The sequence below is a fragment of the Sphingomonas psychrolutea genome (assembly GCF_014636175.1).
In the GTDB taxonomy this organism is placed as follows: Bacteria; Pseudomonadota; Alphaproteobacteria; order Sphingomonadales; family Sphingomonadaceae; genus Sphingomonas; species Sphingomonas psychrolutea.
The window spans coordinates 55,841-111,610 of the sequence record NZ_BMDW01000010.1; the positions used below are offsets into that span (position 1 = coordinate 55,841).

A 55,770-nucleotide genomic window follows, 5' to 3' on the forward strand; every position below is an offset into this window, starting at 1 on the left:
ATACAACCCGCCGTCCGCCACGACTGGCCGCCTGCAGTGAACTCCCGGTCGTACCACCCATGGCTGTTGGAGAGATCGAGCGGAATGCTGCGCGTTGCACCAGCCGCTAGAACGATCGAAGCAGGCGCAACGCCATAGGCTAGATCGGTCATCGCGATCGACAGCGCGGCGTTGGTAAGATTCTCACACCGCAGCGCAGGAAGGGCAGCGCCGCGGGCCACGATGCTGATCGAAAAAACATCGCTCCGCCCGCGCAAGCGGCGATGAAAGCCGTTGGGACCCACAACGAACAGGTCCGCAACCGCGCCCGCGGTCGGCAGGGGGTGCGCCAGGACTTGCCCGGCCCCGACCGTATAGCGCGCCGGAACATCCTCCAGTCGCGTCACGTCATAGACGTGGAAGACCGCAGCCCGCCGCGCCGCATGGTTGGCGAAGACCAAGGTGCTGCGGTCGCCCGCGACGCGCAACCGCGCATCGAGATCGTACGGGGTCGCCCGCCGCCGCCGGATCCCGGTTTCCTGAACGGGCGTGACTGTCTCGACCGGCAGCGGCGGCTGGCTCTCCTTCAACTGCGCCACACGCGCGGACAAAGCGGCGGTCCCCGGCAACGTCGTCATGAAATCCACCGTGTCGGGCGCGCTGAAATCAAAGCAGGAAGTCAAGTCGCCGCAGACCGCGCGCCGCCACGCGCTGATATTGGGCTCCTGAACACCGAAGCGCGCTTCAAGGAAACGCAAGATACTGGTGTGGTCGAACACTTCCGACGCGACATGGCCGCCCTTGCTCCAGGGCGAGATCACAAAGAGCGGCACGCGCGGGCCAAGGCCGTAAGGCCGGTCGAGATAGGCCGCGTCCTCGGGCTTTTGGCTGTGGATGTGATATTCGTCATCCGCCGGTATGGTCGTCGCGCCGACCATCCGCCCCGCCACGCGTGCAGGGGGAGCCGGCGGCGGGACATGGTCGAACAAGCCGTCATTCTCGTCGAAATTGAGCAGCAGCACGGTGCGGGCCCACACGTCAGGATTGGCAGTGAGCGCATCGAGCACGCGCGCGGTATAGTCCCCGCCCTGCAACGGGGTGGAGACGCTCGGATGCTCCGACATCGCTTCGGGCGCGATGATCCACGAAACCTGCGGCAAGCGCTTACCAAGCACGTCGGCGCGCAAATCGTCCAGCGTGCGCGTCGTCATCGTCCGGTGCGCGAGCAGACCCGCCGCCGCGCCTTGCTCCTGGCGATAGCGCTGAAAGCCGACCAGCGGGTTGTCGGTGAAATTGTCGGCCATGTCCTGATAGATTTGGAAGCCGATCCCTGCTGCCATCAACCGCTCGGGATAGGTCGTCCAGCGATAGCCACCGTGGTGCAGCGGATCAGAACCGATGCTGTCATAGCCATTGTCGATCGCCGGGCCATTGGCCTTGCCCGCGGGATCGTGCGTCCCGGTCCAGATATAGAGCCGGTTGGGGTTGGTGCACAGGTGGATCGCGCTGTGATAGGCGTCGCACAGCGTGAAGGCCTCGGCGAGCGCATATTGGAACGGCAGATCCTCGCGCGTAAAATGCGCCATCGCGTGATTGTGCTTGTGCTGAGGCCATGCGCCCATCCGGCCATTGTCCCACGCGGCCTGACTGTCGGTGAAGCCATGCGGCGTGCCGGGCGGACGATAGCGGCGAAAATCGACCGACGTATCGAGCCGAAACGGCGCGATGAAGGCCGGGTCTGCGCCGGGATGTTCGTTGGGCTGCAGCAAAACCGTGCGCCCCGGCGCGCCTGCGAGCGGCGGGGCGGGAATGGCGAAACGGTCGCCAAAGCCGCGCACGCCGCGCATCGTGCCGAAATAATGATCGAACGAGCGGTTCTCCTGCGTGAGAATCACGACATGCTCGACGTCCTGAATCGTGCCGGTGCGGCGATGGGCCGAAATTTCCAGGGCACGGGCAATCGCCGGGGTAAAGCCCGCCGCCGCCCCCGCGGTTGCCATCATCGCGCGGATGAAACTGCGTCGATCCTGCATCGTCACCATCGTCATGCTCCTGATCGACCTGTCACCAACCCGACGCGGGCGTCGCCACGATTAAACGGGCGAAACAAGCCTCTTAATATGACACAGGTCTAGACCATCGATATGGCGTTTGCGTGACGCCGAAAATGCGCCCGATCCGCTACCAGCGGCACGTGCTCGCCGGGGACGCCCGCAGACCACGCACTCGGCGTTTCGGCCGGCGTTTGGGCAGAAAAGTTCGATCGCGGATCATTTTATCCGCGATTGTCACAGAGCTGACGCGAGATTCTGCGCAAGGGCGTCTGGTTCATACCAGATGCGGGGGGCATTTCATGATTACGACCTATGCGATTCGGGGCCAACGGCCCAATTATAAGAGTCTGTTACTGGCGACGGTTGCGGCGGTGGTCGCAATCGGGTTTCCGCGGGTCGCAGCGGCGCAAGTCGCAGTCGATCCACCAGCGGCCGCCACGCCGGACGCCGAGATCGTCGTGACCGGCTACCGCAAATCGCTGCGCGACGCGCGCAGGATCAAGCGTGACGCCGTGATCCAGAAGGATGTGATCGTCGCCGACGACATCGCCAAATTCCCCGAACTCAACCTCGCCGAGTCGCTCCAGCGCTTGCCAGGCGTGCAAATCACGCGCGAAGCCGGCGAGGGTCGGCGGATCTCGTTGCGCGGGCTTGGCGCGGATTTCTCGCGCGTGCAGCTCAACGGCATGGAAGTGCTGGGCAACGTCGATTCGGCACAGGACAGCCGCGGCCAGCGTTCGCGCGACCGCGCGTTCGATTTCAACATCTTCGCTTCGGAACTGTTCTCCAAGGTCGAAGTCGAGAAAACCTTCCAGGCGGCCCAGAAGGAAGGCGGGATGGCCGGGACGATCGGGCTGTTCACCGGTAAGCCGTTCGATGCCAAGCCGGGGCTTACCGGCGCAATCTCGGGCAAGCTCGGCACCAATCAATATACCAAGGACGCGCAGCCGCGCCTGGTCGGCTTCCTCAGCCAGAATTGGGACAACCGCTTCGGCGTTGCGGTTTCGGTCGCTTACTCCAAGCGCAAGACCACCGAGCAAGGCCATAATACCTATAATTACAGCCACCTCGGCAAGACCGAAATGGTCAATGGGGTCGCAACCGGCGATGCCGTCAATCTGGTCAATGCCGGGCTCGATATTTCACATCTCTCCGCCGCGAAGCAAACCAGGTTCCTGACTGGCGACCTCTATTTCGCCGATGGCAACCGCATCTCCTCCTGGAATGCGGATATGGAGCGGCTCGGCATCACCGCCGCAGTGCAGTGGAATCCGGTCGACAATGTGCTGCTGACGCTTGATGTGCTGCACAGCGAATTCACCACGCATCGCGACGAATTGCACCTCGCGACGCGACCGCTCAACGGGTTCGGCTCGACCACGCTGGACACCGCGAAGGGCAGCCCGTGGCCCGCGCAGTTCCAGAAGGCGACGGTCCTCAACGACTTTACGGTCGACGGCAGCAATTATGTGACAAGCACCGATGCCAGCAACGTCACGCTTGGCAGCGAGCATCGCCGCGAATTGAACAAGAACAAGTTCAACCAAGCGGTGCTGACCGGGAAATGGAACGTAACCGACCGTCTCACGATCGACGGGCATGGCGGCTACGAAAAGTCCACCTACGACACGCCCTATGACGATAAATTCTACATGCGCGCCAAGGGCAATCTGGTCGCCAATTACGGCACGGACGGCCGCTCGGCCACTTTCTCCTATCCGGGCACCGACCTCACCAATCCCGCCAATTACGCGATGGACAATTTCTACTATCGCTCGTTCTACAACGCGTCCGAACTGCAAGAAGGCTTGCTCAACGCAACGTACAAGGTGAGTGACGTGTGGGCGTTACGCGCTGGTGCCGCCTATCACCGCTTCTGGCAGGACGGGGCGAGCTATTATTACGATGGCGGGGCAAACGGCACCTCGGGGGTGACGCGCGGCACGTCGGTCGCGAACATCACCGACGTGTTTACGAACAATTCGGGATCGTGGCTGGTCGGAAATTATGACAAGGGCTTTGCGAAGTACAACGAGTATCATCGCCTCGCGCCCAAGGCCGACGGAACGGGCGGCGTTCTGCAGGATATCGAGAACGTCTACACCACCACCGAAACCACCTTTTCCGGCTATTTGCAGGCCGATTGGGATAGTCAGCTGTTCGGCAACCGTTTCCGCGGCAATATCGGCGTGCGCGGCTATCATACCAAAACGCACAGCACCGGCTGGATTCAGGGCGACAGCTACGCCTATCTCGGCACGACCGACGTGACCGGCAGCTATTCGGGCGTCTTGCCGGCGTTGAACGCAGTGTTCGACCTGACACCGGATGTCGTGGTGCGGTTTGCCGCCTCGGAAAACGTCAACCGCCCGAGCCTCGATTCGATCGCTGCCAAGGGCAGTGCGTTCCAGGACAACGGCAAGATCACGGCATCACGCGGCAACCCCAACCTCAAGCCGTTCAAGGATAAATCGCTGGATCTGGCGGTGGAATATTACTTCGGCAAGGTCGGCTTGCTGTCGGTGAGTGTGTTCCAGAAATGGGTCACGAACTTCATCAGCTCGCAAACCCTGACGAATATCCCGTTCAGCCAGACCGGGGTTCCATCGAGCACGATTCCGGGTGCGACCGCCAGCACGAATGTCGCGGAATTCTCGATGCCGATCAATATCGCGGGCACGAAGTCATTGAAAGGCGTCGAACTCTCGGCCCAGGCGCAGTTTTCGTTCCTGCCCGCACCGTTCGACAATTTCGGCGTGACCGGCAACTTCACCTATGTCGATACGCCCAAGGAGATCACCGGCTTTTCGAAGACGAGCTACAATGCCACGCTCTATTACGATACCAGCCTGTGGGGCGTCCGCGGATCGCTCAGCCACCGCAGCCGCTGGTTCACCGGCACCAGTACCGACCCGATGAGCGCCGATACCCGCGGCTTTGAAGCGAGCACCTATATTGATGCCGCGGCGTTCGTGAAGGTCACCGATAAGCTCCAGGTCACCTTCAACGCAATCAACCTCACGAACCAGAAAGATACGCAATTCTGGGGCCAGAACCGCTATCTCTACAACCAGACGCAAAGCGGTACGACATATCTGGCCGGGTTCGGCTTCAAGTTCTGATACGACGGCATTTAGGGCACCCCGCCTCGCCACGAGGCGGGGTGCCCTACCGATGCCACCAAGCGGGGTACGACACAGCGTGATCATCTCCCATCACCACCGCTTCCTGTTTGCAGCGGTGCCGAAGACGGGGACTCATGCCGTGCGGCAAGCGCTGCGCGAGCACCTGGTCGACGGGGATCTCGAACAGGTTGGGCTGTTCGTCGACAAGCGCTTCCCGTGGCCCGCGCTGGCGGCGATCCGGCATGGCCATTTGTCGCTGCAACAAATACGCCCCTATTTGGGGGAGGCGGCTTTTGGCGACTATTTCAAATTCGCTTTCGTGCGCAATCCGTTCGACCGCTTCGTTTCCTATTGTGCCTTCATGCTGCGCGGCAGCGATGACTTTGCGCAGCGGCCGCGCGCGGTAATGCGCCACTTTCTGTTCGAGCAGCCGCCCGAGCAGCATATCCTGTTCCAGCCGCAAGCCGCGCTGCTGCTGGGCGCGGATGGCGCGACGCTGGCGACCGACATGATCGGCCGCGTCGAAGACATGCAGCACTCCCATGAGGCGATCTGCGCCCGGATCGGCATCCCCACGCGCGCGCTCGACCGCGTCAATGACAGTCGCCACGCCGACTATCGCAGCTATTATGACGAAGCCTTGATGGCCGGCGTCGCCGCGCGCTACGCGCAGGATCTGGATGTGTTCGGCTACAGCTTCGACGGGTTACGATGACGCCCGCCGCCAATCCGCGCAAAACCACTGCGGTCCGCCCGCTTGGCCGTGTCGACATCGGCGCGCTGCGCGCCGCCGTGCTGGCGATCCCGGAGGCGGTGTGGGACGCCGAGAATGCGGCCAAGCCGAACAAGTTCGAAGCGCTCGATCGGACGCGCCACATCGTCTTTCGCTTCATCGACCATCCCCACGATTGGCGCGGCTCGCACGATCGCCCCGCGTGGCGCGACTGGCGCGCCGTGCTCGAGCCGGTGCTGGCGCAAGCCGTGCGCGATTATGGTTATGCCCGCGGGGTGTTTCCGCGCGTGATGCTGGCGCGGATGCCGGCCGGCGGGGTGATCCATCCGCATATCGACGCCAATCCCGCCGCCAAATGGCCGCACAAAATCCACGTCCCGATCCTGACCAATCCCGCCGTAGTGTCTTACTTCGGCGGCAAAGAAAATTGTTTTGCGGCGGGCGACGCGTTCGAGGTCGCAAATCTAAGTCCGCATTGGGTGCGCAACGGTGGGTCGAGCGATCGAGTGCATCTGGTGTTCGAATATTATGATGCAGATCAGCCCGACCCCGACTGGCTGGCACCGTTCCTGCGGCGCGGCGCGGCGCGGTGACCACACCCGGCGGCCTGGGCGATCGCGATGCGTTGTTAGAGCAAGCGCGCGAGCAGCGCGGGCGCAACCAGCTGCGCGAAGCGCTGGCGACGCTGGCGCGGCTGGAGGCGCTGCAGCCACGGTTCAGCCGTCTGCATCAGGAACGCGGCCACTGCTTCGTCCTGTTGCGCGATGCGCCGCGCGCCATCACTGCACTCCACGAAGCGGTGCGCCTCAATCCGACGCTCCCGGCAAGCTGGGACATGCTGGAACAGCTATACCGCATGCTCGGCGACGCCGCCCAAGCCGCCGCCGCGGCCCAGCATCTGGCGACGCTGCGGCAGCTCCCTGCGGCAATCGTGGCGGCGAACAGCCTCATTGCCGATGGCGATGCCGAGCCCGCCGAGATGATCTTGCGCGAGTATCTGCACACGGACACGGGCAATGTTGGCGCGCAACGGTTGCTGGCGCGGCTCTGCTCCGATCGCGGCGCAACCGAAGAGGCCGAATCGGTGCTGCGTGCGGTGCTCGATCGCGCACCGGACTATGATGCGGCGCGGCTCGATTATGCGATGGCGCTCCTGCACCAGCAAAAGCACCGCGCGGCGCGGCAGGAGGCCGAACATTTGCTCGGTCAGGACCCGGACAATCGCGCCTATCTGAAGCTCTATGCCGCGGCCTGTGTCGGATTGGGCGATCACGAACCGGTGATCGACCTGTACGCACGGTTGCTCGCCGACCCACCGGAATCGGCAACCGAAATCGCTGAATTGCGGCTGTGGCGCGCGAATGCGCTGAAGATCGTCGGGCGGCGCGACGAAGCGATTGCCGACTACCATGCCGCGCTGGCGGCGCGCAGCGACTATGGCGTGGCGTGGTTTGGGCTTGGCAATTTGAAGACGTATCGCTTTGGCGACGCGGAGGTTGCGCGGCTGCGTGCGGCGGAGGCGGCGCCCGATGTTGCGGAATTGGACCGGATCTACCTGTGTTTCGCACTGGGAAAGGCGCTTGAGGATCGCGCGGATTACGCCGAGTCCTGGACCTATTACGCGCGCGGCAACGCGCTGCGCCGCCGCACCAGCCGCTATCGCCCGCTCGCCGCGCCCGCGTGCGCGCAGCGCCTGACGCAGACCTTCACCGCCGACTTCTTCGCCGCGCGCGCCGGCTGGGGCGTGGCCGATCCGGCGCCGATCTTCGTGGTCGGGTTGCCGCGTTCGGGCTCGACCTTGATCGAGCAAATCCTGGCATCGCATTCCCAGATCGAGGGCACGCAGGAACTCACCGAAATTAGCCGATACGCGGCCGAGCTGTGCGGCAGCGACCCGGAGAGCGGCTTGCCGCTGCACCCGGAGGCGCTGCAGCGCTTGACCGCCGCCGATGCGCACGCGCTCGGTGCGCGCTTCCTGTCCGACACCCGCACCTATCGCCGGACGGACCGGCCGTTGTTCATCGACAAGATGCCCAACAATTTTTGGCAGATCGGCCTGATCCACCTGATCCTGCCGGGTGCGACGATCATCGATGTGCGGCGCGAACCGATGGCGTGCGGCTTCAGCAATTTCAAACAATTGTTCGGCACGACCAATCAGGAATTCAGCTACGGCCTCGACGATATCGGACATTACTATCGGGCCTATCGCGACATGATGCGGCATTGGGACGCGGTGCTGCCGGGCCGCGTGCTGCGCCTCGCGTATGAGGAGGTTGTGGACGACTTGGATACCAGCGTGCGGCGGCTCTTGGCGCACGCCGGCCTGCCGTTCGAGTCCGGGTGCCTCACCTTCCACACCACAGAGCGCAGCGTGCGCACCCCCAGTTCCGAGCAAGTGCGCCAACCGATCGGCCGTGATGGGCTGACGCAATGGCGCCATTATGCACCCTGGCTTGGCCCGTTGCGCGACACGCTGGGCGATGCCGTGACCGACGATAGGAACTGATCCATGCGACTCTCGCGCCCGTTCTTCCAGCTCCCCGTGCTTTTCGACGTGGCGCGGCTGCAGGCCGAGGTCGCCGCCTTGCCGGCCGACGCATGGGTGCCGCATCCCGACGGTGTGCCCGGTAACAGCGCGGCGCGGTTGATCAGCGTCGACGGCGGCGAGACCGACTCGCATGCGGGGCAGATGGCACCAACGCGCTGGCTGGCCGAGATGCCGTATTTGCAGCAAGTCCTCGCAGGCTTTGGCGTGGTGTGGAGCCGGTCGCGGTTGATGCGCCTCGCCGCCGGTGCGCGCGTGCCCGAACATGCCGACATCAATTACCATTGGCATTCGCGCGTGCGGGTGCACATCCCGATCGTCACCTGGCCGCAAGTGCGCTTCCACTGCGACGGCCAAGCGGTCCACATGGCGGCCGGTGAAGCGTGGATCTTCGACAATTGGCGACGGCACCATGTCGAGAACGGCGCCAGCGCCGACCGAATCCATCTGGTTGCGGACACCACGGGCACGGCGGCGTTCTGGCAGTTCGCGTGCGGGGTCGTTCCGCCGCGCGCGCAGTGGCGCACGCTCGCCTGGAACCCTGCGGGCCGTCCGCAATTGCTGTGCGAAGGCGACCAGCGCGCGCCGATCATGCCCGCCGCCGAAGTACAGTTTCTGCTCGACGACTTGCGCGCGGAATTGACCGGCGCGACCGACACCGCCGACGCCACAGCGCGCGCCATGCAATTCGGGACCCTGCTGGAGAGTTTCGTGCGCGATTGGCGGCAGCTCTGTGCGCTGCACGGCGTCAGCGGGCGAGCGCGACCCGAATTCCTGCGCTTGGCGGCGGCGGTGCGCGCGGCGGCACAGCCGTTCGGCGACGCGGTGATCGTGCGGACCAACGGTGCCAGCGCGGTGCTAGTCCTCGAAAAGCGCGTGCTCCAGCATTTGGTAGCGGACGACGGCGCGCCGTCGGCGGGTGCACGTCGGTCCTAGCCATTTGGGGTATCGGCGAGAACGGTTTACGCTAAAATATGCATCCACAGCGGCTGGCCGACGAGGCTTTGCGATCCGCGCAGCCGTTCCAGCGCTTGCGCAACGCTGCGCTCGGGGCCTTCGTGGGTGACGATCGCGACGAGGACCGATCCGTCGGCCCCGCCCTCATCATGGCTTGCGCCGCGCTGCATCAGGCTTTCGATCGAGACCCCGGCATCGCGCATTGCGGCGGCAATCTCGGCCAGCACCCCGACGCGATCGGCGACGGTGAAGCGCACATAAGCGCGTCCGCGCCGCTCGCCGCTGTCGGCGGGGGCTTGTTCGATCAGCGCAGCGGCGGGCATCGCGAAGGCGGGCCCGAACTCGCCGCGCGCGATATCGATCAAATCCGCGACCACGGCGGAAGCGGTCGGCCCGTCGCCCGCGCCCGGCCCCTGGAACAACAGCCGTCCGACGAAATTGCCCTCCGCCACCACCGCATTGGTCGCGCCGGTGACGTGCGCCAGCGGATGATCGATTGGCACCAGATGCGGATGGACGCGCTGGAACAGCCCCGCTGGCCCCGATTCAGCCAAGCCCAGCAGCCGCACGCGGTAGCCGAGCGATGCCGCCTCGGCGATGTCGGCGGTGAGCACGTGGCGGATGCCGCTCGCCGCGACATCGGCAAAGGCGGGCTGCGTGCCGAAGGCGAGGCTCGCCAGCAGCGACAATTTGTGCGCGGCGTCGACGCCGTCGATATCGAAGCTCGGGTCGGCCTCGGCAAAGCCCAAAGCCTGCGCCTCGGCCAGCACATCGGCAAAGTCGCGGCCTTCCGCCTCCATCTTTGACAGGATGAAATTGCACGTGCCGTTGAGGATGCCGTAGACGCGCTCGATCTCGTTCGCCGCCGCGCCCTCGCGCAGACCCTTGATCACCGGCACACCGCCGGCGACTGCCGCCTCGAACTTTAGCGCCACGTTCGCGGCCTCGGCGGCGCGCGCGAGCTCTAGCCCGTGATGCGCAAGCATCGCCTTGTTGGCGGTGACGAAGCTCTTGCCCGCCGCCAGCGTCGCGCGGGCGAGGGCGAGGGCAGGGCCGTCGGACCCACCGACCAATTCGACCACCACATCGGCGTCAACATTCGCGAGCGCGGTCGTATCATCGACCCATGCGAAGCGCGTTATGTCGACGCCGCGATCCTTCGAGCGATCACGCGCCGACACCGCGACGATTTCGATCGGTCGCCCAGCGCGCCTGGCGATCAACGCGCCATTGGTGTCGAGCAAGCGGATGACGCCGCCACCGACGGTGCCGAGCCCAGCGAGCGCGATGCGGAGCGGTTTAGTCATTGGTTTCCTTTTGTCACCCCGGCCTTGTGCCGGGGTCCACCGATCAACGAGTGTCGCGCTAGCGGAGGAGTGGACCCCGGCACAAGGCCGGGGTGACGTGATTTTACGCCTTCACCAGCCCGATTTCGACCAACCGCTCATGCAAATAATCATGCGCGGTGATCGGCGTGGGATAGCGGTTGGGCCGCTCGGCGGTAATCGTGCTCGGCAGCGTCTCGATCAGGAAATCGGGCGCAGGGTGGAGGAAGAAGGGCATCGAATAGCGCGAATGGCCGCGCCGTTCGGGGGCTGGATTGACGACGCGGTGCGTGGTCGAGGGCAGGACGTGGTTGGTCAAGCGCTGCAGCATGTCGCCGACATTGACGACCATCGCGCCCTCGGGCGGCTTGATCGCGAGCCATTCGCCAGTCTTGTCGAGCAGTTCGAGGCCGGCTTCCTCGGCCCCCAAGAGCAGCGTGATGAGGTTGATGTCCTCATGCGCGCCCGCACGCACGCCCGGCGCATCGGCGGGGATCGGGGGATAATGCAGCAGGCGCAGCACCGAATTGCCGTCGCGCACGGCGTGGTCGAACCAATCGGGCGCGAGCCCGAGATGCCGCGCGATCGCCGACAACAACCGGTCGCCCGCTGTGTCGAACGCGGCGAACAATTCGATGAACGTCTCGCGAAAACCCTCGGGCTGGTCCGGCCAGACGTTGGGCGCCATTTGCGCCTCGAAGCGGTGCCCCTTGGCCAGCTGGCGCCCAACGTGCCAGAATTCCTTGAGGTCGACGTGGCTGGCGCCCTTGGCGATCTCGGTCTTGAACGGCGTATAGCCGCGCGCGCCGCCGCCGCCGGGCGCGAAATAGGCGCGTTTGGTCTCCTCGGGCAGCGCGAAGAACGCTTCGGTCATCGCCCAGGCCCGTGCGATCAGATCGGCGGGGACACCATGATCAGACACGACCGCGAAACCGAAGCGCTCGAACGATCCGCCCAGCGCGGCGGCAAAGGCAGCGGGGTTGGCGGCTTCATCGGTCAGCGAAAGGGGGGGCACGTGTGCGGTGGGGCTTTCGAGCATCTTGGAACGTCCGTTACACTTGGGAAAGTGCACCGATACCGCCAAATGTGCCGCGCGCCCACCCCTTGGCTTCGCCCGCGCGTTGCTTACTCGATCGTGATGATGCCGTTCGATTTATCCCCGCCGTCGGGGGTCAGTTCGAGCGTGAAGGGCTTGTCCTCATCGGTCGTGCCGGTCAGCCCATTGCCCTTGTCGCTGAGCTTGAAGCCCGCCGCGTTCAGCTTGCCTTTGAACCAGTCGCGCACCGTCGTCGGCGCGGCGGGGCTGGCGAAGGTGACGCGGACGCGGCCGTCATTCTTGTTACCCGGGCGATCCTTCACGTCGACATTCATGCCGCTGATGGTCGATCCGGGATAGAGATGGACGCCGTTCATGTCGAAATTGTCGGCGTTGAGCTTGAGTTTGGGCAGCGTCACCTTGCCCTTGAAGAACGGCGTGTCGATCGTCGCTTCGCCCTTGCCGTCGATGCTGGCGCCTGAGGCGTTTCCGTCCGAATCCGAGCTATCGATCGAGAAGGACGCGCCCTCTTTACCGTCGCCACACGCCGCGAGCGGGACGAGCGCCAAGGCGCAAAGCAGGGTGCGAAGCATGGCAAGCCTTTCGTGTAGCATAATACTAACACACTAAAGGCTTGCCGCTGCTTTCGTCAAGCGTTTACGAACCGAGGTTGGCCATCACATGCTTATGTAGCCAGATATTCATCGTCGCGCTGTCCTCGATATCGCCGTCATAGCCGAGTTCGTGGGCGAGCGAGACGCGGTTTTCGTGGCTTGGATCGAGATCGAGCACCTTCATCAGATCGACGATCGAGGTCTGCCAGTTGAGCGGCTGGCCCTTTTCGGCGGCTTTCTGTGTCAGAATCGCGGTGACATCGATCGGCGCTTTTGGCGTGGGCGGTGCCGCTTCGGCAACAGGCGTGGCTGCAGCGGCTGCGGCGGGGGCCGCTGCCGGAGGAGCCGGCGCTGCGGCGGCAGGTTCGGGTTGCTTGCCCCAGATCGCATCCTTGATCATGCCGAAAACGCTCATCGTAAAATCCTTTCCTGATGGGACTTACAGAATGGTCCGCGATCGCGACCGTTCCATGACAGTTGCGGCATCCGGCGCGGCGGGTGCGCGTTTTGCGGGGTGACCTTCGCGGCGGGGTCGGGCATTGGCGCGGCATGTCTGCGCTTGATCACCCCCCGATGCAGGATTCGCCGCCGATCCGGATGGTTGAATTCGTGCCACTGATCGCTGCGCTGATGGCGCTCGCCGCGCTCGGCATCGATACGATGTTGCCGGCCCTGCCCAATATCGCGCAGCGCCTGGGCGTCGATGCGATTCGCGAGGGGCCGTTGATCCTGACGGTGTTTGTGATCGGGCTCGGCATCGGGCAGTTGATCCACGGGCCGCTGACCGATCGCTATGGGCGGCGGCCGGTGCTGATTTGCGGGCTGATCGCTTATATCATCGGCAATCTGCTCGCCGGACTGGCGGGAAATTTCACCTTGTTGCTGGTGGCGCGCTTTGCCAGCGGCCTCGCGATCGCGTCGGGCCGGGTCGTGACGATCGCGCTCATTCGGGACTGTTTTTCGGGCCGGGCGATGGCGCAAGTCACCAGCCTTGCCTTCATGGTGTTCATGGCGGTGCCGATCGTCGCGCCGAGCATCGGGCAGGGGATCCTGCTCGTCGGATCGTGGCGGCTGATTTTCGAGGTGATCGCCGGCGGCGCGCTGTTGTGCCTGATCTGGTTCGCGGTGCGCATGCCAGAAACGCTCAAGCGCGAGGACCGGCAGCCCTTGTCGATCCGCGCGACGCTCGCCGGATGGGGGGTGACCGCGTCGGACCGCTATTCGCTCGGCTACACGCTCGCCGCGATGGTGTGTCAGGGCGCAATCTTCGGCTATCTGTCGTCGATCCAGCCGATCATGGCGCAGGTCTTTCACCAGCCTGCTTGGCTTGGCGGGGTGTTCGCGGCGTCGGCGGGGACGATGGCGGCCGCGAACTTGCTCAATTCGCGGATCGTCATGCGCGTCGGCATGCGGCGCATCTCGCAAGCGGCATTGGTCGTGATGATCATGTCGTCCTCAACCGGGTTGATGGTCGGGCGGCTGGGCGATGAACCGCTGATCGTGTTCGTCGTCATCCAGGCGATCACCATGGCCTGTTTCGGTCTCGCCACCTCGAACATGTCGGCGATGGCGATGGAAAATATGGGCGGGATCGCCGGGACTGCGTCGAGCGTGCAGGGCTTTGTCGGCATCACCTTCGGCGCAGTGATCGGCTGGGCGATCGGGTTGAGTTTCGACGGCACCACGGGGCCGATGCATGGCGGCTTCCTCCTTGCCGGTCTGGTCGGCCTGGCGACTGCCGCGATCGTCGAGCGCGGACGGCTTTTCCGCCCCAGTTGATCGTAAATCTTGGGGACGGCCGGGAACCGAAGCGGTTGCGCGCGGTTCGCTGTTTATGCCGCCCAAGTGCAGCAACCCCGGCGGCCGGGAGACAGAGGATGAGCAGCGGTGGACATCAGGTTCCGGGCAGCGGCACCGGCGATGACGGCTTTGATGAAGAGGGCTATGATGAGAGCCAGCGCGCCGAAATCCTCGAAGTGACGCGCGACGGGCCAAGCGACGGTACGCTGCTGACCGACCTTGCCCCCGACATCGCATCCGAGAATGACGATGATGATGAAGACGAACTCGACATGGAAGACGACGATCTCGGTGACGAGGATGACGACCTCGACAGTGAGAAGGACGGAGACGAGGACGATCAGGACGAAGATGACGTCCAGGACGAACTCGACGACGACAGCGTCGAGGATGACGAACTGAGCGACCGCGACGACGCGGCCTTGCGGCCGTAACAGGGGTGGGATCGGGTCGATTTCGGCCCGACCACGTTACTCCGGCGGGTCGAGACCAGCCAACGATTCTTAGGGCTTGCGGCGCCGTCAGGTTGTAATACGCTGTATCATAACCTGGCGGGAGTTATGCCAATGCGCACGCGCACCTTCGCCCCCATCCACGTCCCGCAAAGCCAGCCGCTGGTCGCGATGAACATGACGCCGCTAATCGACGTCCTGCTGGTGCTGATCGTGATGATGATCCTGACCATCCCGATCATGACACACAAAGTGCCGATCGACTTGCCGCAACCGGGCTTGCGCAATCCCGGGCCGCACAGCGTGCACCGGCTCGATCTCGGGGCGGATGGACGGCTGGCGTGGGACGGGGTGGCGATTGCCGACGCAGCGCTGCCCGACAGACTCTCCGCGCTGCAAGCCGAGCCCGATGCCGATTTGCAGATCGCTGCGAATGCCGAGGCGCGCTACGAGCGGTTCGACCAGACTTTGGCGGTGATCAAGCTGGCTGGCGTCACCCGGCTGGGCTTTGTCGGCAACGAACGTTTCGCGCGGTTCGACGCCCGCTGAGCGGGGTTGGGTCGATTGTACGGAACGGGTGGGGCGGCGCATCGTTAAGGAACCCCCATCGTCCTAAGGCGATCCTTTTCCGGCGAGTAGCTTTTTATGCCGCGTCCCCAGCTTCTGTTCGTGGTTGTGGCCGTGTCCGTGCTGTTGGCGGGGGCGTGTGCGCCCGTCGTTGACGATGGCAATGTCGCCGTCGATATCAATGCGGCTGCCTTGCAGGCGCAAGACGCGGTCGATGCCTATGGTGCCAGTGCCAGGGAACGCGCGCCGGTCGGGGCCGACGCGCCGAAGGCGCCGGCGGTGGCCGTGGCGAGGGCAGTTGCCCCGCTCGCGCCGCCGGCACCGGGCACGCCGGGCGGCTTGCCCGATGATCGCACGCCATTGTCCGAAGCGCCCTTCACCCCTGATAGTGCGCAAGGTGCGGCCAATGTCGTCCAGACCTATTACGCGCTGATCGGCGAGGGCAAGTATCGCGAGGCCTTCGCGCTACGCGACAGCACCGTGGTTGGTCCAAAGACCGTCAACGCCTTTGCCACCGATTTCGCGCGCTATAGCGAATATCACGCCAATGTCGGCGGCCCGAGTGCGATCGACGCCGGGGCGGGGCAGCGCTCGGTGACGGTGCCCGTCCAGATTTACGCGCGGTTGAAGCAGGGCAAGACACCGGTCTATCAGATTGGCAGCGTGACGTTGCACCGCACCGATGTCGATGGCGCGAGCGCGGAACACCGCCGCTGGCATATCCGTACTATTATGCTGAAGGCTGCACCGCGCGGCTAGGGTCGGCGTTTTACAGGAATTCCATATGCCGACGATCCTGCTGCTGATCGCATCGAACTGCTTCATGACGACGGCGTGGTACTGGCATTTGAAAGGCGGCATGTCGAAGCCGTTGTTCGTGGTGGTCCTGATCAGCTGGGGCATCGCGCTGTTCGAATATTGCCTTGCGGTGCCCGCCAACCGGATCGGATTCGCCGCCGGGTGGAGCGGGGGGCAGCTCAAAGTTACGCAGGAAGTGATCACGCTGGTCGTGTTCGGTGTATTTATGGTGACGGTGTTGGGGGAGCCGCTCGGCTGGCGCCATCTCGGGGCTTTTTTGTGTCTTGTGGGCGCCGCGGCGTTTCTCTTCGTCGGAGTCAGTCACCCTGCATGACGTTGGCGAGCAGCGCGAGATCAGCGCTGTTGACCGCCACACCGGTCGCGTCAGTGTCGGTCGCCACGGCAACGTGATGGGGCGTCGCTGTGCGTGGTCCGAACCCGACCGTATCCTCTGCCGTCCACAGAATGCCAGCGGCCCAAAGCAAGGCGGACCAGCGGCTGAGAAAGAGTTTGCGGAACGGCATCAGACCAGGGTTACACCGCCCCGGTTAACGCACCGCTTCGCGTCATGATGAACGCCATGGCGATTCCGCGTCGGGTTCCTTCTCGGCTATTTCCGCGGCACTCGCGATATGGTGCGCCGATTTCCGCGCTGCAGCGGGCGTCAGCGAGGTGGCCAGGCCATCGGGGCCATCAAGGACGACAATGCCATGTTCGGCAGCCGCGAAAATCGGCGTATCATACGGCGTTCTGGACATTTTTGGTCTCCCACTGGACAGAACGTCCTGCCGATGCGCATGTTCCGGCGAGGGGATACTGATGTACACCAGCCTGTTTCTGAAAACTCATCGCACCCCCGTTATCGACGGGGAGGAGGCGGCGGCGCTCGAATCCGCCGTTGCCCGCACCGCGACGTTCACCGCTAAACAGATCATGGTCCGGCAACAGGTTCCGCTCACGCAATGCACGTTGCTGCTCGAAGGGTTTGTCGAGCGCTATCGCGACACGCCGGAGGGACGGCGCCAGATTTTGGCAATCCATATCCCCGGCGATTTCGTCGATTTGCATTCCTATCCGCTGAAACGCCTCGAACATTCGGTCGCGGCCTTGACCGATGTGAAGGTCGCGATGTTTCCCCACACCGCGGTTCGCGCGCTGACCGCGCAATCGCCGACGCTCACCGAGTTGCTGTGGCGATCGACGCTGATCGATGCCGCGATCAATCGCGAATGGATCGTCTCGGTCGGCGCGCGCAGCGCGGTTGTCCGGCTCGCACATTTGTTTTGCGAAATGTATGTCCGGCTGGAGCGGATCGGCATGGCGCCCGATCGCACCTTCGCGCTGCCGCTGACGCAAGTCGATCTGGCGGATGCAACGGGGCTGACGGCGGTGCATGCCAACCGGATGCTGCGCCAATTGCGCGAGCAAGGTCTGGTTGCGTTTCGGCATGGCGAAGTCGAAATCCTCGATTGGGACGGCTTGCGCGCCTTCGCGGATTTCGACCCGGCGTATCTGTTTTTCGACTAGGGTTTTGCTGGTTTCCTGTCGCGCACCTTGTCCCGTTCGCCTGAACACAGTTGCTCAGGACGAACGGGGTTAGCGGCCCACTAACCCGGCAAATAATGCGCCTGCGCCGCGTCGGTGGCGTTGATCGCGAGGATCGAGCGGGCATCGCCGGGGGTAAGCGGCTTGCCCTTCCGGTCGGCCGACGCGCCGATCACCCGGTCGAGCAATTCCTGGCCCTCGCGCCACCAGCCGATGCCGCTGGCGGCGTTCAGATGCCCTTGCGGTCCGGCATCGACGAAATGACTGCCCCATCCGACTGCGAGGCTGTGCGCGCGTTCGATCGAAATCCACGGATCGTCGCTGCTCGCCACGACGATCGACGGAAAGGGCAGGGGGGTGACGGGCGTTGGCCCGAAGGTCGCCAGTTCGGCCTGGACATCGGCGCGGTCGACATCGGCGGGCGCGACAAGCAAGGCACCAGCGACCGGCCAGCCATACGGCTGCCGCGTCAGTTCCGCCCACCAGGCGACGGCGAGGCAGCCGAGGCTGTGCGCCGCCAGCACGACGGGTGCCTGTGCCGCGCGGATCGCCTGGTCGAGCTTGGTCACCCAGGCATTGCGGTGCGGCGTGTTCCACATCCCGAGTTCGACACGGACGGTGTCGGGGCGCGCGTCCTCCCACAGGCTTTGCCAGTGTGAGGGGCCAGAGCCGCCCAGGCCGGGTACGGTCAGAATGGTCGGTTGAACGGGGTCGAAACTCGAAAAGCTACCCATCGATTCTCTCCCAAAACCCCCGGGATCGGGGCGGAGGAGACGTGGCCGCCCTTGCTCTAGGGGGACGCCGCGCGACCACGCCTCCCATCCGCAAAGATATTCCCACTTAATTGATAGGCAATAGTCTTGCGCCAAGCGGACAGCGGCGTGCGACGATCCGAAATGTGCGCGCGATCCGTCGCAAATGGGGCCGGACCGGGCGCTTTATCATCCGACCGGGACGACGGTTGCCTGCGCCACTGCGGTCAGCACGGGCGGCGACTCGGCGCTTTCGGACCAGACATCGGCGCGGACGATCACCTGGCGCTTACCCGCCTTCACCACACTACCGATCGCGCGCAGCCGCGTGCCGCGTGCCGGTGCCAGGAAGTTGATGCTGTAGGCTCCGGTCACGACATCCCCCGCAACCGTGCTCGCCGCCCAAGCACAGGCATTGTCCGCCATCAGCCCGACGATCGCCCCGTGCGCAAAGCCATGATGCTGCGTCATGTCGGGGCGTACGTGGAGCAGGAGTTCGGATTTGCCGTCCCAGCACAGGATCGGTTCGACCCCGAGAAAGCGCGCGAAGCCCGACTGCCCGACCGCCACTTTCTTCATATAGTCGACCGCCTCGGCATTGTCGGCAAAACGCTGTTCGAACACGGATGCCATCGCGAATCTCCTTAAAGTCCGCAATACAGACTATTGCGGTTTTGGCGAAGCGGCGCAAGCTTGTTAGGAGGGCCGTGATGAAGGCGTACATTCCCTCGCGCGCGCCCTGTCCGATCGGGCGCGCCTCGCGCGTGCTCGGCGATCGCTGGGCGATGCTGATCCTGCGCGAGGCGTTCCTCGGGGTGGAGCATTTCGAACACTTCCTCGACCGGCTCGATATCTCGCGCGCCGCGCTGACCTCGCGGCTCGGGATTCTGGTTGCGGCGGGAGTGTTCGAACGCGTGCCGCCGACGGGCAAGCGCGCGGCGTATCGCCTCACCGAAGCGGGGCGCGCGCTCGGGCCGACCTATGAAGCGATCAAGGCGTGGGGCGATGCGTGGCTGCCACCCGCCCCCAGGCCCGAGAAAGACGCGCATGACCAAGATTCGGGTTGACCAGCTGCTCGTCGATCGCGGTCTTGTCGAAAGCCGGACGCGCGCGCAGGCGCTGATCATGGCGGGGCTGGTGTTCGTCGGCACGCGCAAGATCGACAAACCGGGGCAGACGATCGCCGACGATGCCGCGCTCGACGTGCGCGGGCGCGATCATCCCTGGGTGTCGCGCGGCGGGATCAAGCTCGCGCACGGGCTTGATGCGACCGGGTGGGATGTCACCGGCGTGGTCGCGATCGACGTCGGTTCCTCGACCGGCGGGTTTACCGACGTGCTGCTCCAGCGTGGCGCGGCGCGGGTCTATGCGGTCGATAGCGGCACCAACCAGCTCGCGTGGAAACTGCGGCAGGATGATCGCGTGGTCGTGCTCGAACAGACCAGCGCACGCATCCTGACCGAGGCGCACATCCCCGAGCCGGTCGATCTGATCGTGTGCGACGCCAGCTTCATCGGCCTCGCCAAGGTGCTCGAACGCCCGCTGACCTTCGCCAAACCCGCCGCACGCTTGCTCGCCTTGATCAAGCCGCAATTCGAGGCCGGCCGCAGCGAAGTGGGCAAGGGCGGCGTGGTGCGCGATTCTGCGGTTCATGCGCGTGTCTGTGCCGAGGTCTCGGCATGGGTCGTGGCGCAGGGGTGGCGCGTCGATACGCTGGTCGAAAGCCCGATCACCGGCCCCGAGGGCAATGTCGAATTCCTCATCGGCGCAACGCGCGACGGTGCCGCGGCGGGCGTATGAAAATTATCCGCACATCGGTGCGCGTCCTCCTCTATAGTGCAGCGCGGCATTCGCGGATTCGGGGGAGGACGTAACGCTTGAGAGAAGTTGCATCGAAACAGCAATTACGGCTGTCATTTCTCCGTTGGGCGGTGGTGACCGTCCCGTTCGTGCTGCTGCTCGGCTTCACCGCGGCGCGGCTCGCGCCGTCGGGGCCGGAAAACCTGTGGTACGCAGCCATCATCAAGCCCGATATTACGCCGCCCGACTGGGCGTTTCCGGTCGCGTGGACGGCGATCTATATCCTGCTCGGTCTGTCGCTTGCCATGATCATCCACGCCCGCGGGTCGCGGCTGCGTGGCGCGGCGATCGCGCTGTTCGGGGTACAATTGGCGGTGAACCTGACCTGGTCGCCGGTCTTTTTCGGGATGCATCAAGTCACTTGGGCGCTGGGCATCGTCGGCATCATGTTCGCGCTGACCTGCGCGATGACGCTGCTCTTCGCCCGAATCCGGATCGTCGCGGCGCTGTTGCTGGTGCCATATCTGGCCTGGTTGCTCTTTGCCGGCTATCTCAACTACCAGATCATGGATTTGAACCCCGGGGCGGAAACCCTTGCGCCACCCACCTCTAGTTCCCAGATCATCAAGTTATAACGCACTGGATTTTTGACCATGCAAGCCGACAATAAGATTTTTGACGATCTCGTGAAGTTCATGAACGGCGCGGCGGGGACGCTGGCCGGTGTCGGGCGCGAGGCCGAGGCGGGCGCGCGCGCGCGCGCCAAGGAATGGATTGGCGGGCTCGATTTCGTCAGCCGGGACGAATTCGACGCGGTAAAGGCGATGGCGGCGGCGGCGCGCGATGATGCCGATGCGTTGCGCGCACGGCTCGACGCGCTCGAGGCGAAAGCGGTAAAAAAGCCGAAAGCCGAAGGCTGAGCACGATTTTGTCCACAGCTTTCTCTACAGCGTTGCCCACCCGTTCCTTGTCTCATCGCCGACTTCGCGCCACCCTGCGGCGCAGCACGGTGCGTGGAGGCACACAGTGATGCTCGACGAAGCCGATTATGATCGCGATGACGCCGCGCCCATCGACATGCTCGAAAGCTATTTCGCGGCGCATGGCTGGGAACATGAGCGTCAGGACGACGAGGTTATCGCCAAGGTTAAGGGCAGCTGGACGCAGTATGAATTGCGCGCGCTGTGGCGGGAAGAAGACAGCGTCATCCAGTTCCTCGCCTTCCCGGATATCCGCGTCGCCGATGACCGGCGCGTGGCGATTTACGAAGCGATCGGCCTGATTAACGAGCAATTGTGGGTCGGCCATTTCGAACTGTGGTCGTCGAGCGGGATCCTGCTCTATCGCCATGCCGCGATGATCGAGAGCCCGACCGATTCGGGTGGCGGCACGATGTCGCTCGGCGCGGCCGAATTGCTCGTCGAAAGCGCGATCGACGAATGCGAGCGCTTTTACCCCGTCTTCCAGTTCGTCCTGTGGGGCGGCAAAACCCCCAAGGAAGCGCTCGCCGCCGCGATGACCGAGACGCAGGGCGAAGCGTGACGGCGGCGCCGATGCGGATCGCGCGCGTCTGGATGATCGGCTGCGGCAATATGGGCGGCGCGATGCTGCGCCAGTGGATCGCGCGCGGGACGCTGGCGGCCGATTCGGTCGATGTCGTCAATCGCGCTGACCGACTTTTGCCCGCGGGTGTACGGCAAGCGCGCGACCTCCCCGCCGGGGCGCTGCCCGATGCCGTCGTGCTGGCGATGAAGCCACAGCAATTGGATGACGTGGCCGCGCGCTTTGCCGATCGGTTGGCAGGCGTGCCGGTGCTGCTATCGATCCTCGCTGGCGTCGAGGAGGCCGCGCTTGCGCGCCGCTTTCGCGCCGGTGGAGTGCTCCGCGCCATGCCCAATCTCCCGGTCGGCATCGGCAAGGGCGTGGTCGCGCTCGACACATCGCGCGACGATCCCGCCATGCGCCGGGCCGTCGCTACGCTGATGGCCCCGCTGGGCTTGGTTGAGTGGGTCGCACCGGCGCAGTTCGACGCGGTCACCGCGCTCGCCGGCAGCGGACCAGCGTTCCTCTATCGCTTTATCGATGCGCTGGCCGCCGCCGGGGTCGCGCAGGGGCTGCCCGCGGACCAGGCGCAGCGGCTCGCGCTCGCGACAGTGGAGGGGGCAGGCCTCTTGGCTTCCGCCGCTGATGTCGGTCCGGGGGAATTGGCCGAGCGCGTGGCGAGCCCCGGTGGATCGACCCGCAAGGGCCTCGACGTGCTGGACGCCGACGGTGCGCTGACGGTTCTGCTCACCGAAACGATCGCCGCCGCCACCCGGAGCAACGCCGAGATGGCCGCCGCCGCGCGCGCTTAGTCGCGCAAACCCGAAAGCCGCGCGAGGTCAGCGTCGCCGATCATCCCTTCCAGCACCGACCAGAAGCCGCTGACCGCGCTTTGTCCGGCGCGCGCGTACGCCGTTGCCCAATGCTGCCGCACGGTTTCGAACAATTCATATTCCAACGCGGCACCTGCGTCGGACAAGCGCAGCAAACGCTGCCGCCGGTCACGCTCGCCAATGCGCGTCTCGACCAGATCGCGATCGCCCAGTTCGTTGAGCACGCGGCCGAGCGATTGTTTGGTGATGCCGAGCAAGCCGAGCAGCGCGCTGACCGTCAGATCCGGATGTCGTGCGATAAAGTACATGGCGCGGTGGTGCGCCCGGCCCAGTCCCATTCCCGCCAGCCGCGCCTCGGTCGATCGTGCGAGCGTGCTTTGGGCGAAATATAGCAACTCCATCCCGCGCCGGATTTCGGTCTCGCGGAGGAAGAGCGGTGAAGCGGAAGCGATTGCGGTGGCCATTGTTGACCGCGTTTGACGCCTCCCGTACACCCCATCAACCCTAAAATTTGTAACAGAATGTCGCATCTATGCTGCACAACATGTCCCTCGCTTCCGACCCGGCCATCGCCGCCGATGCTGTGCCGACCTTCGCGGTCGAGCCAAGCGCGACCCCGCTTGCCGTCAACGAGCGCGCGGCCTTGCTCACCAACCCCGGCTTCGGGCGGGTCTTCACCGATCATATGGCGACGATTCGTTATAGTGAGGCGAACGGCTGGCATGACGCCAGGGTCGTGAAGCGTGCACCGTTTCAGCTGGATGCCGCGTCGGCGGTGCTGCATTATGCGCAGGAGATTTTCGAAGGGCTGAAGGCGTATCGCTTGCCCGATGGTGGCGCGGCGTTGTTCCGTCCGCACGCCAATGCCGCGCGCTTCCGCCGCTCGGCCGAGCGGATGGCGATGGTGCCCTTGCCCGATGATCTGTTCGTCGAATCGGTCCGTGCGATCGTGCGGCAGGAGGCCGACTGGATTCCGGATATCGAGGGCGGCGCACTGTATCTGCGCCCGTTCATGATCGCGAGCGAAGTGTTCCTTGGCGTCAAACCCTCGACCGAATATCTTTATGCGGTGATCGCGTCCTCGGTCGGTGCCTATTTCAAGGGTGATGCACCCGCCGTAACCCTGTGGGTGTCGCAGGATTATACCCGCGCGGCACCCGGCGGCACTGGCGCTGCCAAATGCGGCGGCAATTATGCCTCGAGCCTGATCGCGCAAGCCGAAGCGACACGGCAGGGGTGCGATCAAGTGCTGTTCCTCGACGCGGTCGAGCGCCGCTGGATCGAGGAACTGGGCGGCATGAACATCTTCTTCGTGTTCGATGATGGCAGCATCGCGACCCCGGCGCTGACCGGCACGATCCTGCCCGGAATTACGCGCGATTCGTTGATCACGCTCGCCCGCGACATGGGGCTCGTCGTGCGTGAGGAACCCTATGCGATCGACCAGTGCCGCGCGGACGCGGAAAGCGGTCGCCTGCGCGAGGCGTTTGCGTGCGGCACCGCCGCGGTCGTTACGCCGATCGGCACGATGAAGCAGAAGGACGGCCAGTTCCAGATCGGCAGCGGCGGCCCGGGCCAGATCACGGGGCGCTTGCGGCAAGCGTTGATCGACATTCAACGCGGCCACGCGCCCGATCCGCATGGCTGGCTCGACCGGGTGATCTGAGGGAAGCGCGACGCCGCTGCGCATTACTTGTGGAAAAGCGCCATCGCCCCCTTTCCATCCGCGCATCACCGCCGTAAAGCACCGCGCTCCCGGCTTGGCCGGGATGTTGGGGCGTCGCCAAGTGGTAAGGCAGCGGCTTTTGATGCCGCCATTCGCAGGTTCGAACCCTGCCGCCCCAGCCAAACAGCACCTAATTGCAAATCGTTGAAAATCTTACCCTTCGCGCCGAAGCCGCGGATGGCCGGGATCGTGGTGGCATGGCGTCGGGGAACGAAGGGCTGTGCTCCAGTATGACGCTCTGAAACACGCCGGATCGCCGCGCGCCAATGGCGCCGAGGCGCCGATCAATGCGACCGGACCGGCACAAACGGCGCGCCGCGCGGGTCGCTCTCGATACCAGATTATCTCAACTAACCCATTCTAAAAACGAAACTTAATACCAGATATTGTCACCGGTAGGTGTGGCTCTTTTGTTACAAGCATCCGATAAAAGGCCGAGAACGGACTAAAATCCGGAACGGTAGCTTTACAAAAATACGGCCGCTGACCTAGTTGAGGGTAGAACTAAAGTGAAACTGCGGCCTGCAACGTCGGGCCTATCGTTCAACTGTCCAGCCGGGCACGCCCTTGATGCCGTGCCGGTTTGGTCAAAAAGGGGTGTTTATGAAAAAAACTGCAACTTCGCTCGCGCGCTTGAGCGTTGGCTCGGCTATCTCGGTCCTGGCATTCGCCAGCTTTGCTTCGTCGGCTTCCGCGCAAGTGGCACCAGCCACCGTCGCGAGCCCGGACGAGGCGACGCCGAACACCGACATCGTCGTGACCGGTACGTTGATCCGCAACCCCAATCTGACATCGTCGTCGCCGATCAAGGTCTTGAACGAGAGCGAAATCACGAAGCGCGCACCGAACACGGTGGAAGAATTGATCCGTGGCCTGCCAGGCGTTTCGCCGGGCGTTGGTTCGCAGGTCAATAACGGCGCGAATGGCACCAACACGGTCGATCTTCGCGGTCTCGGCGCTCAGCGCAACCTGGTCTTGCTCGATGGTAACCGCCTCGTTCCGTCGCGTGCCGATGGTGTCGTCGATCTGAACGTCATTCCGCTGGCGCTGATCGATCGCGTCGATTTGCTGACCGGTGGCGCATCGACCACCTACGGCGCGGATGCCGTGTCGGGTGTCGTGAACTTCATCACCAAGCGTAACTTTACCGGCCTTGACGTTCGGTTTGCGAACAAGATTTTGGGTACGGGCGATGGCTATTCGTTCCGCGGTGACATCACGGTCGGTGCGAACTTCGCTGACGATCGCGGCAACGCCGTTCTGAGCTTCGGCTATACCAAGGTAGACCCGGTCTATCAGATCCAGCCCTTCTCGATCTTCGGCATCAGCAGCACCACCGGTCGCGCATCGGGCGCGTCGTTCACATCGGTGCCGACGACTATTTCGTTCCCGACCGCCGATCTGCAGGTCGCCAATGGCGGCGGCTCGTTGGTCCCGCAATATCAGGGCTTCAACTTCAATCCATACAACATTTTCCAGACCCCGCTGATCCGCAAGAGCATCTACGCAGCGACCCATTATGACGTCGCCGACGGCGTGGAATTCTATGCGCGGGGCATGTTCTCGCAGAACACCGTTCAGTCGATCATCGCGCCATCGGGCGTTTTCGGCAACGCGCTGACGATCCCGGGTAACAACCCGTATCTCAATTCGACGATCCGCGATCAGCTCTGCACGGCGAATGGCATTCCATTGGGCGCGACGTGCAACACCAACCCGGCAATTCCGCTGCCAGGCGTCTATCGTCGTCTCGTTGAAATCGGGCCGCGCGTCAGCACGTACCAGAACAATCTGTACGATGCGCGGATCGGCACGAAAATCGATATCGCCAAGTCGACGAGCCTCGATATTTCGGCGTCTTATGGTCGCAGCGAGCAGACGTCGACCCAGTCGGGATACGTCATTACGCAGCGCGTCCAACAGGCGCTGAACGCCACCAATACCACGACCTGCATCGACACGACGGGCAATTGCGTTCCGGTCAATCTGTTCGGCGCGGCTGGCTCGATCACCCCTGCGCAGGTTGCGTTCCTGCAGGCGCAGAGCACGATCCGCATCAACACCGAACTGTACCAGGCACGCGCAGTTCTGTCGGGCGATTTCGGCAGCTTCCTGCCAACGTCGGATAAGGCGATCAGCTACGCCGTCGGCGTGGAATATCGCAAGTATAAGTATGACCGCATCCCGGATGCGTTCGCGCAGGATCCTTCGGCACTCGGCGGTGCGGGCGGCGCGACGCTTCCCTTCACCGGCGGCTATGACGTGACGGAAGGGTTTGGCGAGTTGATCGCACCGATCGTGACGGACAAGCCGTTCTTCAACGACCTGACGCTCGAAGCCGGCATCCGCTATTCGTCGTACAATGTTCAGGCGGCAGGCAGCCCGCATTTCAACACGACCACTTATAAGGGTGGCGCAACGTGGGAGCCGGTGAAGGGTGTTCGCTTTCGCGGCAACTACCAACGTGCCGTACGCGCGCCGAACATCGGTGAATTGTTCGCCCCGACGGTTACGGGTCTGACCAACGTGAGGACCGAACCCTGCGTAGGTACTGCACCTCTGTCCAATGCAAATCTTGCGGCAGTTTGCATCGCACAGGGTGCCCCTGCGGCCTCGATCGGGCTGATCCAGAACCCATCCGCCGGTCAGGCAAACGCAACGGCTGGCGGTAATGCGCTGATCAAGCCGGAAAAGGCCGACACCTTCACGCTCGGTGCCGTGTTCACGCCAAGCCAGTTCGTCCCGGGTCTTTCGATCAGCGTCGATTATTTCGATATCAAGGTGAACCAGGCGATCACCTCGGCGCTGCCTAGCGATGCGCTCAACGCGTGCTTCGGCAATATCACTGCAGCATCCGCAACGTCGGCCGCCTGCACCTCGATCCGCCGCAACCCGGCCAATGGTCGTTTGAGTGGGCCGTCCGCGACGACCTTCGGCCTGCAAACCCCATTGACCAACAATGGCCGCTACGCGACCGATGGGATCGATTTGACGGCTGATTATGGTCACAAGTTCGGAGAGTTCGGGCTCGACCTTAACTTTCGCGGAACATGGACCAACCACTTGCAGTTTTCCGCTTCGCCTACGTCGGTTTCGCGTGATTGCGTCGGGTACTTCAGCGTGAATTGCGGACCGAGCTTGGGTCAGATCTTGCCGGAACTGACTTGGCAGCAGCGCACGACGCTGTCGGCTCCGGGCGTCAGCCTATCGGTCCTGTGGCGGCATCTCGACTCGGTCCAGTATGAGGGCCAGGCTCCTGACTATGTGGCGCGAGGCTTTACGGCCGCGAACCGCAATCTTTTCAGCGGTGTCGTGACCAATGCCGCTGGCGCGAGTTCGGCACTCGCCGGACAGACGGTCAATTTCAACCGCATCCCGGCGTACAACTATTTCGACCTGACCTTGCAGTTCGAGGTAGCGAAAGAGTTCGTCTTGACGCTGGGGACGCAGAACCTGTTCAACAAGCAGCCTCCGGTCGTTGGTGGCCAGGCTGGTTCGACGGCGGCGGGATCGGGCAACACCTTCCCATCGACCTACGATCCACTGGGTCGCTCGTTCAACGCGGCAGTGCGCGTCAAGTTCTGATCGGTAACGATCCGACGACACACATTGGGGGTGGCCTTCGGGCCGCCCCCTTTTTTTGTCCTGCTTATGGCGCGGGTAGCAGCGGATGGGGCGGCATAATCGCGATTCCGGCGCTCTCGGCGACCTTTTCGGCCCAGGTCAGCACCATTGCCAATTCTTCGGCATAGGTGCCGGCCGCCGCTTTCTGGTTGGCCTTGCGGGCGTCCGCGTCGAAATCTCCGCCGAACTTGGCGTGCCGCGTGAACACCGATGCAACGATCTCCGCCCGCTCCGCATCGCTCGACGGCACGCCGAACAGCGTATCGAGCGCCTCCAACGCCGCGGCGGGCCGCGCGAGCAATCCTTCACTGTCGAGCGTACGAACGCGCATCGGCCACCGTTCGACGAGCTTGGCAAACAGCGCCTGTTGCGCCAGCCATCCGCTGGCGGCGACTTGCAGGTCGGACTGCAGGAAGATCTCGTCCGGCGCGAAGCCAAGATCGACCAGCCCCTCCTTCATGAATTTGGCGAGCAGATCGCGCACCCACAATCGGCCCCACAGGCCTTTGCTGGCGATCGAGCCGAGATATACCTCCAGCGGCGCATAGAGCAGCACCGCCGCGGCGTCGGCGCGGTCCGCCAGCATGGTCATTGCCAAGCCGTTGACGACGTTGGAGGGTTTTATGACGCACACCTCGCCGGCCTCGAACGGTCGTGCGAGCGTTGCCAGGCCGTCTTGCAAAACGGCGCGAATCTGTGCCGGGGCACCGCCACGATGTCGCCAGCCGACAAGATCGTTGAGCAGCACCGGCTCTTTCAAGCTGAACGCGCGCCCGGGGCGATCATAGGCATTGGCGACCAGCGTCGAGCAGCAATAGGCGGAGTGAAATACGAAATTCACGCGCTGTCCGGACGCGGCGGGTGCGATATCGCCGCGCCGCACGACCAGCGCGTCGCCAAGATCGGGCAATTCGGCATCGGTCAAAAAGGCGGCGTGACGCCGCCGCGCGCGATCGACCGCGACGAAATGGATCGCGTCGTGGCCCGGATCATAACGATGCGCCAGCCATTCTGCGGGAAGCCGGACTTGCTCGGGCGCTGTCGTCATTCCACCATCCTCGTAGCGCGGCGGCGCGGGATTGCAGCGCGCTTGCCCGCGTTGGACCATTATGCTTTGGTCGCGGTATGGCACACCGTGACGCAGCGATTGAGGCAATTTTGCGTGAAGCGTCAAGCTTGCGGCAACAGGGCCAGACGCAACGCGAACGCGCCTTGCTCGACCGGGCCATTGCGGCGCATCCTGCCGACCCCGCGATCCACAACGCCCATGGTCTGCGGGCGTTGTCCGACCAGGCATTCGACGTTGCGATTACCAGTTTTACCAACGCGGTCGCGGCCGACCCGACCGAGCCTGCGCTACGTCTCAATCTCGCCGCGGCATATCGGGCCAAGGGCGACGTGGGTGGCGAGCGCCAAAGCCTTCAGGATACGCTCGATCTCGACCAATTGCATTTCATGGCACGCCTTCGTCTGGCCGAGTTGTTGCAGCGCGAAGGCGAGCTCTCGGGTGCAGCGCCGCATTGGAGTGCGGTCCTGCAAATCGCGCGCAATGCCGCCGAACGCTCGGATGCGATCCTTGAGATTGAACGTCGTGCAAGCCGGTTCCTGGACGAGCATAACGCAGCCTATGCTCAGGCGCTGGACGTTGAACTTGGTGCGCCGCTGGCCGAGGCCGCAACGTCCGATCGGTTCAAGGCGTGCGCTGAATATACGCTTGGCCGGCGCAAGATTTATCATAATGTGTGCGCCGGGGTCCATTTCCCCTTTCTTCCTGCCGACGAATTTTTCGACCGCGCACACTTCCCGTGGCTCGCGGAACTGGAGGCCGCGACACCGCAGATCCGCGCCGAAGCGCTGGCGTTGATCGCCAACGGCGCATCCGCGATCCGGCCGTATGTCCGGCTGGACGCGGGGACGCCCCAAAACAAATGGAGTTCGCTCGACGATTCGCCGGAATGGAGCGCGTGCTTTTTATGGGAGCAGGGTGCGCAAAACGAGGCGATCTGTGCCCTTTGCCCAGATACCGCATCGGCGCTCGCGCGCGTGCCGCAAACGCAGCTTCCGGGCAAAGCGCCATCGGCGTTCTTTTCAATCCTGCAGGCGAACGGCAAAATTCCACCGCATACCGGCGTTACGAACACGCGCGCGATCGTCCACCTGCCGCTTGTTGTGCCTGACGGATGCGGGTTCCGGGTTGGTGGTGAAACGCGCGCCTGGCGCGAAGGCGAGGCCTTCGTGTTCGACGATACGATCGAACATGAGGCGTGGAACCATAGCGATCAACACCGCGTCGTGCTGATTTTTGACGTGTGGAATCCGCATTTGACGGTGGCGGAGCAGGAACACCTTAAAAAGCTCTTTGCCGTTGCCGATCGGCGCACGTCGCCCGAAGCCTTCGGCACCTAATTGCGCCATCGGCACGGCCTAGCATTCCTGCAAACCGATCGGTACGAGGTGTGATGTCCGACGCATCATCGAGCGAGTTGTTGAAAAACGCGGAAGCCCAAGTCCGCCTCGGCGCGTGGCAGCAGGCAATTCCGTCGTTTCAGGCAAGCCTGGCGATTGACGCAGCCCAGCCCGACGCCTGGTTCAATTTGGCATGGGCGCAGCGCGCCGTCCGCGCGTTTGACGAGGCTTTGCAGTCCTACCAGCAAGCGATCGATCGTGGTGTTTTGCATCCTGAGGAAGCGTACGTAAATCGCGCGGCCATCCTGTCGGACCATCTCGATCGCCCGCAATGCGCAATTGCCGAGCTTGAGGCAGCATGTCTGGCTAATCCGGTCTTTGTCCCGGCTTTGCTCAACCTCGGCAATGTGTATGAAGACTTGGGGGAGCCCGACCGCGCGCGCGCCGCCTATCGTCGCGCGTTGGTCGTTCATCCCGGCAATGGTCGCGCGCATGCGCGGATCGGGATGATCGACCTCGCTGTTGATCAGTCAGATGGCGTTGTCGATCGCCTGAGGACGGCACTCGACCTCACAACGACGCTGGAGGACCGCGCAGAGCTGCTGTTTGCGCTCGGCACGGCACTTGATGGCGTCGCTGACTATGACGACGCATTCCAGGCGTTCGAAGCTGCCAATTGGATCGCCCGGTCGATTGCGCCGCAGCGCTATGACCCGATCGCACAGGAACGTCTCGTTGATCGGCTGATTGCGGCCTATCCGGTCGACCGACCGGTGCCTGTGCGGGGCTCAGCACTCGGGGCGCCAATTTTTGTCTGCGGCATGTTTCGGTCCGGTTCTACTTTGTTGGAGCAGATTCTCGGGCGGCATAGCGAGGTTCGCTGTGGCGGTGAGCTGGAGGCAATTCCCGCGCTCGCGTCCACGCTGCTGCCTTACCCCGAGGCAGCGGCGGCGCTGTCCGCTGACCATGCGTCAGCATTGCGCGCCGATTATTTGAAAATGGTGCCCGCTACCGGTTTCATGACCGACAAGCGCTGTGATAATTTCCTGCACATTGGCCTGATCAAGACGCTCTTTCCGGAAGCCAAGATCGTTCATACGCGCCGCAACCCACTCGATACATTTCTGTCGATATACTTTCTCCATTTCGGCGACGGCATTACTTACGGCAACGATTTTTTTGAAATATTGCATTTTTACAAGCAGTATCGACGGCTGATGTCACATTGGTACTGCGTTTTCGGCGTTGATATTATTGATGTCGACTATGACCAGCTTGTTGCCGAACCCGATAAAGCGATCTTCGACGTGATTGCCGCGCTTGGTCTTCCGTGGGAGGAGCGCTGCTTGGCCGCCGCGGGCTCCAAAAACGTGCTGCGGACGGCCAGCGCATGGCAGGTCCGGCATCCCGTTCATCGTCGATCCTCCGGGCGGTGGCAGCGTTATCGCCACCATTTGGAAGGGGTCGTCGCGGCACTCGCACAAATGGAAGAGGACTTTGCGTCGCGGCCACCCTCGGCCACTTGACGCGCCGCTGGTTCCTTGGGAGCCGGTGCAGTGCTGCGGTCCCGCGCAGTGCCGGGGTCAGCGTCATCGTCGCACGGGGTTTTCACGATCGGCAATCGCGCGCTAAGCCATACGCGAACGGCGCTTGAGCCGACCCGGGGGAAGCATGGCCGATTTGTTCCGAAAGAAGATTATTGCTTTGGGCGACGATCGCCCGGTCGAGCATCGCCTCGCGCGCACACTGTCCTGGCCGCACCTCGTCGCGCTGGGGGTGGGGGCGATCGTCGGGACCGGGATCCTGACGCTGATTGGGGTCGGCGCAGACCGCGCCGGGCCGGCGGTGCTGGTCAGCTTTGCCGTCGCGGGCGCAATCTGCGCGTGCGCGGCGCTATGCTATGCCGAAATGGCGACGCTGATCCCGGCCTCGGGCAGCGCCTATACCTATAGCTACGCGGTGCTCGGCGAAGTGATCGCCTGGGTCGTCGGGTGGAGCCTGATCCTCGAATATTCGCTGGTGGTTTCTGCAGTCGCTGTCGGCTGGTCGAGCTATGCCGTGGGGTTCCTGAACTATGTCGGCATCGTGCTTCCCGAAGGGCTGACCCACGGCCCGACGGTGGCCGGGAACCTGTTCGACGGGACGTTGCGCCTGACCGCCTCTGGGATCAACGTGCCTGCCATTTTCATCATCGCTACGGTCGCCGGATTACTGACGCTGGGCACACGCGAGAGTGCGCGGATCAACACTGCGCTCGTGCTCATCAAGGTCGCGACGCTGATCCTGTTTGTTGCGGTCGCGCTGCCGCATTTCGACGCTGCCAATTTCCGCCCGTTCGCGCCGCACGGCTTCGGCACGGTCGAGGCGGCAGGGGGCGTAAAATACGGCGTGATGGGCGCCGCTGCGATCATCTTCTTCGCTTTCTACGGCTTCGACGCGATCTCGACCGCCGCGGAAGAGGCCAAGAATCCCGAGCGCGACTTGGCGATCGGCATCGTGGGGTCGATGGTGGTGTGTACGATCATCTATATGGTCGTCGCTGCTGCCGCGATCGGCGCCGCGCGGCCCGATGTCTTTGGCAAGAGCGCCGAGCCGCTCGCTTTGATCCTGCGTCAGATCGGGCAGGGGCCGATCGCCGCGATCGTCGGCATCGCCGCCGCGATCGCACTGCCGACGGTGATCCTCGGCTTCCTCTACGGCCAGAGCCGCATCTTTCTGGTGATGGCGCGCGACGGCTTCCTGCCGCCCAAGCTCGCGCAAATTTCGGCGCGCGGCACCCCGGCGCGGATCACGCTGGTGACGGCGATATTCGTCAGCGTGATCGCCGCGCTGACCCCGCTCGACGTGATCGCCAGCCTCGCCAATGCCGGGACGTTGTGCGCCTTCGTCGCGGTCGCCGCGTGCGTGCTGGTCTCGCGCCGCCGTGACCCTGCCGCGCGCCGCCCGTTCCGCACGCCGCTTGTGTGGATCATTGCCCCCGCCGCGATCCTCGGCTGCCTCTATCTGTTCACCAGCTTGCAGACGGTGACGCAGGTCTCGTTCCTGGTGTGGAACGGAATCGGCCTTGCGGTGTATTTCGCTTATGGCCGCGCGCGGGCGTTGGTGGCGGGCTAGGCCGCCACGATCCGCGCGCGGAACCAAGCGGTGAGGGCGTCGACCGTTAGTTCCCCGGCGGCCAGCGCGAGGAACGTCGTGACGAGCTCCACATCGCTGCAATCGAGCCGATAGCCGTTCAGCACCAGAAAGGTTTCGCTAACCACCGCAGCCGTGCGCTTGTTGCCATCGACGAACGGGTGATTGCGCGCGATCCCGAAGGCATAGCTCGCCGCGAGATCGGCCAGGTCAGGTTCGCCATAGGCTACCAGGTTGAGCGGACGGGCCATCGCGCTGTCGAGCATATTGGGATCACGCACACCGGTGGCGCCGCCATGCTCGGCAAGCTGCTCCTCATGCGCTGCAAGCGCGACCGCGCGGTCGACCCAGATCCAGTCCTCGGCCACGATCTATTTTGCCAATTCCCGCAAAGCGTTGCGGCGGCGCTTCATCACCTCGCGCGCGGCCTCCATCTGCACCGCAAAACCGTCATCATGACGGCGCAAACCGATCCCCTCGGGGCTGTCCGTCACGTCGACCGTGTCGCCGAGTTCGACACCCATTTTGGCAAGCGTTTCCCGCGGCAAGATTACGCCGACCGAATTGCCGATCTTGATGAGCTTGAGCTGCTTGGCGGGGATGAAAGGCGCGTTCATACGCTTGTTATAACATTGCTACAAAAATATACAACGGGTGACAGGGCACGCCCGCCCCGCATACAGCACCCCCAACGGGAGCCTCCACCATGTCCGCGTCCAAGCAAGACGGTTCAAACCTTGTCGTCATCGCCGCCTTGCTCGCCAATCTCGGCATCGCGGTCGCCAAATTCGTGGCGGCGTCGATCACGGGATCGTCGTCGATGCTGACCGAGGGGTTCCACTCAATCGTCGACAGCTTCAACCAGTTGTTGCTGCTCTACGGCCAGCAGCGCGGGCGGCGGCCGCCCGATGCGGCGCACCCGTTCGGCTATGGACGCGAGCTGTATTTCTGGAGCTTCGTCGTCGCGATCCTGATCTTCGGGGTCGGCGCGGGCGTCTCGATCTATGAAGGCTGGGCGCATTGGAACCACCCTGAGGAATTGCGCGATCCGCTGGTCAATTACATCGTCCTCGGCGTCGCACTCGTGCTCGAGGGCGGCTCGTGGTCCCTCGCGGTGCGCGAATTCGCCGCCGCCAATCGCGGGCGCGGCTGGTGGGCGGCGGTGCGCCAGTCGAAGGATCCGGCGGGCTTTATCGTCCTGTTCGAGGATTCGGCGGCGCTGGCCGGGCTGCTCGTCGCAGGCGTCGGCATCTGGGCGAGCCATGCGTGGGGCGATCCGCGCATTGATGGTCTCGCCTCGATCGTGATCGGGGTGATCCTCGGCGTGGTCGCAGCACTTTTGGCGCGCGAGGCCAAGGGTCTGCTGATCGGCGAAGCGGCCGATCCTGCGGTCGTCGCGCAGGTCCGCAAAATCGTCGATGCACGACCCGAAATTACGCACGTCAATCACGTCCGCACGCTCCATACCGCGCCGCAAAGCATCTTCGTCGCGATCAGCGCCGATTTCCGCGACACGCTGACGATGGGTGAGGCCGAGACGCTGATCGAGGAAATCGAGACCGCGCTCAAAGCGGCCGAGCCGATGCTGTCGTCGATCTACATTCGCCCCGAAAAGCGCGAAGATGCGGGGGCCCTGTCGATCACCCCGCGCGCATAGCCAAGCTTGGCGGCGCGCAAGCTCTGATCCCCTTTCGCACGCCGCACAATCTGCGATGCTGCCGCTTCAGGAGGATCGGGATGAGCAACGCGACAGCACCGGCAGATCACGGCGTCACGCTCGCCAGCGCGGTGCGCGTCTGGGCGCGGATTGCGGCCTTATCGTTCGGTGGCCCGGCGGGGCAGATCGCGGTCATGCACCGCATTCTGGTCGAGGAAAAACGCTGGATCGGCGAGCAGCGTTTTCTCCACGCACTCAATTATTGCATGCTGCTGCCGGGGCCGGAGGCGCAGCAATTGGCCATCTATATCGGCTGGCTGATGCACCGCACGCTCGGCGGGGTGATTGCGGGCGTGCTGTTCGTGCTGCCGGGGATCGTGTCGATCATGGCGCTCAGCTGGATCTACGCGCTGTACGGCTCGACTGGGATCGTCGCGGGCCTCTTCTTCGGGTTGAAGGCAGCGGTGCTGGCGATCGTCGCACAAGCGGTCGTGCGGATCGGGCGACGGTCGCTGGGAAACCGCGTCCTGCTTGGCGTCGCGGCGGCGGCGTTCCTGCTGATCTTCTTCTTTGCAGCACCTTTCCCGCTGATCGTGCTCGGGGCAGGTGTGCTTGGCTATGTCGCGACGCGCGCCGGGCGGGGCGAGTTTCGCTCGGGCGGTCATGGAGGGGGGAAGGATGGCTTTGCCGATGCCGACAGCTTGCTCGGCGAGGCGCTCCCCGACCATGCCCGCGCGGCCGGCTGGCGCGCGCTGAAGGTTCCGGCGGTCTGCGCGCTCGCCTGGGGCATTCCGGTCGTCGCGCTGCTGCTCGCGTTTGGACCGGAGAATGTCTTCACCCGCGTCGCGCTCTTCTTTTCAGGCGCGGCGCTGGTGACCTTTGGCGGGGCCTATGCCGTGCTCGGCTATGTCGCGCAGGCGGCGGTGCAGGACTATCACTGGCTCCGCCCGGGCGAGATGCTCGACGGCCTCGGCATGGCCGAGACGACGCCGGGCCCGCTGATCATGGTGCTACAATTCGTCGGCTTCATGGGCGCGTATCGCGATGCGGGGGCGCTCAGTCCGCTGCTCGCCGCGACGCTCGGCGGGTTGCTCGCGACGTGGGTGACGTTTGCGCCGTGCTTCCTGTGGATTTTCCTCGGCGCGCCCTATGTCGAGCGGCTGCGCGGCAATCGCGCGCTGTCGGGTGCACTCGCGGCGATCTCGGCGGCGGTGGTCGGCGTGATCCTCAATCTGGCGTTGTGGTTCGGGGTCCACGCCGTGTTCGCGCGCGTAACGCCAGTCGCAGCGGGCCCGCTCCGCTTCGACGCGCCGGTACTGACGAGCGTTGACCCCTGGGCGCTCGCGCTCAGCGTCGCGGCGTGCATCGCGGTGCTGCGCTTCAACGCCGGCGTGCTGCCGACGCTCGGCGCGGCGGCGGCGATCGGGGTCGCGCTGCGGCTGAGCGGGGTTCGCTAAGACTTCGGCACAATCTCCACCACATCCAGCAGCGACTCAAACCGCGGGTGCGGCAGCACCAGCCGCCAGCGGCGGGGGCCGATCCGCTCGACATAGCCCGCCAGATCGCGATTGGCGTCTTGCCCGTAATTGAGCGGCTTGGTCTCATCGCCCAGCACCATCGTGCCGAGAAACACCGCGCGCGACCCCGAATCGGGGAAGATCAGCCCGACCGGCCGCTGCGCGCCCGAGACTTTGTAAAGGCTGGACATCTCGCCCTCGTCCACCACCGTGCAATCGACGGCGGGATAGGCCGTGAGATTGTGCATCGCGGTACCGTTGGCACCGAGTTTCAGGACGCGGCAGCGATAGGCGCCGGGCGGCGGCTTGGCCCCCGGCAACACGCGGTCCGGGTCGAACAAGGCCGGATCGGCCTGCAACACCGCGAGATCGTTCCCCGCCGTGACCGTCGCCACCGCATCGACCCACGCCTGGCGCCAGCCGCGCAGGCGAACGCGATCGGCCGGCGTTGCGACCCGTCGCCAGTCAGCGGTGTTTTCCACGCCGGGGACGATCGCGCGGGGTGGCCCGATTCGCACTTCGATCTTCTTGTGACCCTTGTCGCCATTGCCCAGCAGCAACGGCGTGGCAAAAGCACACAAAGCCGATCCAAACAGGCGGGCAGAGAACTTCAAGGCGATGGTTCTTTCGTTGCGACCTACGCCCAACTAACCACGGCCCCGGAAGGTTGCCAATACGCCCTTTGGTCTCAGGCGGCGGTCCAGCCACCATCGACGGACAAGTTGGCACCGGTGATCGCTTTTGCTTCGTCGCGGCACAGGAACAAGGCAAGCGCCGCGACCTGTTCGACCGTCACGAATTCCTTGGTCGGCTGCGCTTCCAGCAGCACGTCATTGATGACTTGCTCGCGCGTCAGCCCGCGCGCCTTCATCGTGTCGGGGATTTGCCCCTCGACCAACGGCGTCCAGACATAGCCGGGAGAAATGCAATTGACGGTAATGCCATGCGTCGCCGTCTCCAGCGCGATCGTCTTGGTCAGCCCGGCAAGGCCGTGCTTTGCCATGACGTAAGCGGATTTATTGGGGGAGGCGACGAGCGAGTGTGCCGATGCGGTCGAGATGATCCGCCCCCATTTCGTCGCCTTCATCAGCGGCACCGCTGCCTGCATCAGATACCAGGCCGAGGTGAGGTTGATCTTGATGATCGCCTCGAACTTGTCCGCCGGAAAATCCTCGATCGGCGCGACATGCTGAATCCCGGCATTGTTGACGATAATGTCCGGCCCGCCGAGCTCGGCATGGCAGCGCGCGACCATCGCGGCGATCTGGTCGGGTTTGGTCATGTCTGCGGCATCGTAGAGCGCCTTGGCCCCGCTTGCCGCTTCCAGCTTGACGCGCTCCGCCTCGATTGCCGCGGCGTCGCCAAAGCCGTTGATGACGACGTTCGCGCCCTCGGCAGCAAACACTTTGGCATATTCGAGCCCAATGCCCGAGGTTGAGCCAGTAATGATCGCGGTCTTGCCTTTAAGAAACATCGCAGGTCTCCGTAGCTGTCGGTCAGGGAATATGGAGCGGGGTGGGCTTCACCGTCAGATCGAACGCCGCGCTGGTGCCGGTCTCGATATTGTGCGCCACCAATTGCGCGTTCGCCATCGTCTCGGCGACGGCTTGCTGCCCCGCCTCCCAATGCTCGCGCATCGTGCGCGCGGAAAATTCGAAGTCGCGGCTGCCGCCCTCCCACGCATTGGCGCGGTAGATCAGGTGAACGAGGTTGACCGGATGCTCCTGCGACTGTGCGCGCAAGGCGATCACATCGGGATCGTCCGCAAAGGATTCGGGCAGTTTCGCAATGACCTTGCGCGCGAGCTCGCGATCCTTGCGGATGCGCATGACTTGATCCGACACTTGCCGCGTGCGGCTGGAAAAGCGGATTTCCTTTTCGCGCGCCATCACGTCCATGATCGTGCGCGGGCGTTCGGTCGCGGCCGAGAACAGGTCGATCTGGAAGGCGAGCAGCGCATCGGTCTGATGATCGAGCACATGCGTCAGCGGCGTGTTCGACACGAGACCACCGTCCCACCACAGCCGCCCGTCAATCTCGATCGGCGGCAAGCCCGGCGGCAATGCGCCCGATGCCATGATGTGGCGCGCATCGATCTTGGTCTCGGTCGTGTCGAAATAATGGAAATTGCCGCTTTCGACATCGACCGCGCCAACCGACAACCGCACCGGGCCGTGATTGAGCAAATCCCAGTCGATCAGCGCGTCGAGCGTCGCCTTGAGCGGTGCCGAATCATAGAAGCTCATCGCCTCGGGCGTCCCCGGCACCGCTAACATCGGCGAGATGAAGCGCGGGCTAAAGAACCCCGGCACGCCCGCCGCCAGCACGAACCCGGCCGACCATTCGTGCAGAAATTCGCGCATCTGGTCGTTCATGAAGATCGGGAAGCTCGGCAGCGCCGAGGTCATCTTGTCCCAGAACGCCCCAAGCCGCTCGACCCGGCGCTCGGGCGGGTTGCCCGCGACGATCGCGGCGTTGATCGCCCCGATCGAAATCCCGGCGACCCAGTCGATTTCGATCTCGCTCGCCGCCAGCCCTTCGATCACGCCGGCCTGATACGATCCGAGCGCACCGCCGCCCTGCAACACCAACGCCACGCAATCGGGCAGGGGGAGCGGGGCCGCTGGCCCCTTGGCCAGCCGCTTGCGTTTGGGTGGGATTATATCTGCCATATTGTTCCAATGCCCGTGTTGCGGTGCGGGATCAACGCCGTTCGAGCGCGTTCGGTGCCGCCGGAAAAGGCGGTTGCAACTCTGCGCGCGCCCAAGCATTCACGGTCGGAGCGGTAACGACCCCGGGACATTCGATCATGCGCCTCGACGATTTCGATCCTAACATCAATGTCGAGGATCAGGGCAATCGTGGCGGTGGCGGCGGATTGGGGTTTGGCGGCGGCGGTGGGGGCGGGTTGCTGTTCGGGCTCCTGCCGCTGGTGTTCAGCCGCTTCGGGTGCGGCGGCGTTGCAGTGTTGCTGGCGGTCATGTTCTTTTTCGGCGGCGGGCTTGGCCTGGTCGGCGGCGGCGGCGGGCAAGTCTCCGCCCCGACGCAGCAGAGCCGCTCTGCGACGGCGGGCAGCAAGGATGTCACCGCAATCTGTACGCAGGACGCCGCGCATAAAGCCGCCTGCAACGCCTTCAGTTCCGCCGACAAGACCTGGGCGAAGCTGCTCGGGCCGCGGTTCCAGGCGCCGGGGCTGCGCTTTTACGACCAGAATGGCGTATCGGGCTGCGGTGCCGCACAAAGTGCGATGGGGCCGTTTTACTGCCCGCGCGACCAGAACATTTTTCTCGATACCGCCTTCTTCGACGAACTCGCCAATCGCTTCGGCGCGAAGGGCGATTTCGCGCAGGATTATGTGATCGCGCACGAATTCGGCCATCACATCCAGAATTTGCTCGGCACGTCGGATCAGGTCGCGCAAATCCAGCAGCGCGGCAACGAGGTCGAGGGCAACCGCGCGTCGGTGAAGCTCGAGCTCCAAGCCGATTGCTATGCCGGGGTGTGGGCAGCGCAGAATAAGGACCGGCTCGATCCGGGCGATCTCGAAGAGGGCATGACCGCCGCGCAGGCGATCGGCGACGATACGCTGCAAAAGGAAAGCCAAGGCCGCGTCGTCCCCGACAGCTTCACGCATGGAACCTCAGCCCAGCGCATGGCGTGGCTGCGCAAGGGGATAGAGACCGGGGACCCCAACCAGTGCGACACGTTCTCGGGCGGGATTTAGGGGAGCGCTTCAAGAACGTCTGTCATCCCCGCGAAAGCGGGGACCCATCACCGGACTCTGATCGATGAAGACTTCCCATGTCTACATCCTTGCCAACCGCAAAAATGGCGCGCTGTAGATCGGGGTGACCGGCCACCTCGTCGAGCGCGTCTTCCAGCATCGCGAAGGCCTGATCGAAGGCTTTACCAAGAAATATGGCATCCATCGGCTGGTCCACGCCGAAGCGTTTGACGACGTCGGCCAAGCCATCGCGCGCGAGAATGCCATGAAGAAATGGCGGCGCGCCTGGAAGATCGAACTCATCGAGCGCGACAACCCCGATTGGGACGATCTTTACCTGAAGCTCAACCACTGACCGTTGGTGCTGGGTCCCCGCTTTCGCGGGGATGACAGGCGTAGGGTGGGGGGATCACACCTTGACCAGCATCTTCCCCGTGTTCCCGCCCGTGAACAGCCCAAGGAAAGCCTCTGGCATCGCATCGAGGCCGTCGAACACCGTCTCCGAATTGTGCAATTTGCCCTCGGCGAGCCAGCCGCCCATCACGCGGTAAAATTCCGCGGCGTGGCCGATATGGTCGCTGACCAGCAGCCCGGTCATGCGGATGCGCATCCCGATCAGCCGCGCGAGATAGCGCAGCTCGGTCGGCTTCGCGGAGTTGTAAATGTCGATCATCCCGCAAATCGCAAAGCGCGCATGCATATTGCCCGTCGCCAGCGCGGCATCAAGATGCTCGCCGCCGACATTGTCGAAATAGACGTCGATGCCGTCCTTGCCGATCTCGCCCAGCGCCGTCATCAGCTTCTTCACCAGCGGCCCGTCGCTCTTATAATCGATCACCGCATCGGCACCGAGCGACGTGACCAATGCGCATTTATCGGCCCCGCCGGCGCTGCCGATCACCGTCATCCCGCTCGCCTTGGCGACTTGCACCACGGTCGATCCGACCGCGCCTGCGGCTGCCGATACGAACACGACATCGCCGGGCTTGGCCTCGGCCACGCGCAGCAGGCCGAAATAGGCGGTCATCCCCGGCATGCCGAGCAACCCGAGGAATTGTTGTGGCGGTACGGCCAGATCGGGGAGCTTCTGCACTTGCGTACCAGGCAGCACGGCTTCGTCACGCCAGCCGAGAAAATGCTGCACCATGTCGCCCACCGCAATGCCGTCGGCCTTGCTCTCGATCACTTCGCCGATCGCGCCGCCCTGCATCGGTTCGCCCAGTGCAAACGGCGGAACGTACGATTTCACGTCGTTCATCCGCCCGCGCATATAGGGATCGACCGAGAGCCAGCGATTGGCGACGCGCACTTCACCATCCTGCAAAGCGGCGGCGGGCATTTCGATCAGCGCGAAATCGGTTGCGACGGGCATGCCGTTCGGGCGGGCTTGCAGAGTCCAGGCGCGGGTCATCGGGGGCATCCTCTTTATGATTTTCGAAGGTGGGGTATGCCGATGTTGCCGCATTGGCAATGCCGAATCGCGGCACCCGGCATCGCCAAATCGTTGCCGCGCATGCGCGCGTGTTGCATCCCGAAAAAAGCGCGGCTAAATCTGTGGCTCGGCCTGCTGACGGGGCCAAAGCGTGGTGCGGGGCTGTAGCTCAGATGGGAGAGCGCTGCAATCGCACTGCAGAGGCCAGCGGTTCGATTCCGCTCAGCTCCACCACGCTTATGTCGCCTGAGATCAACGGCTTACGTTATATCCGACAGCGTTCGACTGCCCTCATAACGGGGTGAATCACAACCTTGCGATCGCGGATCCTTTTGTCAAAGCGGCCTGGTTTACGCCGATGCGAGCGACGGAAGGTCGGGCAGCAACGCAGTGCGACACGGCGTGGCGCACTTTAAGTCGGCGGATTTTGCACAAACCGTGCTGTTGTCAGCAAAATGGACGGCCGCGTCGCCGCCGAAATGAGCCTCTAAACCCATTCCGGCGGGGCGCGATCGATCAGAACTTCAGGCTGGCCGAAACCCGTGCGCCGTAATCGCCGAGTTCGCGCGATGCCGATCCGAAACCGCTCGCCCCGATCACCAAGCGCTTGCCGAACCCAACGTTCACACCGCCTTCCGCATCAAGGCTGTCGCGGCCCAAGCGTGCGCCGGCAACGTTGAACGATGCTGCGCCGCCGCCGAACGATACCGAGCGTGTGTCGCCCCCCAGGTCGCCCCAGCCGTGGCGATACGCAACCGAACCGAACGGCTGGATCGACACCGTGACGCTTGCCGCTGTCGTGCCGCCGAACTTGACCCCGACGCTGGTGAAATCGGCATCGCGGGTGCTGCGCGCGACGGTGAGAGCGCCCAGCCCGCCGGTCTCCGTCACGGCATCGCTGCGCGTGCTGGTGAAGTCGTTGCGCAGGAACGGGGTGAGGACAAACGATCCTTCCACGAGATTGTACGAAGCCTCCCCGAACAGCTGGACGCTCCGCGCCTTCGAGATACTTGCCACCGATGCGGCCAGCCCCGTCACGCCAAGCGCACGCGTTACGTTCAGATCGTGCCAGGCATAGCTTCCGCCGACCTGAATCGCGGCGCGGCCACCGTGCCAGCCGATCGTGCCGCCAAGATAGGTGGTCGAAACGCGTGCACTGCTCGTGCGGCTTGCCAGATCGATGCGATCATCGACATAGCCGCCATCGACGCCGAAGCGCCATCCGCCAGTGCCGTAATCGAGCCCGCCGAACGTGCCAGTCTTGTTGCCCTTGAGCCGCGCGAGCCCGGTCTGCGACGCGCTGGTATAGGATTGAATGCCCTGCACCCAGAGCGCAAGACCGTCGCTATCCACCCGGCCGCGCGACAGCGCCGCGTCGGTCATACGGCGCCCGCCATCGATCAGCACGGTCGGCAGCGTCGCGTGGATTTCGCCGGAAAGCTGGTCGAGCGTGATCGGCGCGCTTGTCGTCGTTTGCACCAAGACCCCGTTGTAGACGGCGTTGCCGATGCCGAGCGCTTGCGCGGCATTGGCGACGGCGATCTGGTTTCGCGTGGTGGCCATGGCGGCAAAGGACACGTCGTTGCGACCGAGCGACAATGTCACCGTACCCGTCCCGTATGACAGGAACGGCGACAGATACGCCAGGTTGGACGTGACGCTGCTGAATTTGCCGCTCACCCCGCCGGCCGCCGACAGGATCGTATAGTTGGTGAGGTTGTTGTAGGTGCCCGGCGTCGCGGTTACCGCGACCGTACCGCCATTGATGATGATCGCGCCGGTGGCGTTGACCCGGTCTGCCATGCCGGCCGAATTGGCCTCCACCGCGAAGATCGAGCCTGCAGCGAACGTGACGTTGCCGTTGACGGTCTGCGTGCCGATCGAATTGCCCGGCGCATACGTGCCGCCCGCGCCAATCGTCACCGCGCCGACCGAGCCGGTCCCGCCCAGCGTACCGCCGGAATTGACCGTGACTGGTGACACGATGCTGCCATTGACCGCGAGGCGCCCACTATTGACGGTGGTCGATCCGGTATAGGTGTTGCTGCCGGTAAAATTCACCGATCCGGTGCCGCTCTTGATGAAGGCACCGTTGCCGACGATGCTCCCCGCGAAAGTGGTGTTGGTCGCTTGATTGTCGGTCAGCGATCCGCCCGCGATGTTGATGCTAGCGGTGCTGCTGGCGCCCGCGAGTTCGGCGATGGTCTGCGGCATGCCCGAAAGATCGAGCTGGCCCGAGCCGGCGAGGTCGATCTCCGTCGTCGGTGCGACCGCCGTCGTCAGTTTGATCAACCCGGCGTTGATCGTGGTGACGCCCGTGAAGGCGTAAGCGCTGCCAAAGGTCAGCTTGCCCGCGCCATCCTTCACGATGTTGCCGCTGCCCGTCAGCGAACCGTTGAAGACGTAATCGTCCGAATGGTTGATGTTGAGCGTGCCGTTGTCGACCAGCGAGCCGGTGAAAATCCCGCTCGTGCCGCCATTGCCGATCTGGAAGGTCGCCCCGGCATTGGTCGTGACCGCACCGCCTTGCGTCCCGGTCAGCAGCAGCTTGCCGCTATCGACGACGATGCCGCCGGTGGTGGTGATGCTGTTCGTGCCGTCGAGCGTGCTGGTGCCCACGCCGCTGAACCGCACCACGCCGGTGCCGCTGGTGGTCGTCGCGCCGAAGGTGCTGCCGCCCGAGGTCGCGCTGCTGCGCACGACAAGCGTTCCGTTATCGACAATCGTCGGAGCCGTGATGCCGGTAAGGCCGCTCGCCCCGTTGGTAAGCTCCAGCGCGGCGGCAGTGTTGACGGTCACGCTGTTGAAGGCGCTGCTGCCGGTCGTCGCCGCGGTCCAATAGCCGTTCTGGACGGTCAGGCTGTCGAAGCCGGTGAACGCCGCGATGGTCTGGCTGCTGGCGCCGACATTGCTCGTGCCGCTCAGCATCGCAGCATCGGTCCCGCCGCCGCCCGCGATCGCGCCGGTGACGCTCGATCCGGTCAACAAGGTGACGGTGTCGTTGGTCGCGCCGAGTTGGACCGCAACGCCGTTGCTGCCCGAAATGCCACCAGCATTGCTGAGTGCGGTGGCACCGCTGGCGACGATCCCCGCGCCGCCGGTGCTCGAAATCAGGCCCGCATTGACGATGGTGTTGGAGCTGCCGGTGGTGTTGATGCCGTTCAGGCTGCCCGACACATTTGCCCCGGCAGCGATGTCGACCGCTACCGCGCCCGGCGGATCGATGAACAGGCCATAGCCGTTCGAAGCCGAAATCGTCCCGGTAATAGCGACATGCGCCGCGCCGCCCGTACCATTGGCGACGATGTGAACCGCATCGGCGCCGGCCCCCGTTGCCGTCGCCGACCCGATCGTCGCATTTACCGCGCCGTTGGTGGCCTCAAGATAGATCGTATCGGCACGGCGCAATACGCCATTATAGGTCTGGATCGCGCCGCTGGAGGAGGCGGTGCCGCTGGTGAGCGTTACGCCGTTACCGCCGACGGCATAAATGCCGGCTTGCCCGTCGCCCGCCGCGGTCGCGGTCGTGCTGTTGATAGTGACCGTACCCCCGGCGGTGCCGAACACGCCAATGCCCTGCGCGGCGGTTGCAAGGCCGCTGGTGATCGAAAGATTGCCGGTCGCCGCATGGCCTTCGACCGCATAGGCGCCGTTGCCGGTCGCGCGGGCATTGGTTGACTTGATCGTAACCGTTCCCGCCCCCGTGCCGTTGGCATAGATGGTGGCGAGTTGCGCGCCGGTTGAGGAGGCTGTGTCGCTGGTGATGTTGATCGCCCCGCCACCAACCGCGATGACCGCGCTGGCCCCATCACCTTTGGTCGATGCCGTGCCGCTGTTGATCGTTACCGACCCGTTCGCGGCGCGGCCATAGACCGCCGCCGATCCGGCGCCCGTGGCCGTGGTCGTAGTGGCGTTGATCGTCACGTCGCTGTTCTTAGAAACGCCAGCAACGATGACGCCGCCGGCACCCGTGCCGCTGGCGTTGCCGCTGGTAATGTTCACGGCGCCGCCACCCGAGGCATAGATCGCGCTGGCATATTGGCCGACCGCCGAGGCGTCGGTGCTGTTGATCGTGATCGCGCCGTTGCCGCTGGTCAGAGCGACGATCGCGTCGGATGAAATGCCATTGGCGGACAGCGCGCCCGTTGTGGCGGTGTTGCGCGCCGTAATCGCGATATTCCCGTCGCTGGTCTGCGCAAGGATCCCTTGGCCACCGGCACCCGTGGCGGTCAACGTGCCGCTGTTGATCGTCACGTTGCCGGTCGTCGCGGTGGCGCTGATCGCTGCGGTGTTGGCGGCGCTGCTGGTCAGCCTTGTGCTGCTGATGGTGATCGCACCGGTTGCGCCGCTCGCCCGGAGCGTCGCGAACCCGTCCGACATCGACGATACGATGTTCGACGTGATCGAGATCGTCCCGGCGCCGTTGGCCGTGCCGGAAATTCCGTAACGGCCCGCACCGCCGACCGTGACGCTGTCGCTGGTGATCGCGACGTTGCCGCCGCCGGTCGAATTCGCGTTGATCCCGCCCGCGGCGAAGGTGCCGCTTGGCGCGGTCGTGCCTTCGACCGTCACCGTCTTTGAAACGACGGTGGCATTGCCCGTTGTGGTGACGCCGATACCCGATTCCGCCGCGCCCGTAGCCGCAACGGTGCCGTTGTTGGTCACGCGCCCGTCACCCGTGTTGGCACCCGCAGCGATCGCGGCACTGCTGCCGGTCGAGGTAATCGTCGTACCGGCTGCGGTCGTGATGTCGAAGCTGCCCGCCGTCACACTGATGGTGTTGGTGCCGCCGCGCGAAATGAGATTGCCGGTGGTGTTGATGGTCGTTGCACCGGTGCTGATGCTGCGAATCGCGCGACCCGACGCGTCGATCGCATTTGCATTGATCGTCACCGGGCCGGTTCCGGCCGAGACCAGGATCCCGACCGGGGCCACGCCGCCCGACGGTGCGACGCCCGTCGCCAGGATCGTCCCCGAGCTGTTGATCGTGAGCGCGCTCGTTCCGCTGGTGCCCGCGTCGATGCCGAAGACATTGCCGCCGCTCGACGTGATCGAGCCGCTGGCGATGGTCAGCGCGCCGGTGCTGCGCGCAACGATACCGCCAGCATTGGTCGTGCTCGCATTCGGCGCGACGACAATCGTGCCGCTGGTAATGTCGAGCGTCGCGGACGACACTGCATTGATGCCGCGCAGCGCGCCCGAAATGCCGGTGCTGGCGATCGTCGTCGCGCCGCCATTGGTGTCAATGCCGGTGCCGCCGCCGGTCGTGATCTGGTTGCTCGTGATGCCGATCGTGCCGGTCGTTCCGGTCACCGCAATGCCGCGCGCGCCGGCGCCGGTCGCGCTGATCGTGCCGCTCTTTATGATGGTGTTGCCGGTCATCGACGTGCCGTTGGTGCCGCCATTGGTGTTGACCGGGCTGACGACGATGCCGTCGGCGTTCGCGCCGGTCGTCGTGATCGCGCCGCTGGTGACATCGACCGAGCCTGTCGTGGGAACCGAATTGGAGACTTGCGCGGCCGGGCTGACGCGAATGCCGGTCGCTCCGACGCCCGCGGTCGTGATCGTCGTGCTCTTGACGACATTATTGCCGACCGCGCTGCTGTAGATCGCGGCGGCATAATCGCCCTTGGTCGTCACGGTGCCGCTGGTGATCGAGCCGTTGGCGTTGGCGTATTCGATGTCGAGGCCGAGTTGGCCATAGCCCTCGGTGCTGGCATTGACCGAGTTGATCGTCGCGTCGCCGACTCGCGACTGGACGAAGATTGCCGCACCCTGGTTCCCGTTGGTGCCGGTCAGCGTTGCGGTGCCGCTGTTGACGATCACCGTGCTGCCCTGGCCGATGATGGCGTTTGGTTGCGTCGGACCGCTGGCGGTCGCGAAATTGCTGTTGATCGTGGTCAAGCCGCCGTTGAAAGACGTGAAGATCCCGCGCAGGCCACCAACCGTCTGATCCGCGTTGATCGTCACGTCGCCGCCCGCGCTGCTCTGCGCCAGGATGCCGATGCTGCCGGTGCTGGTGTTCGTCACCGTGCCGCTGTTGATCAGGATCGCACCGCTCGTCGTCCGCGCGTCGATCGCATAGGTGCGCCCCGGGCCGGTCGCGGTCACCGTGCCACTGGTGATTGTCACCTTGCCGGTGCCGGTGTTGTTGGCAGCGATGCCCGCGCCGCTCGGCGTGCCGACGGGGGGCGGGTTGGTGGCTGGATTGTCGACCGTGACGGTCTTGGTATCGATAGTGATATCACCGGTCGGCACCGTGACATCGATTGTGCGAGGGCCGCCGGAAACGGTATCGGTCCGCGTGAGCGAATAGGGTCCGGGGCCGGAATAGACGACATTCTGCGCAACCGCAGCGGAACCGGCCAACGTGCTGCCCAACGCCGTGCCGACCAGCATCAGCGAACGGACAGCGTGAAGCGGACGCAGGGCCGCGCCGGTGGAGTTCGATTGCATGCTGATTCCCCTATGCTGTCCCATGTCTCGCTAAAGGACGAGAATCACGGATCTTTTATGGCGTGTGCTGTACGCGGCGAAGAGCGCGTTGCGCGACTGTTATTTCTTACAAATTCGGAAAAAACCGGGCGTTTACATGACTCAGTCCGACACGGCGGTGCTCGCGACGGTGCGCCCGCCTCAATCCGGCAGGCGGCTCGAGCGGACCCTCGGTGAAAACGCTTATCCGCTGCACGTGCTGCAGATGCCGGACTTAACCGCGCTGATCCTGGCGACTCAGCGATTCGCGCCCGACTTGATCGATCGCGCTGCGCCATGGCTTGGCATCGTCGCGCTCGCGGCTTTTTCAGCGGAATGTTGGATCATGGGAACGCGGTGGGCGCGGCGGCTCGGGGGCCTGCATTAAATCAAGTGCCATCTCAGATCGCTACCGGTATGGTAGCAGGATGGACGGGACGAACAACTAAGATGGTGGCCGGAGCCGATCTCGTAACCGTCGACAATCGACACATGCGACTCGTCACCGACAGCCCGATTCCATCGGTGATCAGCGATCCGCGGCTGCCCGACAATCCGATCGTTGCCTGCAACGCGCCTTTCTGCGATTTGACCGGCTATCCGCCCGAGGAAGTGGTCGGCCGCAACTGCCGTTTCCTTTCGGGCCCGGCGACCGAGCCGTGGCTGACCGAGGAAATCCGCCGCGGCGTACGCGAACATCGGCCGGTGCTGGTCGAAATCCTGAACTATAAGCGCAGCGGCCAGCCCTTTCGCAACGCCGTCCTCGTTGCGCCGATTTATGACGAGCATGACGCGCTGCTGTATTTCCTCGGCTCGCAGCTTGAAATCGACGTCAATGCCGCATCACCCTCGAGCATGCGCCGGATTCGCGCCGCTGAAATGGTCAAGGCGCTCTCGCTGCGCCAGGCGCAAGTGCTCAAGCTGGTGGCCAATGGCTTGCTCAACAAGCAAATCGCGGCCGAACTCGATCTTGCTGAAAAGACCGTCAAGATGCACCGCGCAATCCTGATGAACCGCTTGGGGTTGCATACCACGGCGGACCTGATCCGACTTGCGGTCGAAGCTGGGTTCTAAACGGAACGCGGCGCGCGATACGGCATAAGGTCTGTATCGCCGGACCAGCGATCACCGCCTATCCCATCATTGTCGTCACAGCGGCAGTTCTACACGTCACCCGCCATTTGACGTGTCGCTCGGCAATCCCTTCGGCCAACAATGCCGTTGTGACGACGCAATTGGGGGGCCCCAAGATCGTCGACGATAACGATTGACCGCGCTCCCGCATCCTTCCTGCCCGGCGCGTCCGCGCTGCGCACCCTTGCGACGGAGACTTCAATGGACATCGTTACACCCTTTCAGTTTGCCCTGGTTTACAATGCCTTCTCCTTCACCTTCGCCACGATGGCGGCGGCGACGTTGTTCCTGTGGCTGAGCCGCTCGCAAGTATCCTCGGCCTATCGCACCGCGCTCACGATCTCCGGGCTCGTCACTGCCATCGCCGCCTACCATTACCTTCGCATCTTCGAGAGCTGGAACGCAGCCTTCACGTTCAAGGACGGCATCGTCACCGCGACGGGTTTCGCGTTCAACGACGCATATCGCTACGTCGACTGGCTGCTGACGGTGCCGTTGCTGCTGATCGAGCTGATTTTGGTCATGCGCTTGTCGCGTGAGGAAACCATGTCGAAGTCGGTTCGCCTCGGTTCGGCCGCCGCCTTGATGATCGTGCTCGGCTATCCCGGCGAAATCGCACCCGACATCGCCACCCGCGCCGTGTGGGGCACGCTCTCGGCGATCCCGTTCGTCTATATCGTCTGGGAATTGTTCCGCGGTCTCGGCGACTCGATCAAGCAGCAGCCCGCCAACGCGCAGAACCTGGTGCGTAAGGCCCGCTTGCTGACCTTCGCATCGTGGGGCTTTTACCCGATCGTCTACATGGCACCGTATGTCGGCCTGACCGGCGGCACCGCCACGACGACGATCCAGATCGGCTACACGATTGCCGACATTCTCGCCAAGGCCGGACTCGGCGTGCTGATCTTCCTGATCGCGGTCCGGAAGTCCGAAGCCGAAGCCGAGAGCGGCCACAAGGCCGACGCCGCCTGAACTGATGCACGCAACCGCGTCATCACCTACGGTACCAAATCGTCACGCTCCGATGGAGCGGGGCGATTTGGTGCATCGGTCCTACTGGGTGGCGGCCGCCGCGCTGTCGCTCGCGATCGTGGCCGCGATCCCGCTCGGGCAACCGGCGGCGGTCGCCGTTGCCACGATCGTTTTTATCGGCGGCGGATTGCCGCACGGTGCCTATGATATCGCGCTGCTGCGCCGCACCATCACACTCGGTCGCGCGCAACTGGCGCTGGCGGTCGCAGGCTATCTGGTGGTCGCGGTCGGCATGGCGGCCTTGTGGATGACGCTGCCGCTCGTCGCGCTGATCCTGTTTCTCGCGGTCGCCGCCGTGCATTTCGGCGAAGACTGGCAGATGCTCGACGAGCCGTTGTTGCGTGTGGCGGCAGGGGCTGCGGTAATCGCCGCGCCGACGCTCGGGCATCCCGCCGACGTGGCGCGCTTGTTCGTCGCGCTGAGCGATGACCGCGCCGTGTTGCTCACCCAACTCGTAACCGCCGCCGCGCCGGTCACGCTGCTGGTAACCTCGGTCGGCATCGCGATTGCGTGGAAAGATGGTAGTCGGCAATGGGCGGCGGCGATGGCGGTGTGTCTCGTCTTGCTGGTCGTCGCGCCGCCGGTCGCCGGCTTCGCCTTGTTCTTCGTCTTTCTCCATTCGCCGCGCCATCTCCGGCAAACGCGCGCCCAGCTCGGGCCGATGCCGCGCCTGCGCTGGCTTGCGACGGGCGTGGGCGTGTCGGGCGCGGCGATCCTTGGCTGGAGCGCGCTGCAATGGCTGGCCCCGAGCGCCGTCGATCCCAATTTGACGGTTCAGGCGTTTCGGTTACTGGCAGCGGTTGCGGTCCCGCATCTGCTCTTGTCGCGCTGGGTGGAGCGGCGGCTGGCATCGAACCATCAACACCGGCGCGGCAGCGCCCTATCAGGAACAGGTTCGTTATGACTCGCCAGACTGCCATCGTCATCGGCTCCGGGATTGGCGGCATCGCCTGTGCGATGCGCCTGCAGAGCCTCGGTTTCGATACCCGGATCGTCGAACAGCTCGATGCGCCGGGCGGTCGCGCCTATGTCCGCCGCGCCGAGGGGTTCGTCTTCGACATGGGGCCGACCGTGCTGACCGTGCCGCATTTCATCGAAGAACTGTTCTCGCTCGAACGCGACGCCGCAATGCTCGGCCTGCCCGATTTTCCGGCGGCCATGCTCACCCAGGACCGGATCCTGTCGGGCAATAGCGGCGGGCCCAACACCAGCCGCTATCTCGACATCGTGCCGGTGCTGCCTTTCTACCGCATCTATTTCGATGATGGCACGTTTTTCGATTACGATGCCGATCCGGTCAACGTCCGCGCGCAGATCGCGCAGCTCGCGCCCGAGGATCTGGAGGGGTACGAACGCTTCCACGAAGCGGCGCGCGCGATCTTCCAGCGCGGCTTCCTCGAACTCGGCTATACCTATTTCGGCAGCCTCGGCTCGATGCTCGGCGTCGTGCCCGATTTGCTCAAATTGGGCGCGGTACAGCCGCTGTTTTCGCTGATCAGCAAATATTTCAAAAGCGACAAGATGCGCCAGGTGTTCAGCTTCGAACCGCTGCTGATCGGCGGCAACCCGCTGAAGGTGCCCGCCATCTATGCGATGATCCACTTCGTCGAAAAGACCTGGGGCGTGCATTTCGCGATGGGCGGGACCGGTGCGCTGGTCAGCGCGATGCTCCGCAAGTTCGAGGAATTGGGCGGCACGCTGCAGCTGAACGCCAAGGTCGAGCGGATCGAGGTCGAGAAGCGCGGGCGTAAGCGCGTCGCCACCGGCGTAACGCTCGCCTCGCGCGAGATGATCGCGGCCGATGTCGTCGTCTCGAACGGCGATTACGCGACCACCTATCTCAAGCTGATCGACAAGGCGCACCGCAAGATCAACCGCGACGCCGTGGTCAAGTTCCGCAAGCAAAGCATGTCGCTGATGGTGATCTATTTCGGCTATCAGATGCGCGACGGTGACCCCGATTTGCGCCACCACAACATCATCCTTGGGCCGCGCTACGAGGAATTGCTGACCGACATTTTCGAACGCAAGATCCTCGCTGAGGATTTCTCGCAATATCTCCATATCCCGACGATCACCGACCCGAGCCTTGCCCCGCCGGGGCATCACGCCGCCTATACGCTGATCCCGGTGCCCAACACGCTGGGCGATGTCGATTGGGACGTGGTCGGCGATCGGTTCGCCGACACCGTCATGCAGTTCCTCGAAGATCGTGGCTACATCCCGAATCTGGCCGAACGGCTGGTCTATCGCAGCTTCGTCACGCCGAAATATTTTGAGGAGGTGCTGGGGTCCTATGCCGGCAATGGCTTCGGGGTCGAGCCACGCCTGACGCAGACGGCGTTCTTCCGCCCGCACAATCGCAGCGAAGACATCACGGGTCTGTATCTGGTGGGGCAGGGGACTCAGCCCGGCGGCGGCACGCCCTCGGTGATGATGTCCGCCAAGATGACCGCACGCGAAATCGCGCGCGATTATGCGATCGACCCGAAGGTCGTGAACGGCGTCCCGGCATAAAAAAGGGGCCGGGGGCATTGCTGCCCCCGGCCCCCTGTTTCGGCCGTTAGCCCTTGGGCAGCAGCACGGCGTCGATCACGTGGATCACGCCATTGGTGCAGGCGATATCGGCGGTCACAACCTTGGCGCCGTCGACGGTTACGCCGTCCGTGCCATCGACGTGGACCGTCGCACCACCGGCAGTGGCTGCGTCCATGACCTGACCGGTCACGTCTGCTGCCATCACCTTGCCGGGAAGGACGTGCAGCAGCAGGATTGCGGTCAGCTTGTCCTTATTCTCGGGCTTGACCAGCTCTTCGACCGTGCCGGCCGGGAGCGCTGCGAAGGCGCCGTCGGTCGGTGCGAAGACGGTGAACGGGCCATCGCCCTTGAGCGTATCGACCAGGCCGGCTGCAGTGACGGCGGCGACGAGGGTGGTGAACGCGCCGGCGGCAACGGCCGTGTCGACGATGTCGTGTACGGTGTCGGTCATGATAATTCCTTCGGGTGGCGCAGGTCTCAGGAGCGGACGAATGCCCCGATCTTTGCACCTTTGGGGGGAAGTGCGGGCGTCACGATCCCGCGCGAAAATGCCTGCCAGCCATGTGCCATTCGCTCAATACGGCCTTTGGGGCACCTTGTACCGCGCGGGTGCGAAGGCGACTTTCGACGGGAACTCTATCGCCGCCTCAAACCTTCAGGCACATGCCCATAATGTCCGCCGCCACCCGTCTTGCCCGCCCGCTCAAGGGGCTCATCGTCGGGCAAGTCCGCGCGCTGTTCAACGATGCCGCGCGCGGGGAGACGCCGGTGCAGCGCCGTCCCGATGCGCTGTTCCCGCCCAATTCGGTGGCGTGGCGCGTGCATGGCGACGTGACCTCGATGCTCGTCGGCGGGATTGCCGCGTTGCTGCTGCAAATGCTCCACCCCAAGGTGCTGGCCGGGGTGTGGGACCATTCGGGTTTCCGCGACGACATGCAGGGGCGGCTGCGGCGCACCGCGCGCTTCATCGCGGTCACCACCTTCGGCGCGCCCGATGATGCGCGCCGCATCCTCGCCAAGGTGCGGCAGATTCACGATCATATCGGCGGCACCTTGCCCGATGGCACCGACTATCGCGCGAGCGACCCGGCGTTGCTCGCCTGGGTCCATGTCTGCGAAGTGCTGAGCTTCCTCGATGGTTGGATCCGCTATGGCGAACCCGGCATGAGCCGCGCCGATCAGGACCGCTACGTCGCCGAAATGGCGCGGATCGCCGAACCGCTTGGGGTCGATCCAATCCCGCACACGCGGGCGGAGGCTGAGGCGATCATGACTGCGATGCGCGGCGAGCTCATTGTCGATGCGCGCACGCGCGATGTGGCGCAGGTGCTGCTCAATCAGCCCGCGCCCTCGCTGGCGGCCGGGCCGTTTCAGACAATCACGCTGCAAGCCGGGGTCGATCTGCTCCCGCCTTGGGCGCGGACGATGCATGGCCTCACGCAACCGGGCGTCGGGCTGCCGCTGCTGCGTGCCGGAACCTTCGGCGTCGCCAAAACCTTGCGTTGGGCTTTTCGACCATGAGCGATACAATTGCCGAGGCGATTCCCGCCGCAACGCTGGTGCTGTTCCGCGAACGCGGCGGCGTGCCCGAACTGCTCTTTGTCGAACGCTCCAAGGCGATGGTCTTTGCCGGTGGGGCTTTGGTCTTTCCCGGCGGGCGGATCGACCCGGGCGACCGCGCGCTCGCGCTCGAACTCGGAGGCGACCCTGACGATATGGCCGCACGCATCGGCGCAATCCGCGAGACGATCGAGGAAGTCGGCGTCGGCGTCGGCCTGTCCGACATGGCACCGGAGACCTTGGCAAAGCTGCGCGCCGGGCTCCATCGCGGCGAGGCGATCGGCGCAGTGCTGGACGCCTTGGCGCTCACGCTCGATCCGGCCGCGCTGACCGCGTTTGCGCGCTGGCTCCCGGCGCACGCCCATATGCGGATCTTCGACACGCGCTTCTATCTCGCGCAGCTCCCCGCCGATGCGCCGGAGCCAGTGGTCGACGATACCGAAAACGTCCGCGTCTTCTGGTCGACCGCACAAGGCGTGCTCGATGACGCCGATGCCGGACGCGTGCGCATCATCTTCCCGACGCGGCGCAATCTCGAACGCCTCGCACAATTCCCTAGCTTTGGCGCCGCCGCTGCCCATGCCGCATCGTACGAAATTCGTGCCGTAACGCCCTGGATCGAGGCCCGCGACGGGGCCGACCATCTTTGCATCCCGGACGATCTTGGCTATCCCGTGACGTCGGAGGCGATCAGCGCGGCGCAGCGCGGTTGATGCGCACGCTGCGACAAGCGGTGGCGGCGATGCTCGTCGCGGCGGTCCTGCTCGTCCTCGTCCTCACCGCAATCGCCGGCGCGCGGCAGCATCCGCAGGATGTGCCCTGGACCAAGCTCGATCTCGGCGATCCGGTGGGGATGTTCACCGCGCGCAAGCTGACGGCGCTCACCAGCGATCTTCCGCAATGCCGTGCGCTGCTCGGTCGCGCCGGGGTGCGCTATGCGCTGCTCCCGCCGGTGCAGGAGGGGCGCTGCGGCTATGCCGACGGCGTTACCTTCCGGTCGGGCGGTGCGCGCCGCGCGGTGTACCGGCCCACGCTCGGCACGTCCTGTGCGGTCGCGGCCAGCCTCGCGCTGTGGGAATGGCAGACGGTCCAGCCCGAAGCGCGCACCTTGCTCGGCAGCCCGGTCGTCGGGATCGATCATCTCGGCAGCTATAATTGCCGTCGGATCGGCAGCGGGGAGGGGGGCAATTGGAGCGAGCATGCCACCGCCGATGCGGTCGATATCGCCGGTTTCGTGCTCGCCGACGGGCGCCGGATCAGCGTGCTGGAGGATTGGCGCGGTACTGGCCCCGAAGCGACCTTCCTCCACCGTGTGCGCAATGGCGCGTGCCGGTTGTTCGCGACGACGCTTTCG

General features: G+C 64.3%; 53 protein-coding genes and 2 tRNA genes (2 of these 55 only partly in view). 36 read left to right on the forward strand and 19 right to left on the reverse strand.

The window, feature by feature from the left end:
- Nucleotides 1–2,021 carry the 5' portion of a phosphocholine-specific phospholipase C gene (locus IEV62_RS09670; protein WP_229732993.1) on the reverse strand. 76 nt of this gene lie to the left of the window's left edge, so 2,021 of the gene's 2,097 nt are visible here — the first part of the coding sequence; the start codon lies at nt 2,019–2,021; its stop codon lies off the left edge, out of view.
- Between the two features lie 311 nt (nt 2,022–2,332).
- On the opposite strand from IEV62_RS09670, the gene IEV62_RS09675 reads away from it, so the two are divergent.
- The 5 genes from IEV62_RS09675 (at nt 2,333) to IEV62_RS09695 (ending at nt 9,375) form a co-directional block, all read left to right on the forward strand.
- Complete coding sequence (locus IEV62_RS09675; RefSeq protein WP_188446908.1) at nt 2,333–5,155, forward strand: TonB-dependent receptor; 2,823 nt, start codon at nt 2,333–2,335, stop codon at nt 5,153–5,155.
- A gap of 79 nt (nt 5,156–5,234) precedes the next feature.
- On the forward strand, nt 5,235–5,873 hold the full coding sequence (locus tag IEV62_RS09680; protein ID WP_188446909.1) for a sulfotransferase family 2 domain-containing protein: 639 nt from the start codon (nt 5,235–5,237) through the stop codon (nt 5,871–5,873).
- Nucleotides 5,870–6,484, forward strand: coding sequence for an aspartyl/asparaginyl beta-hydroxylase domain-containing protein (locus IEV62_RS09685; RefSeq protein WP_188446911.1), 615 nt, complete (start codon nt 5,870–5,872; stop codon nt 6,482–6,484). The genes IEV62_RS09680 and IEV62_RS09685 overlap by 4 nt, the downstream gene beginning before the upstream one ends.
- Nucleotides 6,481–8,400, forward strand: a complete 1,920-nt coding sequence (locus tag IEV62_RS09690; RefSeq protein WP_229732995.1) for a tetratricopeptide repeat-containing sulfotransferase family protein — start codon at nt 6,481–6,483, stop codon at nt 8,398–8,400. The genes IEV62_RS09685 and IEV62_RS09690 overlap by 4 nt, the downstream gene beginning before the upstream one ends.
- Nucleotides 8,401–8,403: 3 nt before the next feature.
- Entirely contained in the window at nt 8,404–9,375 is a 972-nt protein-coding gene (locus IEV62_RS09695) for an aspartyl/asparaginyl beta-hydroxylase domain-containing protein (RefSeq protein WP_188446913.1), read from the forward strand.
- Between the two features lie 26 nt (nt 9,376–9,401).
- On the opposite strand, the gene IEV62_RS09700 is transcribed toward IEV62_RS09695, so the two are convergent.
- From IEV62_RS09700 to IEV62_RS09715, 4 genes are all read right to left on the reverse strand, one after another.
- A complete protein-coding gene (locus IEV62_RS09700) occupies nt 9,402–10,703 on the reverse strand; it encodes a homoserine dehydrogenase (RefSeq protein WP_188446915.1) in 1,302 nt (433 codons plus the stop codon).
- 103 nt (nt 10,704–10,806) lie between these two features.
- Entirely contained in the window at nt 10,807–11,760 is a 954-nt protein-coding gene (locus IEV62_RS09705) for an isopenicillin N synthase family dioxygenase (protein ID WP_188446917.1), read from the reverse strand.
- An 86-nt stretch (nt 11,761–11,846) separates the two neighbouring features.
- Nucleotides 11,847–12,350, reverse strand: a complete 504-nt coding sequence (locus IEV62_RS09710) for a hypothetical protein (RefSeq protein WP_188446919.1) — start codon at nt 12,348–12,350, stop codon at nt 11,847–11,849.
- Nucleotides 12,351–12,414: 64 nt separating this feature from the next.
- Nucleotides 12,415–12,786: a DUF3597 domain-containing protein gene (locus IEV62_RS09715; RefSeq protein ID WP_188446920.1), complete on the reverse strand. Its 372-nt coding sequence runs from the start codon at nt 12,784–12,786 to the stop codon at nt 12,415–12,417.
- Between the two features lie 134 nt (nt 12,787–12,920).
- Between IEV62_RS09715 and IEV62_RS09720 the strand changes: the two genes are divergently transcribed.
- From IEV62_RS09720 to IEV62_RS09740, 5 genes are all read left to right on the forward strand, one after another.
- The gene (locus IEV62_RS09720) at nt 12,921–14,150 is read left to right on the forward strand and encodes a multidrug effflux MFS transporter (RefSeq protein WP_188446922.1); all 1,230 of its coding nucleotides are present in this window, start codon (nt 12,921–12,923) and stop codon (nt 14,148–14,150) included.
- Between the two features lie 98 nt (nt 14,151–14,248).
- Nucleotides 14,249–14,605: a DNA primase gene (locus IEV62_RS09725; protein ID WP_188446924.1), complete on the forward strand. Its 357-nt coding sequence runs from the start codon at nt 14,249–14,251 to the stop codon at nt 14,603–14,605.
- Between the two features lie 132 nt (nt 14,606–14,737).
- The gene (locus tag IEV62_RS09730; RefSeq protein WP_188446926.1) at nt 14,738–15,172 is read left to right on the forward strand and encodes an ExbD/TolR family protein; all 435 of its coding nucleotides are present in this window, start codon (nt 14,738–14,740) and stop codon (nt 15,170–15,172) included.
- Between the two features lie 96 nt (nt 15,173–15,268).
- Nucleotides 15,269–15,949 carry a hypothetical protein gene (locus tag IEV62_RS09735; RefSeq protein ID WP_188446928.1) on the forward strand — a complete coding sequence of 227 codons (681 nt, stop codon included), beginning with the start codon at nt 15,269–15,271 and terminating at the stop codon, nt 15,947–15,949.
- 25 nt (nt 15,950–15,974) lie between these two features.
- The gene (locus tag IEV62_RS09740) at nt 15,975–16,322 is read left to right on the forward strand and encodes a DMT family protein (RefSeq protein WP_188446929.1); all 348 of its coding nucleotides are present in this window, start codon (nt 15,975–15,977) and stop codon (nt 16,320–16,322) included.
- Here the strand turns inward: IEV62_RS09740 and IEV62_RS09745 are convergent.
- Nucleotides 16,306–16,512, reverse strand: coding sequence for a hypothetical protein (locus tag IEV62_RS09745; protein ID WP_188446931.1), 207 nt, complete (start codon nt 16,510–16,512; stop codon nt 16,306–16,308). The genes IEV62_RS09740 and IEV62_RS09745 overlap by 17 nt on opposite strands.
- 42 nt (nt 16,513–16,554) lie before the next feature.
- Complete coding sequence (locus tag IEV62_RS09750; protein ID WP_188446933.1) at nt 16,555–16,746, reverse strand: hypothetical protein; 192 nt, start codon at nt 16,744–16,746, stop codon at nt 16,555–16,557.
- A 61-nt stretch (nt 16,747–16,807) separates the two neighbouring features.
- On the opposite strand from IEV62_RS09750, the gene IEV62_RS09755 reads away from it, so the two are divergent.
- Entirely contained in the window at nt 16,808–17,515 is a 708-nt protein-coding gene (locus IEV62_RS09755; RefSeq protein WP_188446935.1) for a Crp/Fnr family transcriptional regulator, read from the forward strand.
- 80 nt (nt 17,516–17,595) lie between these two features.
- Here the strand turns inward: IEV62_RS09755 and IEV62_RS09760 are convergent, their stop codons facing one another.
- Both IEV62_RS09760 and IEV62_RS09765 read right to left on the reverse strand, forming a co-directional pair.
- Nucleotides 17,596–18,267: an RBBP9/YdeN family alpha/beta hydrolase gene (locus IEV62_RS09760; RefSeq protein WP_188446937.1), complete on the reverse strand. Its 672-nt coding sequence runs from the start codon at nt 18,265–18,267 to the stop codon at nt 17,596–17,598.
- Nucleotides 18,268–18,474: 207 nt separating this feature from the next.
- The gene (locus IEV62_RS09765) at nt 18,475–18,918 is read right to left on the reverse strand and encodes a PaaI family thioesterase (RefSeq protein ID WP_188446939.1); all 444 of its coding nucleotides are present in this window, start codon (nt 18,916–18,918) and stop codon (nt 18,475–18,477) included.
- Between the two features lie 77 nt (nt 18,919–18,995).
- On the opposite strand from IEV62_RS09765, the gene IEV62_RS09770 reads away from it, so the two are divergent.
- From IEV62_RS09770 to proC, 6 genes are all read left to right on the forward strand, one after another.
- Nucleotides 18,996–19,352: a winged helix-turn-helix transcriptional regulator gene (locus IEV62_RS09770; RefSeq protein WP_188446941.1), complete on the forward strand. Its 357-nt coding sequence runs from the start codon at nt 18,996–18,998 to the stop codon at nt 19,350–19,352.
- On the forward strand, nt 19,333–20,085 hold the full coding sequence (locus tag IEV62_RS09775) for a TlyA family RNA methyltransferase (RefSeq protein WP_188446943.1): 753 nt from the start codon (nt 19,333–19,335) through the stop codon (nt 20,083–20,085). The genes IEV62_RS09770 and IEV62_RS09775 overlap by 20 nt, the downstream gene beginning before the upstream one ends.
- Nucleotides 20,086–20,162: 77 nt before the next feature.
- The gene (locus tag IEV62_RS09780) at nt 20,163–20,720 is read left to right on the forward strand and encodes a TspO/MBR family protein (RefSeq protein WP_188446945.1); all 558 of its coding nucleotides are present in this window, start codon (nt 20,163–20,165) and stop codon (nt 20,718–20,720) included.
- An 18-nt stretch (nt 20,721–20,738) separates the two neighbouring features.
- Nucleotides 20,739–21,005, forward strand: coding sequence for an accessory factor UbiK family protein (locus IEV62_RS09785; RefSeq protein WP_188446947.1), 267 nt, complete (start codon nt 20,739–20,741; stop codon nt 21,003–21,005).
- 109 nt (nt 21,006–21,114) lie between these two features.
- Nucleotides 21,115–21,627: a type III secretion system chaperone family protein gene (locus IEV62_RS09790; RefSeq protein ID WP_188447029.1), complete on the forward strand. Its 513-nt coding sequence runs from the start codon at nt 21,115–21,117 to the stop codon at nt 21,625–21,627.
- An 11-nt stretch (nt 21,628–21,638) separates the two neighbouring features.
- Complete coding sequence (proC, locus tag IEV62_RS09795) at nt 21,639–22,439, forward strand: pyrroline-5-carboxylate reductase (RefSeq protein WP_188447031.1); 801 nt, start codon at nt 21,639–21,641, stop codon at nt 22,437–22,439.
- Here proC and IEV62_RS09800 read toward each other — a convergent pair.
- Complete coding sequence (locus IEV62_RS09800) at nt 22,436–22,924, reverse strand: MarR family winged helix-turn-helix transcriptional regulator (RefSeq protein WP_188446949.1); 489 nt, start codon at nt 22,922–22,924, stop codon at nt 22,436–22,438. The two genes, proC and IEV62_RS09800, sit on opposite strands and share 4 nt — an antisense overlap.
- 68 nt (nt 22,925–22,992) lie before the next feature.
- Between IEV62_RS09800 and IEV62_RS09805 the strand changes: the two genes are divergently transcribed.
- From IEV62_RS09805 to IEV62_RS09815, 3 genes are all read left to right on the forward strand, one after another.
- Entirely contained in the window at nt 22,993–24,126 is a 1,134-nt protein-coding gene (locus IEV62_RS09805; RefSeq protein WP_188446951.1) for a branched-chain amino acid aminotransferase, read from the forward strand.
- A 107-nt stretch (nt 24,127–24,233) separates the two neighbouring features.
- Nucleotides 24,234–24,308 (forward strand) — tRNA-Gln (locus IEV62_RS09810).
- A gap of 481 nt (nt 24,309–24,789) precedes the next feature.
- The gene (locus IEV62_RS09815; RefSeq protein WP_188446953.1) at nt 24,790–27,771 is read left to right on the forward strand and encodes a TonB-dependent receptor domain-containing protein; all 2,982 of its coding nucleotides are present in this window, start codon (nt 24,790–24,792) and stop codon (nt 27,769–27,771) included.
- 64 nt (nt 27,772–27,835) lie between these two features.
- Here the strand turns inward: IEV62_RS09815 and IEV62_RS09820 are convergent, their stop codons facing one another.
- The gene (locus tag IEV62_RS09820; protein ID WP_188446955.1) at nt 27,836–28,858 is read right to left on the reverse strand and encodes a hypothetical protein; all 1,023 of its coding nucleotides are present in this window, start codon (nt 28,856–28,858) and stop codon (nt 27,836–27,838) included.
- 77 nt (nt 28,859–28,935) lie between these two features.
- On the opposite strand from IEV62_RS09820, the gene IEV62_RS09825 reads away from it, so the two are divergent.
- The 3 genes from IEV62_RS09825 to IEV62_RS09835 all read left to right on the forward strand — a co-directional run bounded on the left by IEV62_RS09825 (nt 28,936) and on the right by IEV62_RS09835 (nt 33,330).
- On the forward strand, nt 28,936–30,216 hold the full coding sequence (locus IEV62_RS09825; RefSeq protein ID WP_188446957.1) for an aspartyl/asparaginyl beta-hydroxylase domain-containing protein: 1,281 nt from the start codon (nt 28,936–28,938) through the stop codon (nt 30,214–30,216).
- 53 nt (nt 30,217–30,269) lie between these two features.
- Nucleotides 30,270–31,742, forward strand: coding sequence for a tetratricopeptide repeat-containing sulfotransferase family protein (locus IEV62_RS09830; protein WP_188446959.1), 1,473 nt, complete (start codon nt 30,270–30,272; stop codon nt 31,740–31,742).
- A 145-nt stretch (nt 31,743–31,887) separates the two neighbouring features.
- Nucleotides 31,888–33,330: an amino acid permease gene (locus tag IEV62_RS09835; protein ID WP_188446961.1), complete on the forward strand. Its 1,443-nt coding sequence runs from the start codon at nt 31,888–31,890 to the stop codon at nt 33,328–33,330.
- On the opposite strand, the gene IEV62_RS09840 is transcribed toward IEV62_RS09835, so the two are convergent.
- Nucleotides 33,327–33,719 carry a type II toxin-antitoxin system death-on-curing family toxin gene (locus tag IEV62_RS09840; protein ID WP_188447033.1) on the reverse strand — a complete coding sequence of 131 codons (393 nt, stop codon included), beginning with the start codon at nt 33,717–33,719 and terminating at the stop codon, nt 33,327–33,329. The genes IEV62_RS09835 and IEV62_RS09840 overlap by 4 nt on opposite strands.
- On the reverse strand, nt 33,720–33,965 hold the full coding sequence (locus IEV62_RS09845) for an AbrB/MazE/SpoVT family DNA-binding domain-containing protein (protein ID WP_188446963.1): 246 nt from the start codon (nt 33,963–33,965) through the stop codon (nt 33,720–33,722).
- An 89-nt stretch (nt 33,966–34,054) separates the two neighbouring features.
- On the opposite strand from IEV62_RS09845, the gene IEV62_RS09850 reads away from it, so the two are divergent.
- Both IEV62_RS09850 and chrA read left to right on the forward strand, forming a co-directional pair.
- Complete coding sequence (locus tag IEV62_RS09850; RefSeq protein ID WP_188446965.1) at nt 34,055–35,005, forward strand: cation diffusion facilitator family transporter; 951 nt, start codon at nt 34,055–34,057, stop codon at nt 35,003–35,005.
- Nucleotides 35,006–35,085: 80 nt separating this feature from the next.
- Nucleotides 35,086–36,462, forward strand: coding sequence for a chromate efflux transporter (gene chrA / locus IEV62_RS09855; RefSeq protein WP_188446967.1), 1,377 nt, complete (start codon nt 35,086–35,088; stop codon nt 36,460–36,462).
- On the opposite strand, the gene IEV62_RS09860 is transcribed toward chrA, so the two are convergent.
- From IEV62_RS09860 to IEV62_RS09870, 3 genes are all read right to left on the reverse strand, one after another.
- Nucleotides 36,459–37,136, reverse strand: a complete 678-nt coding sequence (locus IEV62_RS09860; protein WP_188446969.1) for a DUF4893 domain-containing protein — start codon at nt 37,134–37,136, stop codon at nt 36,459–36,461. The genes chrA and IEV62_RS09860 overlap by 4 nt on opposite strands.
- Before the next feature lie 74 nt (nt 37,137–37,210).
- Nucleotides 37,211–37,996 (reverse strand): 3-hydroxybutyrate dehydrogenase, encoded by a 786-nt coding sequence (locus IEV62_RS09865; protein WP_188446971.1) that lies wholly within the window; start codon nt 37,994–37,996, stop codon nt 37,211–37,213.
- A gap of 22 nt (nt 37,997–38,018) precedes the next feature.
- Nucleotides 38,019–39,194: a patatin-like phospholipase family protein gene (locus IEV62_RS09870; RefSeq protein ID WP_188446973.1), complete on the reverse strand. Its 1,176-nt coding sequence runs from the start codon at nt 39,192–39,194 to the stop codon at nt 38,019–38,021.
- 137 nt (nt 39,195–39,331) lie between these two features.
- Between IEV62_RS09870 and ypfJ the strand changes: the two genes are divergently transcribed.
- Nucleotides 39,332–40,246 (forward strand): KPN_02809 family neutral zinc metallopeptidase, encoded by a 915-nt coding sequence (gene ypfJ, locus IEV62_RS09875; RefSeq protein ID WP_188446975.1) that lies wholly within the window; start codon nt 39,332–39,334, stop codon nt 40,244–40,246.
- A 124-nt stretch (nt 40,247–40,370) separates the two neighbouring features.
- Nucleotides 40,371–40,601, forward strand: a complete 231-nt coding sequence (locus tag IEV62_RS09880) for a GIY-YIG nuclease family protein (protein ID WP_308510839.1) — start codon at nt 40,371–40,373, stop codon at nt 40,599–40,601.
- A 54-nt stretch (nt 40,602–40,655) separates the two neighbouring features.
- Here the strand turns inward: IEV62_RS09880 and IEV62_RS09885 are convergent, their stop codons facing one another.
- Complete coding sequence (locus tag IEV62_RS09885; RefSeq protein ID WP_188446977.1) at nt 40,656–41,657, reverse strand: NADP-dependent oxidoreductase; 1,002 nt, start codon at nt 41,655–41,657, stop codon at nt 40,656–40,658.
- A 179-nt stretch (nt 41,658–41,836) separates the two neighbouring features.
- Between IEV62_RS09885 and IEV62_RS09890 the strand changes: the two genes are divergently transcribed.
- A tRNA-Ala gene (locus tag IEV62_RS09890) sits at nt 41,837–41,912 on the forward strand.
- A 282-nt stretch (nt 41,913–42,194) separates the two neighbouring features.
- Here IEV62_RS09890 and IEV62_RS09895 read toward each other — a convergent pair.
- Nucleotides 42,195–48,134, reverse strand: coding sequence for an autotransporter-associated beta strand repeat-containing protein (locus tag IEV62_RS09895; protein ID WP_188446979.1), 5,940 nt, complete (start codon nt 48,132–48,134; stop codon nt 42,195–42,197).
- A gap of 64 nt (nt 48,135–48,198) precedes the next feature.
- Between IEV62_RS09895 and IEV62_RS09900 the strand changes: the two genes are divergently transcribed.
- From IEV62_RS09900 to crtI, 5 genes are all read left to right on the forward strand, one after another.
- Nucleotides 48,199–48,540, forward strand: coding sequence for a hypothetical protein (locus IEV62_RS09900; protein WP_188446981.1), 342 nt, complete (start codon nt 48,199–48,201; stop codon nt 48,538–48,540).
- Between the two features lie 104 nt (nt 48,541–48,644).
- Nucleotides 48,645–49,226, forward strand: a complete 582-nt coding sequence (locus IEV62_RS09905) for a LuxR C-terminal-related transcriptional regulator (protein WP_229732997.1) — start codon at nt 48,645–48,647, stop codon at nt 49,224–49,226.
- Between the two features lie 261 nt (nt 49,227–49,487).
- Nucleotides 49,488–50,258, forward strand: coding sequence for a bacteriorhodopsin-like (locus tag IEV62_RS09910; RefSeq protein ID WP_188446985.1), 771 nt, complete (start codon nt 49,488–49,490; stop codon nt 50,256–50,258).
- Nucleotides 50,259–50,328: 70 nt separating this feature from the next.
- Nucleotides 50,329–51,222 (forward strand): Brp/Blh family beta-carotene 15,15'-dioxygenase, encoded by an 894-nt coding sequence (locus IEV62_RS09915; protein ID WP_229733005.1) that lies wholly within the window; start codon nt 50,329–50,331, stop codon nt 51,220–51,222.
- Nucleotides 51,219–52,835: a phytoene desaturase family protein gene (gene crtI, locus IEV62_RS09920; protein WP_188446989.1), complete on the forward strand. Its 1,617-nt coding sequence runs from the start codon at nt 51,219–51,221 to the stop codon at nt 52,833–52,835. Before IEV62_RS09915 ends, crtI begins: the two co-directional genes overlap by 4 nt.
- A 46-nt stretch (nt 52,836–52,881) precedes the next feature.
- On the opposite strand, the gene IEV62_RS09925 is transcribed toward crtI, so the two are convergent.
- On the reverse strand, nt 52,882–53,307 hold the full coding sequence (locus IEV62_RS09925; protein WP_188446991.1) for a fasciclin domain-containing protein: 426 nt from the start codon (nt 53,305–53,307) through the stop codon (nt 52,882–52,884).
- Nucleotides 53,308–53,528: 221 nt separating this feature from the next.
- Between IEV62_RS09925 and IEV62_RS09930 the strand changes: the two genes are divergently transcribed.
- The 3 genes in view from IEV62_RS09930 to IEV62_RS09940 are tightly spaced (each overlapping or abutting the next) and all read left to right on the forward strand, a layout consistent with a single transcriptional unit that may run on beyond the window.
- Complete coding sequence (locus tag IEV62_RS09930; RefSeq protein ID WP_188446993.1) at nt 53,529–54,377, forward strand: oxygenase MpaB family protein; 849 nt, start codon at nt 53,529–53,531, stop codon at nt 54,375–54,377.
- A complete protein-coding gene (locus IEV62_RS09935; RefSeq protein ID WP_188446995.1) occupies nt 54,374–55,129 on the forward strand; it encodes an NUDIX hydrolase in 756 nt (251 codons plus the stop codon). Before IEV62_RS09930 ends, IEV62_RS09935 begins: the two co-directional genes overlap by 4 nt.
- Nucleotides 55,129–55,770 carry the 5' portion of an extensin-like domain-containing protein gene (locus IEV62_RS09940; RefSeq protein WP_188446997.1) on the forward strand. The gene runs 84 nt beyond the window's last position, so the window shows 642 of its 726 coding nt (coding positions 1–642); it begins with the start codon at nt 55,129–55,131; its stop codon lies beyond the right edge, outside the window. Before IEV62_RS09935 ends, IEV62_RS09940 begins: the two co-directional genes overlap by 1 nt.

Bases quoted from the DNA above. Each gene is read 5' to 3' on its own strand.
- IEV62_RS09675 (WP_188446908.1), top strand. From the start codon at position 2,333: ATGATTACGACCTATGCGATTCGGGGCCAACGGCCCAATTATAAGAGT.
- IEV62_RS09685 (WP_188446911.1), top strand. From the start codon at position 5,870: ATGACGCCCGCCGCCAATCCGCGCAAAACCACTGCGGTCCGCCCGCTT.
- IEV62_RS09695 (WP_188446913.1), top strand. From the start codon at position 8,404: ATGCGACTCTCGCGCCCGTTCTTCCAGCTCCCCGTGCTTTTCGACGTG.
- IEV62_RS09700 (WP_188446915.1), bottom strand. From the start codon at position 10,703: ATGACTAAACCGCTCCGCATCGCGCTCGCTGGGCTCGGCACCGTCGGT.
- IEV62_RS09705 (WP_188446917.1), bottom strand. From the start codon at position 11,760: ATGCTCGAAAGCCCCACCGCACACGTGCCCCCCCTTTCGCTGACCGAT.
- IEV62_RS09710 (WP_188446919.1), bottom strand. From the start codon at position 12,350: ATGCTTCGCACCCTGCTTTGCGCCTTGGCGCTCGTCCCGCTCGCGGCG.
- IEV62_RS09715 (WP_188446920.1), bottom strand. From the start codon at position 12,786: ATGAGCGTTTTCGGCATGATCAAGGATGCGATCTGGGGCAAGCAACCC.
- IEV62_RS09720 (WP_188446922.1), top strand. From the start codon at position 12,921: ATGTCTGCGCTTGATCACCCCCCGATGCAGGATTCGCCGCCGATCCGG.
- IEV62_RS09725 (WP_188446924.1), top strand. From the start codon at position 14,249: ATGAGCAGCGGTGGACATCAGGTTCCGGGCAGCGGCACCGGCGATGAC.
- IEV62_RS09730 (WP_188446926.1), top strand. From the start codon at position 14,738: ATGCGCACGCGCACCTTCGCCCCCATCCACGTCCCGCAAAGCCAGCCG.
- IEV62_RS09735 (WP_188446928.1), top strand. From the start codon at position 15,269: ATGCCGCGTCCCCAGCTTCTGTTCGTGGTTGTGGCCGTGTCCGTGCTG.
- IEV62_RS09740 (WP_188446929.1), top strand. From the start codon at position 15,975: ATGCCGACGATCCTGCTGCTGATCGCATCGAACTGCTTCATGACGACG.
- IEV62_RS09745 (WP_188446931.1), bottom strand. From the start codon at position 16,512: ATGCCGTTCCGCAAACTCTTTCTCAGCCGCTGGTCCGCCTTGCTTTGG.
- IEV62_RS09750 (WP_188446933.1), bottom strand. From the start codon at position 16,746: ATGTCCAGAACGCCGTATGATACGCCGATTTTCGCGGCTGCCGAACAT.
- IEV62_RS09755 (WP_188446935.1), top strand. From the start codon at position 16,808: ATGTACACCAGCCTGTTTCTGAAAACTCATCGCACCCCCGTTATCGAC.
- IEV62_RS09760 (WP_188446937.1), bottom strand. From the start codon at position 18,267: ATGGGTAGCTTTTCGAGTTTCGACCCCGTTCAACCGACCATTCTGACC.
- IEV62_RS09765 (WP_188446939.1), bottom strand. From the start codon at position 18,918: ATGGCATCCGTGTTCGAACAGCGTTTTGCCGACAATGCCGAGGCGGTC.
- IEV62_RS09770 (WP_188446941.1), top strand. From the start codon at position 18,996: ATGAAGGCGTACATTCCCTCGCGCGCGCCCTGTCCGATCGGGCGCGCC.
- IEV62_RS09775 (WP_188446943.1), top strand. From the start codon at position 19,333: ATGACCAAGATTCGGGTTGACCAGCTGCTCGTCGATCGCGGTCTTGTC.
- IEV62_RS09785 (WP_188446947.1), top strand. From the start codon at position 20,739: ATGCAAGCCGACAATAAGATTTTTGACGATCTCGTGAAGTTCATGAAC.
- IEV62_RS09790 (WP_188447029.1), top strand. From the start codon at position 21,115: ATGCTCGACGAAGCCGATTATGATCGCGATGACGCCGCGCCCATCGAC.
- proC (WP_188447031.1), top strand. From the start codon at position 21,639: ATGCGGATCGCGCGCGTCTGGATGATCGGCTGCGGCAATATGGGCGGC.
- IEV62_RS09800 (WP_188446949.1), bottom strand. From the start codon at position 22,924: ATGGCCACCGCAATCGCTTCCGCTTCACCGCTCTTCCTCCGCGAGACC.
- IEV62_RS09805 (WP_188446951.1), top strand. From the start codon at position 22,993: ATGCTGCACAACATGTCCCTCGCTTCCGACCCGGCCATCGCCGCCGAT.
- IEV62_RS09815 (WP_188446953.1), top strand. From the start codon at position 24,790: ATGAAAAAAACTGCAACTTCGCTCGCGCGCTTGAGCGTTGGCTCGGCT.
- IEV62_RS09820 (WP_188446955.1), bottom strand. From the start codon at position 28,858: ATGACGACAGCGCCCGAGCAAGTCCGGCTTCCCGCAGAATGGCTGGCG.
- IEV62_RS09825 (WP_188446957.1), top strand. From the start codon at position 28,936: ATGGCACACCGTGACGCAGCGATTGAGGCAATTTTGCGTGAAGCGTCA.
- IEV62_RS09830 (WP_188446959.1), top strand. From the start codon at position 30,270: ATGTCCGACGCATCATCGAGCGAGTTGTTGAAAAACGCGGAAGCCCAA.
- IEV62_RS09835 (WP_188446961.1), top strand. From the start codon at position 31,888: ATGGCCGATTTGTTCCGAAAGAAGATTATTGCTTTGGGCGACGATCGC.
- IEV62_RS09845 (WP_188446963.1), bottom strand. From the start codon at position 33,965: ATGAACGCGCCTTTCATCCCCGCCAAGCAGCTCAAGCTCATCAAGATC.
- IEV62_RS09850 (WP_188446965.1), top strand. From the start codon at position 34,055: ATGTCCGCGTCCAAGCAAGACGGTTCAAACCTTGTCGTCATCGCCGCC.
- chrA (WP_188446967.1), top strand. From the start codon at position 35,086: ATGAGCAACGCGACAGCACCGGCAGATCACGGCGTCACGCTCGCCAGC.
- IEV62_RS09865 (WP_188446971.1), bottom strand. From the start codon at position 37,996: ATGTTTCTTAAAGGCAAGACCGCGATCATTACTGGCTCAACCTCGGGC.
- IEV62_RS09870 (WP_188446973.1), bottom strand. From the start codon at position 39,194: ATGGCAGATATAATCCCACCCAAACGCAAGCGGCTGGCCAAGGGGCCA.
- ypfJ (WP_188446975.1), top strand. From the start codon at position 39,332: ATGCGCCTCGACGATTTCGATCCTAACATCAATGTCGAGGATCAGGGC.
- IEV62_RS09885 (WP_188446977.1), bottom strand. From the start codon at position 41,657: ATGACCCGCGCCTGGACTCTGCAAGCCCGCCCGAACGGCATGCCCGTC.
- IEV62_RS09895 (WP_188446979.1), bottom strand. From the start codon at position 48,134: ATGCAATCGAACTCCACCGGCGCGGCCCTGCGTCCGCTTCACGCTGTC.
- IEV62_RS09905 (WP_229732997.1), top strand. From the start codon at position 48,645: ATGCGACTCGTCACCGACAGCCCGATTCCATCGGTGATCAGCGATCCG.
- IEV62_RS09910 (WP_188446985.1), top strand. From the start codon at position 49,488: ATGGACATCGTTACACCCTTTCAGTTTGCCCTGGTTTACAATGCCTTC.
- crtI (WP_188446989.1), top strand. From the start codon at position 51,219: ATGACTCGCCAGACTGCCATCGTCATCGGCTCCGGGATTGGCGGCATC.
- IEV62_RS09925 (WP_188446991.1), bottom strand. From the start codon at position 53,307: ATGACCGACACCGTACACGACATCGTCGACACGGCCGTTGCCGCCGGC.
- IEV62_RS09930 (WP_188446993.1), top strand. From the start codon at position 53,529: ATGTCCGCCGCCACCCGTCTTGCCCGCCCGCTCAAGGGGCTCATCGTC.
- IEV62_RS09935 (WP_188446995.1), top strand. From the start codon at position 54,374: ATGAGCGATACAATTGCCGAGGCGATTCCCGCCGCAACGCTGGTGCTG.